The 55,532-nt window shown below is 69.8% G+C and carries 55 protein-coding genes (1 of these 55 only partly in view); 20 read left to right on the forward strand and 35 right to left on the reverse strand.

The genetic code is table 11. From position 1 onward, the window contains the following. Positions 1-48 precede the first annotated feature (48 nt). Positions 49-1,179, reverse strand: a complete 1,131-nt coding sequence (locus OG584_RS01815) for a YeiH family protein (RefSeq protein ID WP_405774268.1) — start codon at positions 1,177-1,179, stop codon at positions 49-51. Between the two features lie 127 nt (positions 1,180-1,306). Between OG584_RS01815 and OG584_RS01820 the strand changes: the two genes are divergently transcribed. Both OG584_RS01820 and OG584_RS01825 read left to right on the forward strand, forming a co-directional pair. After that, the gene (locus OG584_RS01820; protein ID WP_405774270.1) at positions 1,307-2,236 is read left to right on the forward strand and encodes a LysR substrate-binding domain-containing protein; all 930 of its coding nucleotides are present in this window, start codon (positions 1,307-1,309) and stop codon (positions 2,234-2,236) included. A gap of 171 nt (positions 2,237-2,407) precedes the next feature. Continuing rightward, positions 2,408-2,758: a DUF779 domain-containing protein gene (locus tag OG584_RS01825; protein WP_405774272.1), complete on the forward strand. Its 351-nt coding sequence runs from the start codon at positions 2,408-2,410 to the stop codon at positions 2,756-2,758. A gap of 36 nt (positions 2,759-2,794) precedes the next feature. Here the strand turns inward: OG584_RS01825 and OG584_RS01830 are convergent, their stop codons facing one another. From OG584_RS01830 to OG584_RS01845, 4 genes are all read right to left on the reverse strand, one after another. Further along, complete coding sequence (locus OG584_RS01830) at positions 2,795-2,989, reverse strand: hypothetical protein (protein ID WP_405774274.1); 195 nt, start codon at positions 2,987-2,989, stop codon at positions 2,795-2,797. A gap of 126 nt (positions 2,990-3,115) precedes the next feature. Next, complete coding sequence (locus OG584_RS01835; RefSeq protein WP_405774276.1) at positions 3,116-4,207, reverse strand: acyl-CoA dehydrogenase family protein; 1,092 nt, start codon at positions 4,205-4,207, stop codon at positions 3,116-3,118. Beyond that, the gene (locus tag OG584_RS01840; RefSeq protein WP_405783817.1) at positions 4,204-5,385 is read right to left on the reverse strand and encodes an acyl-CoA dehydrogenase family protein; all 1,182 of its coding nucleotides are present in this window, start codon (positions 5,383-5,385) and stop codon (positions 4,204-4,206) included. Before OG584_RS01840 ends, OG584_RS01835 begins: the two co-directional genes overlap by 4 nt. Positions 5,386-5,402: 17 nt before the next feature. After that, positions 5,403-6,371: an NADPH:quinone oxidoreductase family protein gene (locus OG584_RS01845; protein ID WP_405774278.1), complete on the reverse strand. Its 969-nt coding sequence runs from the start codon at positions 6,369-6,371 to the stop codon at positions 5,403-5,405. Between the two features lie 142 nt (positions 6,372-6,513). Between OG584_RS01845 and OG584_RS01850 the strand changes: the two genes are divergently transcribed. After that, a complete protein-coding gene (locus tag OG584_RS01850; RefSeq protein ID WP_405774280.1) occupies positions 6,514-7,401 on the forward strand; it encodes an SDR family oxidoreductase in 888 nt (295 codons plus the stop codon). A gap of 88 nt (positions 7,402-7,489) precedes the next feature. Here OG584_RS01850 and OG584_RS01855 read toward each other — a convergent pair whose 3' ends face one another. The 8 genes from OG584_RS01855 to OG584_RS01890 form a co-directional block, all read right to left on the reverse strand. Further along, a complete protein-coding gene (locus tag OG584_RS01855) occupies positions 7,490-8,323 on the reverse strand; it encodes an enoyl-CoA hydratase/isomerase family protein (RefSeq protein WP_405774282.1) in 834 nt (277 codons plus the stop codon). Positions 8,324-8,400: 77 nt separating this feature from the next. Continuing rightward, on the reverse strand, positions 8,401-9,132 hold the full coding sequence (locus OG584_RS01860; RefSeq protein ID WP_405774284.1) for a PIG-L deacetylase family protein: 732 nt from the start codon (positions 9,130-9,132) through the stop codon (positions 8,401-8,403). 39 nt (positions 9,133-9,171) lie between these two features. Further along, positions 9,172-10,470 carry an alpha/beta fold hydrolase gene (locus OG584_RS01865; protein ID WP_405774286.1) on the reverse strand — a complete coding sequence of 433 codons (1,299 nt, stop codon included), beginning with the start codon at positions 10,468-10,470 and terminating at the stop codon, positions 9,172-9,174. A 58-nt stretch (positions 10,471-10,528) separates the two neighbouring features. Further along, positions 10,529-11,953 (reverse strand): arabinose isomerase, encoded by a 1,425-nt coding sequence (locus tag OG584_RS01870; RefSeq protein WP_405774288.1) that lies wholly within the window; start codon positions 11,951-11,953, stop codon positions 10,529-10,531. 142 nt (positions 11,954-12,095) lie between these two features. After that, positions 12,096-13,190 (reverse strand): rhamnose ABC transporter substrate-binding protein, encoded by a 1,095-nt coding sequence (gene rhaS, locus OG584_RS01875; protein WP_405774290.1) that lies wholly within the window; start codon positions 13,188-13,190, stop codon positions 12,096-12,098. Continuing rightward, positions 13,187-14,200 carry an ABC transporter permease gene (locus tag OG584_RS01880; protein WP_405774292.1) on the reverse strand — a complete coding sequence of 338 codons (1,014 nt, stop codon included), beginning with the start codon at positions 14,198-14,200 and terminating at the stop codon, positions 13,187-13,189. The genes rhaS and OG584_RS01880 overlap by 4 nt, the downstream gene beginning before the upstream one ends. Further along, positions 14,197-15,222 (reverse strand): ABC transporter permease, encoded by a 1,026-nt coding sequence (locus OG584_RS01885; protein WP_405774294.1) that lies wholly within the window; start codon positions 15,220-15,222, stop codon positions 14,197-14,199. Before OG584_RS01885 ends, OG584_RS01880 begins: the two co-directional genes overlap by 4 nt. Continuing rightward, the gene (locus OG584_RS01890; RefSeq protein ID WP_405774296.1) at positions 15,219-16,754 is read right to left on the reverse strand and encodes a sugar ABC transporter ATP-binding protein; all 1,536 of its coding nucleotides are present in this window, start codon (positions 16,752-16,754) and stop codon (positions 15,219-15,221) included. Before OG584_RS01890 ends, OG584_RS01885 begins: the two co-directional genes overlap by 4 nt. A gap of 312 nt (positions 16,755-17,066) precedes the next feature. On the opposite strand from OG584_RS01890, the gene OG584_RS01895 reads away from it, so the two are divergent. After that, complete coding sequence (locus tag OG584_RS01895; protein ID WP_405774298.1) at positions 17,067-18,224, forward strand: ABC transporter ATP-binding protein; 1,158 nt, start codon at positions 17,067-17,069, stop codon at positions 18,222-18,224. 29 nt (positions 18,225-18,253) lie between these two features. Here OG584_RS01895 and OG584_RS01900 read toward each other — a convergent pair whose 3' ends face one another. The 5 genes from OG584_RS01900 to OG584_RS01920 all read right to left on the reverse strand — a co-directional run bounded on the left by OG584_RS01900 (position 18,254) and on the right by OG584_RS01920 (position 21,308). Further along, positions 18,254-19,198, reverse strand: a complete 945-nt coding sequence (locus tag OG584_RS01900) for an ABC transporter substrate-binding protein (RefSeq protein ID WP_405774300.1) — start codon at positions 19,196-19,198, stop codon at positions 18,254-18,256. Further along, entirely contained in the window at positions 19,195-19,869 is a 675-nt protein-coding gene (locus tag OG584_RS01905) for an ABC transporter permease (RefSeq protein WP_405774302.1), read from the reverse strand. The genes OG584_RS01900 and OG584_RS01905 overlap by 4 nt, the downstream gene beginning before the upstream one ends. Beyond that, the gene (locus OG584_RS01910) at positions 19,866-20,537 is read right to left on the reverse strand and encodes an ABC transporter permease (RefSeq protein ID WP_405774304.1); all 672 of its coding nucleotides are present in this window, start codon (positions 20,535-20,537) and stop codon (positions 19,866-19,868) included. The genes OG584_RS01905 and OG584_RS01910 overlap by 4 nt, the downstream gene beginning before the upstream one ends. A gap of 124 nt (positions 20,538-20,661) precedes the next feature. Next, positions 20,662-21,138 (reverse strand): pyridoxal 5'-phosphate synthase, encoded by a 477-nt coding sequence (locus OG584_RS01915; RefSeq protein WP_405774306.1) that lies wholly within the window; start codon positions 21,136-21,138, stop codon positions 20,662-20,664. Between the two features lie 11 nt (positions 21,139-21,149). Continuing rightward, the gene (locus OG584_RS01920; RefSeq protein ID WP_405774308.1) at positions 21,150-21,308 is read right to left on the reverse strand and encodes a hypothetical protein; all 159 of its coding nucleotides are present in this window, start codon (positions 21,306-21,308) and stop codon (positions 21,150-21,152) included. A gap of 257 nt (positions 21,309-21,565) precedes the next feature. Here OG584_RS01920 and OG584_RS01925 point away from each other — a divergent pair, with 257 nt between their 5' ends. Then, on the forward strand, positions 21,566-22,531 hold the full coding sequence (locus OG584_RS01925; protein ID WP_405774310.1) for a pirin family protein: 966 nt from the start codon (positions 21,566-21,568) through the stop codon (positions 22,529-22,531). 225 nt (positions 22,532-22,756) lie between these two features. Here the strand turns inward: OG584_RS01925 and OG584_RS01930 are convergent, their stop codons facing one another. Continuing rightward, positions 22,757-23,479: a TetR/AcrR family transcriptional regulator gene (locus tag OG584_RS01930; protein WP_405774312.1), complete on the reverse strand. Its 723-nt coding sequence runs from the start codon at positions 23,477-23,479 to the stop codon at positions 22,757-22,759. A gap of 133 nt (positions 23,480-23,612) precedes the next feature. On the opposite strand from OG584_RS01930, the gene OG584_RS01935 reads away from it, so the two are divergent. Continuing rightward, positions 23,613-25,091, forward strand: a complete 1,479-nt coding sequence (locus OG584_RS01935) for an MFS transporter (protein WP_405774314.1) — start codon at positions 23,613-23,615, stop codon at positions 25,089-25,091. 81 nt (positions 25,092-25,172) lie between these two features. Here OG584_RS01935 and OG584_RS01940 read toward each other — a convergent pair whose 3' ends face one another. After that, positions 25,173-25,817, reverse strand: coding sequence for a dihydrofolate reductase family protein (locus OG584_RS01940; protein WP_405774316.1), 645 nt, complete (start codon positions 25,815-25,817; stop codon positions 25,173-25,175). A 303-nt stretch (positions 25,818-26,120) separates the two neighbouring features. Here OG584_RS01940 and OG584_RS01945 point away from each other — a divergent pair, with 303 nt between their 5' ends. Both OG584_RS01945 and OG584_RS01950 read left to right on the forward strand, forming a co-directional pair. Next, on the forward strand, positions 26,121-26,621 hold the full coding sequence (locus tag OG584_RS01945) for a hypothetical protein (protein WP_405774318.1): 501 nt from the start codon (positions 26,121-26,123) through the stop codon (positions 26,619-26,621). Positions 26,622-27,005: 384 nt separating this feature from the next. Further along, on the forward strand, positions 27,006-27,404 hold the full coding sequence (locus OG584_RS01950) for a DUF6234 family protein (protein WP_405774320.1): 399 nt from the start codon (positions 27,006-27,008) through the stop codon (positions 27,402-27,404). Positions 27,405-27,711: 307 nt separating this feature from the next. Here OG584_RS01950 and OG584_RS01955 read toward each other — a convergent pair whose 3' ends face one another. Next, positions 27,712-28,398 (reverse strand): HAD-IA family hydrolase, encoded by a 687-nt coding sequence (locus OG584_RS01955; protein ID WP_405774322.1) that lies wholly within the window; start codon positions 28,396-28,398, stop codon positions 27,712-27,714. Between the two features lie 185 nt (positions 28,399-28,583). Here OG584_RS01955 and def point away from each other — a divergent pair, with 185 nt between their 5' ends. Beyond that, positions 28,584-29,231, forward strand: coding sequence for a peptide deformylase (def, locus tag OG584_RS01960; RefSeq protein WP_405774324.1), 648 nt, complete (start codon positions 28,584-28,586; stop codon positions 29,229-29,231). Between the two features lie 404 nt (positions 29,232-29,635). Here the strand turns inward: def and OG584_RS01965 are convergent, their stop codons facing one another. The 3 genes from OG584_RS01965 to OG584_RS01975 all read right to left on the reverse strand — a co-directional run bounded on the left by OG584_RS01965 (position 29,636) and on the right by OG584_RS01975 (position 33,701). Beyond that, on the reverse strand, positions 29,636-30,655 hold the full coding sequence (locus tag OG584_RS01965) for a DUF4331 family protein (RefSeq protein ID WP_405774326.1): 1,020 nt from the start codon (positions 30,653-30,655) through the stop codon (positions 29,636-29,638). A gap of 496 nt (positions 30,656-31,151) precedes the next feature. Continuing rightward, positions 31,152-32,264 carry a DnaJ C-terminal domain-containing protein gene (locus tag OG584_RS01970; RefSeq protein ID WP_405774328.1) on the reverse strand — a complete coding sequence of 371 codons (1,113 nt, stop codon included), beginning with the start codon at positions 32,262-32,264 and terminating at the stop codon, positions 31,152-31,154. Between the two features lie 435 nt (positions 32,265-32,699). Continuing rightward, a complete protein-coding gene (locus OG584_RS01975) occupies positions 32,700-33,701 on the reverse strand; it encodes a LysR family transcriptional regulator (protein WP_405774330.1) in 1,002 nt (333 codons plus the stop codon). Positions 33,702-33,801: 100 nt separating this feature from the next. Here OG584_RS01975 and OG584_RS01980 point away from each other — a divergent pair, with 100 nt between their 5' ends. Next, positions 33,802-34,023, forward strand: coding sequence for a hypothetical protein (locus OG584_RS01980; protein WP_405774332.1), 222 nt, complete (start codon positions 33,802-33,804; stop codon positions 34,021-34,023). Between the two features lie 353 nt (positions 34,024-34,376). On the opposite strand, the gene OG584_RS01985 is transcribed toward OG584_RS01980, so the two are convergent. After that, positions 34,377-35,303, reverse strand: a complete 927-nt coding sequence (locus tag OG584_RS01985; protein ID WP_405774334.1) for a winged helix-turn-helix transcriptional regulator — start codon at positions 35,301-35,303, stop codon at positions 34,377-34,379. 77 nt (positions 35,304-35,380) lie between these two features. Between OG584_RS01985 and OG584_RS01990 the strand changes: the two genes are divergently transcribed. Next, positions 35,381-36,772 (forward strand): MFS transporter, encoded by a 1,392-nt coding sequence (locus OG584_RS01990; RefSeq protein WP_405774336.1) that lies wholly within the window; start codon positions 35,381-35,383, stop codon positions 36,770-36,772. A 128-nt stretch (positions 36,773-36,900) separates the two neighbouring features. Here OG584_RS01990 and OG584_RS01995 read toward each other — a convergent pair whose 3' ends face one another. From OG584_RS01995 to OG584_RS02005, 3 genes are read right to left on the reverse strand one after another with little or no spacing between them, the layout of a single operon-like run. Beyond that, complete coding sequence (locus OG584_RS01995; RefSeq protein ID WP_405774338.1) at positions 36,901-38,574, reverse strand: 4Fe-4S binding protein; 1,674 nt, start codon at positions 38,572-38,574, stop codon at positions 36,901-36,903. Between the two features lie 34 nt (positions 38,575-38,608). Further along, a complete protein-coding gene (locus tag OG584_RS02000) occupies positions 38,609-39,520 on the reverse strand; it encodes a diiron oxygenase (RefSeq protein WP_405774340.1) in 912 nt (303 codons plus the stop codon). A 2-nt stretch (positions 39,521-39,522) separates the two neighbouring features. Further along, positions 39,523-39,777 (reverse strand): hypothetical protein, encoded by a 255-nt coding sequence (locus OG584_RS02005; RefSeq protein WP_405774342.1) that lies wholly within the window; start codon positions 39,775-39,777, stop codon positions 39,523-39,525. A gap of 173 nt (positions 39,778-39,950) precedes the next feature. On the opposite strand from OG584_RS02005, the gene OG584_RS02010 reads away from it, so the two are divergent. Further along, the gene (locus OG584_RS02010) at positions 39,951-40,547 is read left to right on the forward strand and encodes a TetR family transcriptional regulator (RefSeq protein WP_405774344.1); all 597 of its coding nucleotides are present in this window, start codon (positions 39,951-39,953) and stop codon (positions 40,545-40,547) included. A 138-nt stretch (positions 40,548-40,685) separates the two neighbouring features. Here OG584_RS02010 and OG584_RS02015 read toward each other — a convergent pair whose 3' ends face one another. Next, positions 40,686-42,671, reverse strand: a complete 1,986-nt coding sequence (locus OG584_RS02015; RefSeq protein ID WP_405774346.1) for a glycoside hydrolase — start codon at positions 42,669-42,671, stop codon at positions 40,686-40,688. Positions 42,672-42,836: 165 nt separating this feature from the next. On the opposite strand from OG584_RS02015, the gene OG584_RS02020 reads away from it, so the two are divergent. Further along, entirely contained in the window at positions 42,837-43,739 is a 903-nt protein-coding gene (locus OG584_RS02020; RefSeq protein ID WP_405774348.1) for an NADP-dependent oxidoreductase, read from the forward strand. A gap of 77 nt (positions 43,740-43,816) precedes the next feature. Here OG584_RS02020 and OG584_RS02025 read toward each other — a convergent pair whose 3' ends face one another. Then, a complete protein-coding gene (locus OG584_RS02025) occupies positions 43,817-44,182 on the reverse strand; it encodes a darcynin family protein (protein WP_405774350.1) in 366 nt (121 codons plus the stop codon). 72 nt (positions 44,183-44,254) lie between these two features. Continuing rightward, the gene (locus OG584_RS02030; protein ID WP_405774352.1) at positions 44,255-45,148 is read right to left on the reverse strand and encodes an NAD(P)H-binding protein; all 894 of its coding nucleotides are present in this window, start codon (positions 45,146-45,148) and stop codon (positions 44,255-44,257) included. Positions 45,149-45,261: 113 nt separating this feature from the next. Here OG584_RS02030 and OG584_RS02035 point away from each other — a divergent pair, with 113 nt between their 5' ends. Continuing rightward, a complete protein-coding gene (locus OG584_RS02035) occupies positions 45,262-46,209 on the forward strand; it encodes a LysR family transcriptional regulator (RefSeq protein ID WP_405774354.1) in 948 nt (315 codons plus the stop codon). Between the two features lie 113 nt (positions 46,210-46,322). Here the strand turns inward: OG584_RS02035 and OG584_RS02040 are convergent, their stop codons facing one another. After that, entirely contained in the window at positions 46,323-47,465 is a 1,143-nt protein-coding gene (locus OG584_RS02040; RefSeq protein WP_405774355.1) for an FAD-dependent oxidoreductase, read from the reverse strand. Positions 47,466-47,679: 214 nt separating this feature from the next. Between OG584_RS02040 and OG584_RS02045 the strand changes: the two genes are divergently transcribed. The 4 genes from OG584_RS02045 (at position 47,680) to OG584_RS02060 (ending at position 51,122) form a co-directional block, all read left to right on the forward strand. Continuing rightward, positions 47,680-48,282 (forward strand): TetR/AcrR family transcriptional regulator, encoded by a 603-nt coding sequence (locus tag OG584_RS02045; protein WP_405774357.1) that lies wholly within the window; start codon positions 47,680-47,682, stop codon positions 48,280-48,282. A 280-nt stretch (positions 48,283-48,562) separates the two neighbouring features. Beyond that, positions 48,563-48,970 carry a YciI family protein gene (locus tag OG584_RS02050; protein WP_405783819.1) on the forward strand — a complete coding sequence of 136 codons (408 nt, stop codon included), beginning with the start codon at positions 48,563-48,565 and terminating at the stop codon, positions 48,968-48,970. An 8-nt stretch (positions 48,971-48,978) separates the two neighbouring features. Then, positions 48,979-50,214, forward strand: coding sequence for an RNA polymerase sigma factor (locus OG584_RS02055; RefSeq protein WP_405783821.1), 1,236 nt, complete (start codon positions 48,979-48,981; stop codon positions 50,212-50,214). Positions 50,215-50,441: 227 nt separating this feature from the next. Then, positions 50,442-51,122 carry a hypothetical protein gene (locus tag OG584_RS02060; RefSeq protein WP_405774359.1) on the forward strand — a complete coding sequence of 227 codons (681 nt, stop codon included), beginning with the start codon at positions 50,442-50,444 and terminating at the stop codon, positions 51,120-51,122. Positions 51,123-51,310: 188 nt separating this feature from the next. On the opposite strand, the gene OG584_RS02065 is transcribed toward OG584_RS02060, so the two are convergent. Together OG584_RS02065 and OG584_RS02070 are read right to left on the reverse strand one after the other, a co-directional pair. Continuing rightward, positions 51,311-52,324, reverse strand: coding sequence for a YihY/virulence factor BrkB family protein (locus OG584_RS02065; RefSeq protein WP_405774361.1), 1,014 nt, complete (start codon positions 52,322-52,324; stop codon positions 51,311-51,313). 227 nt (positions 52,325-52,551) lie between these two features. Next, the gene (locus OG584_RS02070) at positions 52,552-53,295 is read right to left on the reverse strand and encodes a hypothetical protein (protein WP_405774363.1); all 744 of its coding nucleotides are present in this window, start codon (positions 53,293-53,295) and stop codon (positions 52,552-52,554) included. A 107-nt stretch (positions 53,296-53,402) separates the two neighbouring features. On the opposite strand from OG584_RS02070, the gene OG584_RS02075 reads away from it, so the two are divergent. Continuing rightward, a complete protein-coding gene (locus OG584_RS02075; protein WP_405774365.1) occupies positions 53,403-54,038 on the forward strand; it encodes a TetR/AcrR family transcriptional regulator in 636 nt (211 codons plus the stop codon). A 135-nt stretch (positions 54,039-54,173) separates the two neighbouring features. Next, a complete protein-coding gene (locus OG584_RS02080) occupies positions 54,174-54,842 on the forward strand; it encodes a class I SAM-dependent methyltransferase (RefSeq protein ID WP_405774366.1) in 669 nt (222 codons plus the stop codon). A gap of 52 nt (positions 54,843-54,894) precedes the next feature. On the opposite strand, the gene ligD is transcribed toward OG584_RS02080, so the two are convergent. Further along, positions 54,895-55,532, reverse strand: partial view of a non-homologous end-joining DNA ligase gene (gene ligD, locus OG584_RS02085; RefSeq protein ID WP_405774368.1) — the 3' portion only. 379 nt of this gene lie beyond the right edge of the window; only the last 638 of its 1,017 coding nucleotides appear in the window; its start codon lies off the right edge, out of view; it ends in the stop codon at positions 54,895-54,897.

Consider the following 55,532-nt stretch of genomic DNA (forward strand, 5'->3'; position numbering starts at 1 on the left):
TTGGCCCCAGCAGGGGGACCGCACACGCCGCGGCCCCGGTGCTCCCGTTCATGTGGTGAGGAGGACACCCCCGTAACTCGCCGACGCGACCACCACCCAGGAGGCGAGACCGAGCAGAGCCGTCCTGGCTCCTGACCGGGCGAGCGACGGCAGGTGCACAGCGCTGCCCAGGCCGAACAGCGCCATGGCGAGGAGGAGCTGCTGCGCCGTGTCGGCGGCGCCGAGCACCCCGGAGGGCACCAGGCCGGTGCTGCGCAGCGCCGTCATCACCAGGAAACCGATCACGAACAGCGGGACGAGGGCAGGACGGCGGCCGCCCACCGCCCCACGCCCGCCCGAGGCGTCGTGGGCCCGGCGCCGCCGCTGGGCCACCGCGACCCCCGCGACCAGCGGCGCGAGCATAGCCACCCGGATGAGCTTGACCATCACTGCCTCGCCGAGAGCGGTCGGCCCTGCGGTCTGTGCGGTGGCCACCACCTGGCCGACATCGTGGACCCCGGCGCCCACCCACCGGCCGAACTGGACGGTGTCCAGTCCGAGCGGATGGTGAAGCAGCGGAAGGACAGCGATGGCGAGAGTGCCGCACAGGGTGACCAGGGCGACCGATATCGCCACGTCGGCCGCAAGCTGTTCGTCGTCCTCGTGCTTGCCGAGGGCGCCGCTGACCGCGCCGATCGCCGAGGCACCGCAGATCGAGTAACCGGTGGCGATCAGCAGCGGCTGGTCCCCCGGCAGGCCCAGCTTCCTGCCGAGCCACCAGGTACCGAAGAAGGTCGCGAGGACGACACCGAGCACCATGACCACTGTCGCCCAGCCGAGGCCCAGCACATCGCCGATGCTCAGTTTGAGCCCGAGCAGCACGATGCCTGCGCGCATCAGCCGTTTGCCGGCCGTCGTGAGCCCGGCGCGGCCCCGGCCGCGTACGAACGGATGCACGCCCGGGACGTGCGCCGCCACGACTCCGAGCACGACAGCAGCAGTCAGCATCGGCACGGCGGGCAGCAGGGCGTGCACCCCCTCGGCGAGACCGAGCCCCGCGCCGGCGAGCGCGAGGCCCGGCGCGTTGCGGCGCAGCGGCCCCGGTGCGGGTGCCTGCGGTGCCGGTGCGCAGCTGCCCGCGGGCTTCGTCCGCTGTCGCCCGGAGGACAGCGACGGGGTGCGTTCCGTGCTCAGTGTCATGATCACCAGCGTGTGGGGATTCCGCGCGGCCCGGTAGACACGAATCGGAGCCCAGGTCATAGGGTTCCTCTATGAGTGTTCCCCTATGAGGAGCGCCGTACGAGGAGTGCCGTACGAGAGGTGAGGCGTGAGCGAGCGCGGCGATACACCGGACGGCGGGCAGCGGCCACTGCCCGACCTGCAGTCACTGCAACTGCTGGTCAGCGTGGCGGAGACCGGCAGCCTGGGCAGGGCCGCGGCGCGGCTGCTCATCAGCCAGCCGTCGGCGAGCGCCCGGATGCGCACGCTGGAGCGCCACCTCGGACTCCATCTCCTGGACCGGTCCACCGCGGGGTCCCGGCTCACCCCGGCCGGCGCGGTGGTGACCGACTGGGCGCGGGCCGTACTCGAACAGGCCGCGGCGCTCGTCGAGGGGGCCGCGGCACTGCGGTCGCGGCAGGACAGCCGGCTGCATGTGGCCGCAAGCCTGACCATCGCGGAGGAGCTGATGCCGGGCTGGCTCGTCACCTTGCGGGACACCGCGCCGGACGCCCATGTCGGGCTGACGGTGACCAATAGCTGGGGCGTGGTCGAGGCCCTGCGTCGCGGGGCCTGCGATCTGGGTTTCGTCGAGGGCCCACGGGTCCCCGACGATCTGCACAGGTCGGCGGTGGGACGCGACCGGCTGGCGGTCGTGGTCACCCCCGGACACCCGTGGACCCACCGCCGCAGCGCCCTGACCGGACGCGAGCTGGCCGACACACCGCTGCTGCTGCGCGAGGCGGGCTCCGGTACCCGGGAGACGCTGGAGCGGGCGCTGCGCCCGTACGACGGGATCGCCGTCCCTGTGCTCGAACTCGGCTCCACCGCTCCGCTGCGCAGCGCGGCCGCCCGGGGCCTGGCCCCCGCCGTGCTCTCCGCCCTCGCCGTGCGCGAGGACGTGGCTTCTGGCCGCCTCGTCGAGGTCGAGATCGACCCCTCCGTCCGGCTGCACCGTGTCCTGCACGCGGTCTGGCCCAAGGGCCGCGAACTCCCGGAGCCCGCGCTTCATCTCCTTCGGGTGGCCAAGCACCGGTAGGGCAGGGCGGCGGGCCGGGTGAATCACACACCCGGCGCGGGGACGCGCCGGGGCGCCCCGTGCAACCTCCCCGCAACGTTGCCTGGAGTTGGCTGTGCGGAGCCCTGGCCCGGCACGGCCGTTCAGGGGTCGCAGGCCGGTAACTGTCCGATCGCGAACCGGGAGAGTGCGATGTCCGACGCCACGCGTGTGGAGTTCACCTCCGCAGCCGCCGATCTGGTGCGCAGACTCCGCGAGACACACGGTCCGCTGATGTTCCACCAGTCGGGCGGCTGCTGCGACGGCAGCGCACCCATGTGCTACCTGGACGGCGAGTTCCGCACCGGAGGCTCGGACGTCCTCCTGGAGTCCCTCGTCGTCGACGGTGTCGCCGAGCCCGTTCCGTTCTGGATCTCGGCGAGCCAGCAGGAGTTGTGGGCGCACACCCGGCTGATCGTCGATGTCGTGGAGGGGCGGGGCAGCGGCTTCTCGCTGGAAGCCCCGGAAGGGGTCCGGTTCCTCATCCGGTCCCGGCTGCTCTGACCGGCCGGCACGGCAGTCGCCGGAGCAACCAGGCCGTCAGGGCTTGATGTTGGCGACCATGTCCGCGGTGCCCGTGACGCCTTGCTGAATGGTCGGGGCGAGACTCGTGCTAGCCAGCATGAAGCCGAGAAGAGCGCAGACGATGGCGTGCGACAACTTGAGTCCGCCGCCGCGAAGGAAGATGGCCGCGAGGACCACAAGAAGCAGCACGAGCGAGATCGAGATGGCCATGGTCGTCCTCCTCCGCCACACCGGGTATGCGGCATTCGGCCGTAAGTGTGGCGGAGGAAGGCGGCGTTTTCGCGTAAGACCTGTACGCCGTACGGGTGTTGACTCGCTGTAATGGTCGGGCTCCGGCTACTGCGGCCCCGGCAGACCGACGAGTTCTGCCAGTGTCTCGCGGTGTGTCCCCGCCGAACCGAGCGCTACCGCGTCGGACTTGGCCCGTTTGAGGTAGAGATGTGCGGGATGTTCCCAGGTCATGCCGATGCCGCCGTGCAGTTGGACGCACTCCTCGGCCGCGTGGACAGCCACGCGACTGCAGTACGCCTGCGCGACCGAGACCGCGAGAGCCTTCTCCGGGTCGTCCGTGGCGAGCGCGTCGGCCGCGTTGCGGGCCGCCGCGCGGGCCGAGACGATCTCCAGCCAGAGCTGTGCCATCCGGTGCTTGAGAGCCTGGAATCCGCCGATGGGCCGGTTGAACTGATGGCGCTCCCGGGTGTACCGGACGGTCTCCTCCAGACACCACTCGGCGATCCCCAGCTGCTCCGACGCGAGCAGTCCGGCGCCCGCGAGCAGCCCCTGACGCACCGCGGCCCGTGAATCGGCGGCCCCGGCGAGCAGGTTGCCCTGCGCCCCGTCGAGAGTGACAGCGGCCAGCGGGCGGGTGAGGTCGAGCGGGACCAGCGGATCCACGGTGACACCGGGGTCCCCCGCCCCCACCGCGTACAGCCCGTCCGCCGTGGGGACGAGCAGCACCTGTGCCGCCGCCGCGTCGGCAACGGCGCCGACGGAGCCGCTCAGGGCGGGGAGCCACGGCGTGGAACCGGGACCGGAGGCCAGCGGGACGGCGAGGACCGCGACGCGGTCTCCGGAGGAGAGGGCGGTCAGGAGTTCGGTGGCCGCGGCGTTGTGGGGCCCGAGACCGGTGAGCACTTCGGTCGCCACGACCGCACTGGTCAGGTAGGGCACCGGGGCGACGCTGCGCCCCAGCTCCTCCAGGACGACCGCGGCCTCGCGGTGCGTTCCACCCTGGCCACCGGACTCCTCGGGGACGAGGAGTCCGGCCAGCCCCATCTCTTTGGCCAGGGCCGGCCACAGCCGCAGGTCGCCCGGTGTGCCGGATTCGACCGCGGCCAGCAGCTCGGGCGTGCCACAGCGGTCCGCCAGCAGCGAGCGGACGGCGGAGCGCAGGTCGTCCTCGGTCTCGCTGTACAGAAGATCGGTCATCGGGCCAGGTCCTTCCAGGCGGCGTCCTTGTCGTTGCGCGGCTCGGAAGGCAGGCCGAGTACCCGCTCCGCGACGATGTTGAGCAGTACCTCGCTGGTGCCGCCCTCGATGGAATTGCCCTTGGAGCGCAGATAGCGGTACCCGGCGTCCCGCCCGGTGAAGTCGACCAGTTCGGGGCGGCGCATGGTCCAGTCTCCGTACAACAGCCCTTCCTCTCCGAGGAGTTCGACCTCCAGGCCGCTGATCTCCTGGTTGAGGCGGGCGAAGCTGAGCTTCATCCCCGAGCCCTCGGGGCCCGGCTGGCCCGCGACGAGCTGCTGGCGCAGCCGTTCACCGGTGAGGCGTGCGACCTCAGCCTCCACCCAGAGCGCGAGGAGGCGCTGGTGGAGATCGTGCGTGCGCAGTTCGGGGCGCTCCCGCCACGCCTTCGTGACGGGGCCGATCATGCCGCCCTCGCGCGGGAGACGGGATCCGCCGATGGAGACCCGCTCATTCATGAGGGTGGTCTGTGCGACCTTCCAGCCGTCACCGACGGGGCCGAGCCGGTGGGCGTCGGGGATCCGCACATCAGTGAGGAAGACCTCGTTGAACTCGGCCTCGCCGGTGATCTGGCGCAGTGGCCGCACCTCGACGCCCGGATCGGTCATGTCGCAGACGAAGTAGGTGATCCCCCGGTGTTTGGGCACATCTGGGTCCGTACGGGCGATGAGGATGGCCCAGCGGGCTAGATGGGCACTGGACGTCCAGACCTTCTGCCCGTTGACGATCCAGTCGTCACCGTCCCGTACGGCGCGGGTCGCGAGTGCCGCGAGGTCGGACCCCGCTCCTGGTTCACTGAACAGCTGGCACCACACCTCGTCCCCGACCCAGAGGGGGCGCAGGAAGCGGCGCTTCTGCTCGTCCGTTCCGTAACGAAGGATCGTCGGCGCCGCCATGCCGAGGCCGATACCGATACGGCGCGGGTCGTTGTCGGGCGCTCCCGCGCTCTCCAGTTCGGCGTCCACGGCCGTCTGGAGCGAGCGGGGGACACCGAGACCGCCCAGTCCTTCCGGATAGTGCACCCAGGCGAGGCCCGCGTCGAAACGGGCCCGCAGGAAGCCGGCGCGGTCGGTGGCCGCCGGGGGGTGGGCTTCGAGCAGCTCGCGGGTGCGCAGCCGCAGCGCGGCTGTGTCCGGCAGCGGGGCGTTCCGGGCACTCATGCGGCCACCCCTTCCGGGACGATCACGACGCGACCCGTGGTGACACCGTCGGCGACTCGCTGGACCGCGGCGGCCGCGTCCTTCAGCGCGACCCGCTCGGAGACCAGCGGTTTGATGGTTCCGTCAGCGGCGAGCGCGGTCAGCTCGGCGTGGCATCGGCCGATCGACGCGGGATCCTTCTGGGCGTACAGACCCCAGTGCAGGCCCATGATCGTGTAGTTCTTCACCAGCGCGTGGTTGAGCGCGGCGGTGGGAATCACCCCGCTGGCGAACCCGACGACCACGATCCGCCCCTCGAAGGCCACGCATTTCACGGACTTGGCGTAGGCGTCGCCGCCGACCGGGTCGTAGACGACGTCGGCGCCGCTGCCACCGGTGAACTCCTTGACCTCGGCGATCAGGTCGTCGGCACGCCGGTCGATCACTAGGTCACATCCCAGATCCGCTGCGATGCGGGCTTTCTCAGGACCGCCGACCACACCGATGACCCGTGCTCCTGCGGCCTTGCCCAGCTGCACGGCGGCGCTGCCCACGCCACCCGCCGCGGCGTGCACCAGCAGCGTTTCGCCTGCCTGCAGGTGCGCGCGGCGATGCAGACCGAACCAGCCTGTCTGGTACCCGATGTGCAGCGCGGCCGCCTCGGCGTCGTCCAGCGCGGGAGGCGCCGGGAGTACGGCGGCCTCGTCGACGACGACGTACTCGGCGAAACCACCGCGCGGCAGTGCCGGGTTGGCGATGACCCTGCGCCCGTCGGCCGTCTCACCGCAGATCTCCACGCCCGGCGTGAACGGCAGCGGCGGGCGCACCTGGTACTGGCCTCGGCAGAGCAGCGCATCGGGGAAGTTGATGTTGGCGGCCAGGACCTTCAGTTTGAGCTGCCCCGGGCCGGCCTGCGGTTCCGGCACTTCGTCGAGGCTCATGACCTCGCCGGGCTCGCCGTTCTCGTGTACTTGCCATGCCTGCATCAGGGGCCTCCACACACCATAGGCTGTACTGCGCTCAGCGCATACTAAGCGGTCGCTTGCTTCACTGTGAACCGTATCCGCGGACCGGTTCCGCCCAGCCGGACCCCTGGAGGTTTCACGTCGTACGGGGTATCGATGCCCCATGACGGACGACGGCTACCCGGGACTTCCCGCCCCTCCCCCGCCCGGCACGAGCGCTCTGCCGCCCGGCACCTACGACGGCTGCGTGGTCATGGTGACGGGAGGCGGTTCGGGACTCGGGAAGGCGATGGCCGCCGAGTTCGCGCGGCTCGGAGCCGCGCTGGTGATCGTGGGACGCGACGCCCGACGGCTGGACAGGGCGCGGCGGGAGCTCGGAGCGCTGGACGGGCAGGTGGTGTGCGCGGTGTGCGACATCCGGGAACCCGAGCGAGTGGCTCAGGCATTCGATGAGGCGGAGTCGGCTGTCGGCCTGCCCGGAGTACTGGTGAACAACGCGGCGGCCAACTTCCCCGTCCCCGCCGAGGACATGTCACCCAACGCCTGGCGTGCGGTGCTCGACATCACGCTCACCGGCACCTGGTTCATGACGCGGGAGTTCGGCCGCAGACACCTTGCCGCCCGGACCGCCGGGTCGGTGATCAATGTGGGGGCTTCCTACGCCTGGACGGGCGGTCCGGGCTTCGCCCACTCCGCTGCCGCCAAGGCCGGAGTGAAGAACCTGGTCGAGATCCTGGCCGTCGAGTGGGGGCCGTACGGCATCCAGGTCAATGGACTGGTGCCCGGCCTCTTCCCGCACGAGGACCTGCCCGGGGCGATACGCGGCAATCTGGACCGCGCCGACGACACGGGCGGACGCCAGCCGGCGCTGCGGGTCGGCCGGCCGCACGAGCTGGGCTGGGCCGCGACCTTTCTGGCCTCCCCCTACGCACGCTTCATCTCGGGGCACACCCTGGTCGTGGACGGTGCGAACTGGCAGCGGCGCGGGCTGCTCAGCCCCCCAGTGGTGCCCGTGCGCGAGCAGCTCGGGCGGGGCCCGTTCGCACCGTGAGGCACGCGGCCGGTCCGGGCGTGCCGTCATACCGGCGTCCGCCGAGCGGCCCGGCACTCGGCCGCCGACGGCAGTGTGACGACACGGCCTACCGGCCGCCGAAACCCGGCCGCCGGCGGGCCGCTCCCGCCGCGTACCCCTCGCGGGCGTCGTCGGAGGTCAGCGTGAGGGCGGCCGACATGGCCGTACGGTCCAGGGCGGCCGCCAGGCCCGCGTCGGCGAACGCGTCGATGTCCCGCTTCACGGCACGGACCGCGAGAGGCGCGTTGGCCGCGATCTCCGCGGCGACCTCGTGGGCGGCCGCATCGAGGTGCCCCCGCTCAACGACCAGCTGGACGAGCCCGAGGCGTTCGGCGGTGCGCACGTCGATACGGCGCCCGGTCAGCGCGAGGAGCTTGGCCCAGCCCGCCCCGGCCTCCCTGGCGATCCGCAGATCCCCGCCCGCGTCGACGGCGACCCCCAGCTGCGCCTCGGGAAGAGCGAACACCGCGTCGTCGGCGGCGACCCTGATGTCCGCCAGCAGGGCGAGCTCGAAACCGAAGCCGAGGCAGTAGCCCTGCACGGCGGCGACCACCGGTTGCGGAAGACCCGCGAAGACGGCGAACCGCTCGTGCACCCATCGGATGCCCTCGTAGTAACGGTGCGTCCGCTCGGCCGGGGAAGCTCCGGTGATCGCACCACCTGGCGCCGTGACGTCGATCCCCGCGCAGAAGGCACGTCCGTCCGCACGCAGGAGCACGGCCCGGACCGACGGATCGAAGCGGATCCGGTCGGCCAGCAGGCCCAGCTGACGGCTCGACTCCCAGCTCCAGCCGTTGAGCCGGTCGGGACGGCAGAGCGTGAGGACCGCCACCCCGCCGTCGACCCGCAGCGTGATGCGCTCCTCGCCGTCCGGGATGTCCGTGCTCAGCGTGTCGATCATCCGCGCCCCCTGCTCCAGGCACCGGCCCGTCTCATGTGACGGACCATCAGGTCGGGGCTCAGGCTAGGGGATCCGCTTCAGCGGGGGAAGAGCTCGAAGGTGACCGCCGGCCTGCCGCCGAACCGCTCACCCGCCGCCGTGGCGTTCCGGGTCAGGAACGTACGGCAGTACGTCTCGGGATCCTCGTCGGTCAACACCTCGATGTACGTCCGGTGTTCGAGCAGGGAACGCACCGAACGGTCGAGGCCGCCGGTCACGTCCACGGCGTGCGTGGGCGACGCCGACCCCGCGACGGCCACCCAGCGCACGCCGTTCCACGGCTGGAGCCCCTGCGCCGCCAGCTCGGGGAAGATCCAGCGGTTCCCCGCGTCACCCGCCGCGTCGAGCACCGCACGGCCGACCGCCACATGGTCCGGCGTGTTCCAGGCGACACCGCCCCAGGTGTCCCGGTGGTTGGCGGTGATGACCAGCTCGGGACGGTGCCTGCGGATGGCGGCCGCGATGTCCCGGCGCAGCGCCGGACCGTACTCGACCACTCCGTCGTGGTGGTCCAGGAACTCGACCGAGCCCACTCCGACGACCGCGGCGCTCGCCCGCTGCTCCCGCTCACGCAGCGGACCGCACCTGGCCGGCTCAACGGTGTCGATGCCCGCCTCACCACGCGTGGCGAGGAGATAGGAGATGTCACGCCCCTCGTCCGTCCACCCCGCCACAGCTGCGGCACAGCCGTACTCCAGGTCGTCGGGGTGGGCGACGACGGCCAGCGCGCGCTGCCACCGGTCCGGCATGGGTTCCAGCTGGTCGGTCATGATCGTATGGTCGCGCACCCCGGCACGGACGGCAACGCCTCAGACCTCGTCCCTGACCAGTGCGAGCAACCTGTCGAGGACGCGTGGCCCGCCTGCCCTCAGCCCGTCGTGCTCGAACTCGTCCGTGACCCAGGTGCGCAGTCCCCTGATGGAGCGGGCGGTGCGCAGCGCGTGTGCCGTGTCGACATACATGTCGTCGTGGTACACGGCCGCCGCGACGGGCACCTCGTTCGCCGCGAGCCGGTCCTGGTCGTAGAGCCTGGGCCAGTCCGTGCGGGAGGCGAGCAGATCGGCGGTCTCACGCAGTGGGCGCAGCGCCGGATCCACCTCGAAGTGCCAGGGGTGCACGGACTCGCCGGTGAAGGGCAGCGGGACGTCCCCCGCGAGAGCCAGGCCGGCGTCGAAGGCCGGGAATTCGGCGCGCATCCGCTCGGCGGACCAGTCGGTGGGGCGGGCCCCCTGCCCGTAGATCGCCTCGTGGATGAGCGCGTACAGCGGATGGGCCGCGAAGGAGAGCGCGGCGTGTACGCGCTCCTGAAAGGCGTCGGAGAGCTGCGGCCCCTGCGTGGTCTCGACGAAGGCGTCCTCGATGAGGTAGTGCAGAGCGTGGCTGCCGTCTCCGCCGCCGAGCGCGATGCCCAGGGACTGGAAGGCCTCGACGGTCAGGGTGTAGCCGCTGTTCAGTACCGGCCGGTTGGCGCGCAGGAAGGCGGCGATACGGCGCGCGTTGCCGACGTCCTGCGGGTAGCGGGCGTAATGCGCGGCCGTCTTGCGGGCGATCCGGGGGTAGGCGGCCCGGTAGACGTCGTCGGCATGCCCGTCGAGGGAGGGAAGTCCACCGGTGATCAGTGCCGCTGCGAGGCCCTCGGGCGCGGCGGAGAGATAGCGGACGGCACAGAAGCCGCCGAAGCTCTGGCCGAGGACGGTCCACGGCGCACCGCCGGTGAGAAGCGGGCGGATGAGCTCGCAGTCACGGACGATGGAGTCGGAACGGAAGTGCGCCAGATAGCCGGCCTGCTCGGCGGGGCCGCCACGGAGTGGCAGCGTCTGGCGGCTGACGGGCGTGGAGGATCCGGTGCCTCGCTGGTCGAGGAGCAGCACCCGGAACTCCTTCACGGCGCGGCCGAGCCAGGCCTGCTTCCCGTGGAACCGGTTCGCGCCGAACCCAGGACCGCCCTGCAGGTAGACCATCCACGGAAGACCGGCGCCCGCCCTGCCCGATGCCACGACCTCGCGGGCGTACAGCTCGATCTGCTCCCCGTCCGGCCGCGCGTGGTCCAGGGGGACCTGGAACCGGTGGTCGGTGAGGACGAGGCCGGGCTGGCGGTAACGGGTCATGAGTACTCCTGATCGGACGTGCGGCACTCTCATGATCCACCATGCCCGGCGGACCGCGTCAGGCGGTGACCTCCACCAGTTCCGGGCCGCCGAGCCCGGCCAGCGCCCGCAGGTCGGGCAGCAGCCGCCCGGTGGCGAGCGCCCAGTGGTGCCCGACACCGCTCGCGCTCCAGGCGTCGGTCCACTCCCCCGGGTCCACCCCGAAGTCGACGCGGGACGTGGTGTTGCCGATCCGCAGCCGCGGGCCGCCGACGACCTCGCCCTCGGCGGCGACGATCCGGTAGCGACCGTCGCGGGTCTGTCCGAGACCGACCAGGGTGACCGGGCCGTGCCGGACGTCGAACTCGACGGAGACACCCCAGCCGCGTTTGCCGTGGAAGACCCCGAGGCCACGCAGCAGGGGGCGGGCGTCGCTGATGGTGAGGTGGCCGGGACCGTCGTGCCCCATCTCGACCACGCCGGCCCGGAAGTCGAGCGCCTGGAGTTCGGTGAAGGAGCCGCCGGCGCCGAGCCGGTCCGCGATCAGCATCGCCAGCGAGGTGCGCAGTTCGTACTCGCCGCAGGCCGGGATGCCGCGGGCCGTCAGGAGCGAGGCCCCCAGGATGAATCCGGCGCCCAGCCGTTCGTGGATGTCGCCGTCGAGGCCGCGGTGGTAGTAGGCGAGGGAGTCGAGGTCGAAGTCGGCGACGAGCCGGTCGAGACCGGCGGAGACCTTCGCCGCCCAGGCCAGATCGCCTGCCGCCACGGAGCCGTCGATGTCGAAGACCCGCCGGGTCTCGGCGAGCCTCGCCTCCGTCTCGTCGTCGCCGACCTGATCGACCCGGACCCGCAGGTCGTCGATCTCCAGGACCTCGACGTGCCCGCCGAAGGTGCCCGCCACCATGGTGAGGTCGGTGGACACGTCGTACATCCCCGGATAGAGGTGGCCCAGCAGCCCGTGCCTGCCGTGGCGCAGCACGGACCGTACGCCGGCCGCGCGGACCCAGCGGCCGATCCGCTGCCAGGCCCCCTCATCCTCCAGATGGCCCGAGACGGAGCGGAACTGCACACCCACGCGCTCGAAGGTGCTGGCCATCTCCGGCAGCGGACAGGCGCCGCAGTACGCGAGCCACTCCCCGGTGCCGAAGGAGTCGTGGTCCATCACCTCGGTGGGCTGGAGGTTGACGAGCAGGACGGGGGCGCCGCTGCGCCGGGCGATCGGCACCAGCATGGTGGCGGTCATGTACGTCGCGACGAAACAGACGATGAGGTCGCAGCCGGCCGTGCGCAGCCGCTCCGCCGCGTCGTCGCCCTCCTGGGCATCCGAGATGAAACCGGTGTCGACCACCTCCGCGTCGAGTGAGCGCAGCCGCTCCGCGACCCGGGTGGCGGAGCGGCGCAACTGAGGCAGGAGCTCGGGAAATTGTGTCCAGTACGCGCCGAGCCCGCCCGCTACGAGTCCGACCTTGGGCCTGCGGGCGACAGCAGGGGTTCGTACGGTCATGGTGTCCAGTGCTCCAGTCTGTCGTGCTGTGCCGTCGTGCTGTGCCGAACTGTGCTGCTGCCTGCGCCGCGTCTGCGAGCCGGGTTTACGGGCTCGCAGACGCGGCACGGAGAGCCGGTCCGGTCCGGTGCGGGGATCCGGCTCAGAAGTTGAACCGGTCGATGTTCTTCTTGTCGAAGACGGTGGGCGGGCCGAGGATGACCTCGCCGTCCTTCCCCACCGTGTAGTCGCCGAGGTCACCCGCCTTGAACTTCTCCCCCTGGGCCCCGGTGATCTGCCCGGAGGCCAGCGCCGACGCCGCGTAAGTCGCGAGCTTGCCGAGCTTCTTGGGGTCCCAGAGCGCGAACTGCGCGACGGTGCCGTCCTTGACGTACTTCCGCATCTGGTTGGGCGTACCCAGACCGTTCACCACCACCTTGCCCTTGTACGAGGAGGCGCTGATGTAACGCGCGGCCGCGGCGATGCCGACCGTCGTGGGCGAGATGATGCCCTTCAGCTTCGGGTATGCCTTGAGCAGCCCCTGGGTCTCCTGGAAGGACTTCTGGTCGTCGTCGTCCCCGTAGGCGACCTTCACCAGCTGCATGTTCTTGTACGCGGGCTTCTTGAGCTCGTCCTTCATGTACGAGATCCAGGTGTTCTGGTTCGTCGCGTTCTGTGTGGCCGAGAGGATCGCGATCTGGCCCTTGTAGTGGAGCTGTTCGGCGATGTGCTGGACCTGGGTGCGGCCGATCTGCTCGGAGCTGGCCTGGTTGATGAAGATCTGCCGGCAGTCCTTGGCCGTGTCGGAGTCGTACGCGACGACCTTGATGTTCTGCTTCATCGCCTGCTTGAGCGGGCCGCACACCGCGTTGGGGTCGTTGGCCGCGATGAGGATCGCGTTCTGCCGCTGCTGCGTCAAGGTGTTGATGTACGAGACCTGGGAGGACGCCTTGGAGTCGGACGGGCCGACCTCCTTGCCGGTGGAGCCGAACTCCTTGGCGGCGGCGATTCCCGCGTTGTCGACGATCTGCTCGTACGGGTTGTTGATCTGCTTGGGCAGGAAGGCCAGCTTCAGCCCCTTCTTCAACGGCGCGTCGGGGTTGGCCTTCTGACCGCTCGCGGCCGGCTTGTCGTCGTTCTTCGCCGAGTCCTTGGTCGTTCCCGAGCAGCCCGCGAGGGCGAGGGAACACGCCACGGCGGCGACGGCGAGCGTACGGGTGCGCGGAGTGGCACGGAAGTACCGGGTGCGGAGGTTCATGAGGTGGAAGTCCTCTCCAGTCGTGTCTGGTCGGGGAGTTGGTCGGGGGTGCCGCGACGGTCGGACACCGCGCTGATGACACGCGGGGTGAGGACGGACGCGATGAGCAGCAGGCCGGTGACGATCACCTGGACCTCGTTGGAGACATCGTTGAGGGTGAGCAGATTGCCGAGCAGCCCGATCAGCAGCACTCCGGCCACCGCGCCGCCCAGGGTCCCCTTCCCGCCGTCGAAGTCGACTCCGCCGAGCAGGACCGAGGCGATGACGACGAGTTCGAGACCGATGCCGTTGTCGGCACGTGCGCTGCCGTAGCGCAGGGTGTAGACGATCCCGGCGAACGAGGCGACGAGTCCGGACACCGCGAACAGCGCGATCTTGATGCGCTTGACGCGGATGCCCGCGAAGTACGCCGCGTCCTCCTGGGCGCCGATGGCGAAGAGCGAGCGCCCGAATCCCGTGCAGTGCAGTACGACTGCGGTGATCACGGCGAGCACGATGAACAGGGCGACCGGGTACGGCACGAACGTGCCGGGCACCGTCCTGGTGTAGGCCGCCCACTTCGCGTACGCGTCCGGGAAGTCGGCGACGGCCTTGTCACCCAGAACCACGGATGCCAGGCCCCGGTAGAGGGTGAGCGTTCCGATGGTCACTGCCAGCGAGGGCAGCCCGATCCGGGTGACCAGCCAGCCGTTCAGCACCCCGCCGGCCGCACCCACCAGCAGGCAGACGGGCACGATCAGTTCGAACGTCCAGCCCGCGTCCCACAGGGCCCCGGCCAGTGCGCTGGACAGCCCCAGCATGGATGCCACGGAGAGGTCGACCTGCCCCGCGACCACCAGCAGTGTCATCGGCAGCGCGATCAGAGCGATCTCGGCGGTGTCGTCGAGTGCTGCGGAGAGGTTCGAGGTGTCGGCGAAGCCGTCGGTGCTGCCCGCGCCCGCCAGGAAGACGGCGATGAGGAGCACGGTGACGACCGTGTCCCAGCGCACGTATTTGGTGAGAGTGGTCATCGCCTGCTCCTCTTCCGCAGGGCACTGGTGGTGCGCACCTGCACGATGCGGTCGGTGGTGATGGCCGCCAGCAGCAGCACGCCGGTGATGGCCTGCTGCCAGAAGGAGTCGACCTTCAGCACCACCAGGGCGCTGCCGATGGTGGTGAGCAGGAGCGCGCCGAGCGCCGCTCCCCAGACGGCGCCGGTCCCGCCGGTGATCGCCACACCGCCGACGACCACGGCACTGACCACCGTCAGCTCCCAGCCGTTGGCCGCGTCCGCGACGACGGTGCCGAAGCGGGCGAGCCAGAGCGCGCCGGCGAATCCGGCGACGGCGCCGGAGAAGGCGTACGCACCGAGAATCCGGCGCCGGACCGGTATGCCCGCGAGGCGTGCGGCTTCCGGGCTGGAGCCGATGGCGTACAGCTCGCGTCCGCTGCGGTACGTCCGCAGGTAGTACGCCGTACCGACGAGGACAGCGGCGGAGATCAGCGGCAGATACGGGATGCCCAGCACACTGCCGGTACCGAGTGAGAGCACACCGTCCGGGACGTTGACGGCGTTGATCTGCTCACCGTGCGCCCACGCGTGGTCGACGCCCTGGACGACGTACAGCATGCCGAGGGTCACCACCAGCGCCGGTACACGTCCGAAGCTGACGAGCACTCCGCTGACGAGGCCGCAGACCACGCCGAGCACGAGACCCAGCAGGACGACAGTGAACGCACTGTGGTCCGTTCCGGATACGAAGTGGCCGCAGGCGAAGGCCGTAAGGCCGGTGACCGAACCGACCGAGAGATCGATGTTGCGGGTGATGACGACGACGGACTGGCCGACGGCCAGCAGGACCAGGATGGAGGAGTTGAGCAGCAGGTCCTTGATGCCCTGGTCGTCCAGGAAGCCGTGGTTGGCGAGCCAGGTGCCGAGGATCAGCAGTACCAGCGCACCGCCGATACTGAGCTCGCGGGCCCGGAAGACGGTGTCGAGCAGGGAGCGTGCGGGATCCGTCGCGGGCAGGGGCTTTTCGAGGGTGGTGGTCATGCCGCGGCCTCCTCAGTGCTGCTGCGTCCCGCCGCCGCGGCCATCACCGACTCCTCGGTAGCGTCCGTGCGGGGTATTTCGGCCACCAGCCGGCCCTCGCGCATGACCAGCACGCGGTCCGCCATTCCCAGCACCTCGGGCAGATCGGACGAGACCATCAGAACAGCGAGCCCTTCGGCTGCGAGTCCGGACAACAGCCGGTGGACCTCGGCCTTGGTGCCCACGTCGATACCGCGCGTGGGTTCGTCCACGATGAGTACGTTCGGCTCGGTGGCGAGCCACTTCGCGAGGACGACCTTCTGCTGGTTGCCCCCGGAGAGCACTCCGACGCTGTCACCGAGCTTGCTGTACTTGAGCTGGAGCCGCACGGCCCAGTCCGCGGCCCGCGCTGCCTCCAGTGTCCGGCGGACCATCCCGGCGCGGCCGAGACTGCCGAGCCCGGTGAGCCCGATGTTGCGCTCGATCGACATCTCCATGACGAGACCACGCTGGCGCCGGTCCTCGGGTACCAGCGCGATCCCGGCGTCCATCGCCGCCGTGGGCGAACCGGCGGGCAGTTTCCGCCCGTTGACCGTCACCTCGCCCGCGTCGGCCCGGTCGACCCCGAAGACCGCCTGGACGACTTCGCTGCGCCCGGCTCCGACGAGCCCGGCCAGCGCCACGATCTCGCCGCGGCGCACGTCGAAGCTGATGTCCCGGAAGACGCCCTCGCGGGTCAGCCTGCTGACGGACAGGGCCGTCTCACCGAGCGTGGCCGCCTGCTTGGGGTAGAGCTCACCGAGGTCACGGCCCACCATCCGGCGTACGAGGTCGTCCTCGGTAAGTCCTTCGAGCAGTTCGGTGGCGACCAGCCGGCCGTCGCGCAGGGTGGTGACCCGGCGGCAGAGCCGGAACATCTCCTCCAGCCGGTGCGAGATGAACAGCACCGCGGCGCCTTCGCCGCGCAGCGTCTCCACGACCGCGAAGAGCCGGGCCGCCTCGCTGCCGGTGAGTGCGGCGGTCGGCTCGTCCATGATCAGGACCCGGGCGTCGAAGGAGAGCGCCTTGGCGATCTCGACGATCTGCTGGTCCGCGATGGACAGCCCGCGTGCCGGCCGTGCGGGGTCGAGTGCCACACCGAGCCGGCGCATCAGCGCGGCAGTCGCCGCGTGCACGGCCTTGCGGTCGATACGACGCAGCGACCTGCGCGGCTGACGGCCCATGAAGATGTTCTCCGCGATGGAAAGATCGGGGAAGAGGGTCGGCTCCTGGTAGATGACGGCGACACCCGCGTCTCGGGCGTCGGCCGGGCCGTGGAATTCGACGGGCTCGCCGTCCAGCAGGATCCGGCCTGTGTCGGTCCTGTGCACGCCGGCGAGGATTTTGATGAGGGTGGACTTGCCCGCCCCGTTCTCGCCCGCCAGCGCGTGGGCCTCACCGGCGAACAGGTGCAGGGAGACGTCCTGCAGGGCCCGAACCGCGCCGAAGGACTTGGCGACGTCCTCCAGCGCGAGCACGGGAGCAGGGCCCGCGCCCGGGTCGGACTGGGTCATGGAAGCTCCTCGGTGACTGAGGGCAAGCGCCTCGAAGACATGAAAGGTTTCAACTCGGTTGCACGGAAGCTAGGGGCGTCGTTCGGCCCACGTCAATGGGCATGCAGCAGAAAATTTCCGGATGCACTGCCCCCCTGGGATGCCCACGGAATCGCCGCTGGACAAACGGTCTCCGTCTCAGGATAATGAAACGATTCACCCCATGATTCACCCACGCCGCCCAGCCGTCGGGCACCCGCTCGCCCAATCCCCCGGTCACCGCGCAGGCGTCGCTGGTGAGCGTGGTCTGCCGTGTGCGGTTAGCGTTGATCCATGATCGAGTTCGAGCAGGTCGGCAAGGTCTACCCGGACGGCACGGCGGCCGTGGACGATCTGTCGTTCGAGGTCGAGGAGGGGGAACTGGTGACCCTCGTCGGGCCGTCGGGCTGCGGCAAGACGACCACGATGATGATGGTGAACCGGCTCATCGAACCCACCTCCGGACGGATCCTGGTGGACGGTCAGGATATTTCCGGGATCGACCCGGTGAAGCTGCGGCGCGGAATCGGCTACGTCATCCAGCAGGTCGGCCTCTTCCCGCACCGTACGGTCCTCGACAACACGGCCACCGTCCCCGCCCTGGTCGGCTGGAAGAAAGCCAGGGCCAGGGAGCGCGCCGCCGAACTCCTCGATCTCGTGGGACTCGACCCCGGCACATACGGATCCCGGTACCCGGCCCAGCTGTCGGGAGGTCAGCGGCAGCGGGTCGGGGTGGCCAGGGCGCTCGCCGCCGACCCGCCGGTGCTCCTGATGGACGAACCGTTCGGCGCGGTCGACCCCGTAGTGCGCGAGCGGTTGCAGAACGAGTTCCTCAAACTCCAGGCGACGGTACGCAAGACCGTGCTGCTGGTGACCCACGACATCGAGGAAGCCGTGCGGATGGGAGACCGGATCGCGGTGTACGGGCAGGGGTGTATCGAGCAGTTCGACACCCCGGCGGCGGTGCTCGGCACTCCGGCGACTCCCTACGTGGCCGAGTTCGTAGGCGCGGATCGCGGACTGAAACGGCTCTCCGTCACCCGGATCGAGACGGACGATCTGGAACAGCCGCCTGTCGCACGCCTGGACGAAACCGCCGGGACGGTCGCCGGACGGTTGCACACCGAAGGAGCGCGGTGGGCCGTGGTCCTTCGGCAGGACGGTGGACTGCACGGCTGGGTGGCGGCGGATTCCCTCCAGGGGGCGAGCGGCACGGTGGGCCCGCAGGCTCGCCGGATGGAGGCCTGGGTACCGGTGGGCGCGCCGCTGAAGCAGGCGTTCAGCGAGATGCTGCAGCACGACGCCGGGTGGGTGGCGGTACTGGACGGGGACCGGTTTCTCGGTGTGCTGACTCCGGCAAAACTGCACGAGGCACTGCGGCGGTCGGTGGACGCCGACGCACACGGGCTGGCGCGCGACGAGGTGGAGTTCAAGTCCATTTCGGACGTGTGATGGCTCTTCGGGCTGCTGCGGGCGGGAGTTCAGATCAGGTGCTTCGACCGCAGGTAGTTCCGGGCGACGTCCTCGGGCAGCCTCCGCCAGCTGTCGACCTGTTCATTGAGCGATGCCAGGTCCTTCGTGGTGAGCACGGCATTGAGTTTGCCGAGCGCACGGGTGACACCGCGGCTCCCTGCGCGTGAGCGGTTCACGACGGGCACGATGTAGTCGGCGTTCTGCAGGTGCTTGTCATCACGGAGGATGACGAGGCCGAATGCGCCGAGAGTGGCGTCGGTCGTCGTCGTCAGCACCATCTGGTCCTGCCCGTTCTGCACCGCCTGTTTAGCCGGGGTGGTGCCGACGCCCTTGGGGTCGATACCGGTGATGCGGATGCCGTACGTCTTCTTCAGACCGGGCTCGCAGTAGGGGCGCGACACGCATTCGTCACCGGCGGCGAGCCGCACGGGAAGCCTGGACGCCCCCAGATCACTGAGCGTCTTCAGCCGGTGCCGTGCCGCGTATGCCCTGCTGACCGCGTACGCGTTCTGGTCGACCGCGCGGCCGGGGTTCAGAACCGTGAGACCACGCGGGGCCGCGAGCGCACGCAGGGCCTTCATCGTGGCTCCGAGGTCGGGCGATCCGGCGGGCGGCGCATGGGCTCCCTTGACCTTCGTGTTCAGCCAGTCCGCGAAGGTGGCGGCGTACTCCGGTACGACGTCGATCTGGCCGCTCTCCAGCGCCGGCTCGTAGAGTTCCCTGTTGGTCACGGACAGGATGTCGGTGCGGTACCCGGCCCGGTGGAGCAGGAGTGAGTACATCTGGGCGAGCAGGTCGCTTTCGGTGAAACCCGCTGTGCCGATGGTCAGGTGCTTGCTGTCGCCGGGCGGGGCGGTGACGGTCCCGCGGTTTTCCAGCGCGGGGCCGCTCGTGCATGCGGTGGCTGTCAGCAGGATCGTGCCGAGAAGCAGCCGGGGCCGGTGAACTCTCACTCCGTACCACCTCTCGCCCAGGCCGGGGCCAGGCGCTGGCCGATCTCGAACAGCGCCTCCACCAGCAGTGCGAACACGGCTACCAGCAGGGCGCCCGCCACGACCTGCGGCGTGGAGGCAAGGTTGAAACCGGCGGTGATGATCCGCCCGAGACCGCCGCCTCCGGCGAGTGCCGCGAGGGTGGCTGTGGCGACGAGCTGTACGGCAGCGATCCGCATCCCCGTGAGAATCAAGGGGGACGCAAGGGGCAGTTCCACGTGAAACAGCAGTTGTCGCCCTGTCATGCCCATCCCCCGGGCCGCCCTGACCACATCCCGGTCGACCTCGCGCATGCCGACATAGGCGTTGGTGAGCAGCGGCGGTACGGCGAAGAGCACCAGCGCGATGATGGTCGGCCACTCGCCGTAGGTGCCGAGCGGAGTGAGGAGCAGCAGGACCAGCACTGCGAACGTGGGGACGGCACGTCCGACGTTGGAGATATTGACCGCGAGCGCTCCTCCCTTTCCGATGTGCCCGAGCACAACGGCGACCGGCAGGGCGATCAGGCAGCTCAGCGCCAGACAGACCACGGTGAGGAATACGTGCTGGGTGAGGCGGTGGGTAATGCCGTTGCCGCCCGACCAGTTGGCTGAGCTGGTGAGCCAGGACCAGGCGGAGGAGAGCGTGTTCATACGCGGGTCCATGGGGTGAGCAGCCGCTGCACACCGAGGAGTACGAGATCGGCGGCGACGGCGATGATCACGCACAGCACGGAAGCGGTCAGCACCTGGGCTTTGAAGTAGCTGTTCATGCCGCTGTAGATGAGGTTGCCGAGGCCGCCGTAGCCGACGATGGCGCCCACGGTGACGAGCGAGACCGCCGAAACGGTGGCGATGCGCAGGCCCGCCATCGCGGCGGGTAGCGAGAGCGGGAGCTCAACGGCGAGCAGCAGCCGGATCGGCCCGTACCCCATGCCGCGGGCCGCCTGCCGTGTCTCTTCCGGGACGGCACGCAGCCCGGCGAGGATGTTCCGCACGAGCAGCGTGAGCGAGTAGAGCACGAGTCCGGCGATGACGAGTGAGGCGGACAGCCCGTACACCGGCAGGAGCAGCGAGAACATCGCGAGGGACGGGATCGTGTAGAGCACGGTGGTGACCCCGAGAGTGGGGCCTGCGGCCCACCGCCAGCGGCGGGCCGCTACCGCGAGCGGGAAGGCGAGCAACAGCCCCACGAGGACGGAGACCGCCGTCAGCTGGAGGTGCTGCAAGGTCGCGTCCCAGAGGATGGACCTGCGGGTCGACAGATACTCACCGCAGATCCACTCGTTGCGCGCGAGGCAGTCGTGCGGAGGCGCGGTCATTCGTCCATTTGAGCCCGGCGCCGGGCCCGATGCCCGTCCTGATGGCCTGTTCGGGTGTGCGACGACATGGGCTGTACGGGTGTGGGCTCAGACGCGCACAGGGGCCGGGGCCGGTGCGGGGCGGTCAGGACCACAGCAACTCCCCCTCCCACTCAGCACCGTCACAGCGGTGGCTGACCCGGGTGTGACGGCAGCTCCGGTCCCCCTGCCAGAATTCGACGCTTTCCGGCTTCAGCGCGCAGAGCATCCATTCCGGCGGGACCAGTCCCGGTTCGCCGGCGACCCTCTCCAGCGCCGCACGGGTTGCTTCGCCGTGGTCCGCCAGGTTCCGCAAGGGCCTGCTCTGCATACCGAGCAGCGCTTCGGCCCGAGCCGCCGGTGAACGCGCGAGGAAGTCCGCCGCGCTCAGCTCGGCGGACTCACGGCCCCGGACCCGCACCTGCCTGGCCTGGGCGGGCCAGTAGAAGGTGAGTGCGGCGCGCCCGGCGGCAGCCAGGTCACGGCCCTTCGGACTGCCGCCGTGCACGGCGAACTTCCAGCCGTCCCCGTCCAGTCCCTTGAGGATCAGGATGCGCGCCGCGGGATTTCCCTGCGTGTCCACGGTGGACAACGTCATCGCGTGCCGCTCAGCACACCCGCCTCCACAGCGGCCGGCAGCCACTCGGCGAAGAGCACGGTGGGGTCCGGTGGGGCAGTGCCCGGATCAAAGGCCGGCAGCTCACCGGCGAAGACCTCCAGGCCCCGGAGCAACTCACGCAGACTCCCCCACACGGCAGGTGCCTGCCATCGGCGTCCGACGCCGTGTCCGCGAGGTGCTGCCCGTGTCTCTCCGTCGGTCCGGTGCGCTTTGTTCCGTTAATGAACATAGTCGAAGCCGGACGGATCCCCGCCACTGATGCGCACCACGTCGCCATCCGGGCACTGTGAAGGGCCACTCATGACCTGAGCGATGCGCACTCGCGGCCCGCTTCGGGCTCGGAAGAGTCAACGGGTGTGCGGCGTCGCTCCTCGGAGCTAGGTTGTGCATCATGAGCAATCTTGATCCCCGGGCGATGCTCTCCGTCTGTGGCGGCCGCGGCTTCGTAGTGGCCGAACCGGTACGTGAACTCCTCAGCCCCCGCAGGGTGAAACTCGGTGAATCGACCGAGGTGCGCAGGCTCCTGCCCAACCTCGGCCGCCGCATGATCGGCGCCTGGGCCTTCGTGGACCACTACGGCCCGGACGACATCGCCGGCGAACCCGGTATGCAGGTCCCGCCGCACCCGCACATGGGGCTCCAGACGGTCAGCTGGCTGCACGCGGGCGAGGTGCTGCACCGGGACAGCACGGGAAGCCTGCAGACGGTACGCCCGGGAGAGCTCGGGCTGATGACCTCGGGCCGGGCGATCAGCCACTCGGAGGAAAGCCCCGCCTCGCATGCCCGCTTCCTGCACGGCGCCCAGCTCTGGGTCGCGCTGCCCGAAGCCCACCGCACGGTCGAACCGCACTTCCAGCACCACACGGACCTGCCGGCAGTGACGGCCCCGGGCCTGACGGCAACCGTCGTCCTGGGGGAACTCGACGGAGCCCTCTCCCCCGGCACGACGTACTCCCCGCTGGTCGGCGCCGATCTGTCACTCTCCGCCGGAACGGAATGCGCCCTGCCGCTCGTTCCGGACTTCGAATACGCGGTACTGGCGATGTCGGGGGAGGCCACCGTGGACGGCGTACCGGTTCAGCCCGGCTCGATGCTCTACCTCGGCTGCGGTCGTACCGAACTGCCGTTGCGCGCGGCGTCGGACGCGGGCCTGATGCTGCTGGGCGGCGAGCCGTTCGCGGAGGAGATCGTGATGTGGTGGAACTTCATCGGGCGGTCCAACGACGAGATCAAGCAGGCGCGTTCGGACTGGATGGAAGGCACGCGCTTCGGTGAGGTGAAGGGCTACGACGGGCCTCCGCTGGCCGCCCCAGAACTGCCCCCCGTGCCCATGAAACCGCGGGGGCGGGTGCGCTGAGCCGGCGCCCTGCCACCTCTCCCACCGGCGGCAGCCCGAACGCCGACTTCACCGGGGAGGTTCCTGCGGAATGCCCACCTGCTTCGGCGGGTACAAGCGAGCGCCGGCCGCGTATGACGCGTCGGCCGGACAGGCTGCGCCCGCGCCGCTCGCACTCGTCCGACCACGGCTTCTGCGTTCGCCCGACGACTCCGTCCGGGCACTGACCGGCGCGGGACGGCCCGCTCAGCCCCCCGGCTGATCAAGTAGCGGCCCCGAGCCCGGCATTGGGGCCACGATGCCGTACAGGATCAACGAGGTGAGGGTGTCGATCGCCTCGTCGTCGGTGGGCCTCGTGGCCTCAGCCGTGCCACCGGGAGCCCGCCCGTCGGCGGCGAGCCATACATAGGCGAACTGCAGCAGCATGCTGCTGAGCGCCGAGGCTACAAGTGCCGGGTTCCCGGGGAGAGTTGCTCCACGTCGCTGCATGTACTCCAGATGCTGGCGCAGCATGCTTGTGTTGAGCAGGTTCCCGAATCGGTGCGCGAAGCCGTCGTCGACCATTGACGCCTGGAACATCGCGACCATCACAGGCAGGTGTGCCGAGTACGTGTGCCAGAACACGGCGATGTGATCGCGCAGATGTGACCGCTCGGAGAGGTCGTGTTCCGCTCCGGGCTCGGCCATGCACGGCATCTCGACCGCGCGCGCGGACGCGTCGGCCTGGAAGTCCGCGATCATCGCCTCGAGCAGGGCCTCCTTGCTCGAGAAGTGGTCGTAGAACACTCCTGCCGAACGGTCGGCCTCCGACAGGATGTCGGTGATCTTCGTATTGAGGTAGCCACGCTCGGCGAACAGTCGCTGGGCCGCCTCTTTGATGGCGGTCGCACTCAGCGCCGCTTTCGCCCTGCGGACCCCTGGCTTCGCCCCGCCCTGGGCCGGATCGCGCCCGCTCGACCTGCCGTGCACTCGACGTCCTTCCGCAGTTGACGACCGACCATAACAGCCACTATAACCGAATCATGTTTCGCCGAAACTGAATTCGGTTCTACCTATTCGCTCGCCTTCCGACTTCCGATCTCCGAGAGAGCGCACAGGAGACATGACAAACGCACTGACGAACACCTCAGCCGCCAAGGCCTCCGATCAGGCGACCCGAAGTCGCTGGTGGGCCCTCATCGTGATCGCTCTGGCCCAACTGATGATCGTGCTCGACACCACGATCGTCACCGTGGCGCTCCCCTCGACCCAGCAGAGCCTCGGCATGTCCGACGCGAGCAGGCAGTGGGTGGTGTCCGCCTACACGCTGGCGTTCGGCGGGTTACTGCTCTTCGGGGGGCGCATCGCCGACCTCGTAGGCCGCAAGCGCACCCTGCTCACCGGCATCCTCGGCTTCGCCCTCGCATCCATCGTCGGCGGGGCCGCGGCCAACGGAGGCATGCTCATCGGTTCCCGGGCCGCACAGGGTGTCTTCGCGGCGATCCTGGCTCCCTCGACCATGTCTCTCCTGGTGACGACCTTCACGGATCAGCGTGAACGCGCCAAGGCATTCGGCATCTTCAGCGCCGTCCTCATCTCCGGCGGAGCCGTCGGCCTCGTCGTAGGAGGGCTGTTCACCGAGTATCTGAACTGGCGCTGGTGTCTCTACGTCAACGTCCCGATCGCCCTGGTTGCCGCGGGCGGCACGGTGGCCCTGCTGCCCCCTCAGCCGGGACAGAACAGTGGACGCCTCGACGTCGGCGGAGTGATCACGGGGGGCGGCGGACTCGCGGCGCTCGTCTTCGGGTTCGGCAAGGCGGCGCAGGACGGCTGGGGCTCGGCCTCGGTGGTCGGCCCGTTGGCCTCCGCCGCGGTGCTCCTGTCGGCGTTCGTCATCCTGCAGCGCCGCGTCAGGAACCCGCTGCTGCCCCTCCGCCTCCTGAAGAACGGCAACCGGGTCGGCGCCCTGCTCGCCGTCGCGCTCAACTTCGTCGGCACCTTCGGCATGTTCCTGTTCATCACCTACCAACTGCAGTCGGTCATGCACTACTCGCCGGCGAAGGCAGGTGTCGCCTTTCTGCCGCTGATGGCGATGAGCGCAGTGACCGCCACTCAGATCGTTGCGCGTCTTCTCCCCAAGGTGCAGGCCCGGCTGCTGGTCGGCCCCGGCCTGCTCGTCTCCGCCTGCGGCATGTTCCTGCTGTCGTTCCTGACCGTCGACAGCTCGTACTCCACGTACATCCTCCCCGCGGAGATCCTGGTCGGCCTCGGCTCGGGAGCTGTCATGTCGCCCTGCATGAACGCCGCGACCCGAGGCATCGATCCCGGCGATGCGGGCGTCGTGTCGGCCTCGATCAGCACCTCGCAGCAGATCGGCGCCGCGATCGGCACGGCCCTGCTCAACACGATCGCGACCGGCGTCACGGCCACCTACATCGAGCACCACAACGCGACCTCGCAGGTCGAGGCCAATGTGCAGGGCTACCGCGAGGCGTGCACCTGGGCGGCGGGCATCCTGGTCACCGCCGCGATCCTCGCTCTGACCCTGATCAGGACCAAGCCGAGCCCTGCCATCGCCGATCACCCGGCCACGAGGCAGTGAATCGCGGCGCACTGACGAGCACCCGGCAGCGCGCGGACGAGTGCTCGTAAGCGGGTAGTCAGTACCACCATGCAGGTCCGGTCACTTCCGCCAGAACAGATGGTGTGCCACCCCGCTCGGGCTGGGGACGACCTCCAGGTGGAACCGGTCGAGCAGCTCGTCCGGGGATTCCCAGAGGCGTACTCCGAAGCCGAGTTTCACCGGCGAGACCGCCACGTGCATGGTGTCGACGAGGTCGGCGTCGAGGAATCGCCGGATAGTCGCGCCCCCTACGCCGAGTCGCACGTCCTTGCCCTGCGCCGCCTCCATGGTCTCGTCGAGGATCGAGGCAGGCTCGCCGGCGACGAAATGGAACGTGGTGTCGGAGAGTGTGAACGATGGGCGCTGGTGATGGGTCATGACGAAGACCGAGGTGTGAAGAGGAGGCTCGTCGCCCCACCATCCACGCCACTCGTGGTCGGGCCAAGGCCCGCGCTGAGGACCGAACTTGTTGCGGCCCATGATCTCGGCACCGATGTTGCGGGCGTAGTCCCGTGTGAGGTAGTCGTCCAGGCCCCGGCTGCCCCCGGGCTCGGATCGCATGGGCCAGCTCGCCGTGGCGCCGGCCCATGCGAACAGCCTCTGGGGATCGACATGACCGAACGGCCTCTCCAGTGTATGGTCCTCACCCGCGCAGATTCCGTCACTTGAGATGTTGAAGTTCTCGACCCTCAGCAGCTGAACCACGTGTTCCTCCTGTGACGGCGACATCGGTATGACTCTCCGGCCATTACCAACCTGATGCCACACCCCACCCTCGTGGCCGGTGCCGGAATGGCTGCGACACTGCCCGGCTGAAGCCTCTGACCGTGGAGCGGCACGATGCACAGGAACATGCTGCCCCGCGGCGGCTGGCTGCTGTGCGGCACTGCCTCCCCATGTCGCCCTGCGTACGGCTGACGCGCCCCTTCGAGACCGAAGGGATCAGGGCCCAAGGACAATGCCGTCGACGGCTCCATGACCGAGGCGAGGCGAACAGTGGACACAAGCGTGGCGATCAGCCTGATCAAGATGGCTGCTCCCGATCACGACCGGGCAGTATGGCAGCGCCCTTCGGAAGGCCAATTGGTCCAATTGGGCCTGGATGCCCTGCTGGCAGGGGTCGAGTCTCCTTCGCTCGTACTGCTGGCCGGGCTCGTCCCCGGTGAATACGGAGAAGCTCGCGAGTTGTTCGATGCCGCTCTCGAAGAACTGGGGCTGCTGCCACTACTGCCAGAAGCTCTTGCCGAAGCTCGTTGGACGGCGGCGCTCTGGTGGGCCCGCCGCATCGTCACGGCCGACCTGGACCCGGTCCGCGGAGCCAGGCTCATCTGGCTGGAGGCCGCAGCTGAGCTCGGCTACCCCGACGTGCTGGGGCGGATCGTCGGTCTGGCAACGGCAGTCGAAGTCCAGAACGATCAGTTCGTCGTCCCCCAGAGCATGCGTGACGACATCGCTTCAGCAGCACAAGTGCTGCTGAACGGGGTCCCCCACAGAACCGGCGGTGCGTGAAAGCCGTAACACGCGTACCACCCCTACGCACTGTCTCCCTGCTGTTCTGGGCGTACTGCCCCGGAGACCGGCCGGTGAGTGAGTCAGCAGGTCCGCGGGGCGACGTGCAGGGCTCCGCGCGCTCGACAGGGGCCGGACACCGGCGTCAACCATGAATTCGAGGACGGCAGGCAACGGTGTCCGGCGTACGAGCCGACCGATTCGCCGGTTCCGCACCGACCGCCTGCCGGGGTCCTGAGTACTTCTACTCAGGACCCCGGTCCGCTTCTGCGAGACGCTGGGCCCATGACCACGCCGCCTCCGCCCCACACCCCGCCGTGGCCCACTCACCAACCCCACCATTCGGGGGCGACCGATCCTCTGCAGCCACCGCGGCTCAGGTGGTTGCGCACCGCCGCGGACATCGCGCTCGCCATCGGACTCCTCCTGATCGACGTCCTTGTCCCTCTCGTCGCGTTCGTATTCGGGCTCGGCGCCGCGGGATACGTGATGTTCGACCCCGCGGCCGACAACTCGTCCGTCTCCATGGCCCGTCCCTTCGCCTACGTGGCCGTGGTCGGCGTCATCGTCCTGGCCTCCGCGTTCCTTCTGTTCAGGGCCCGCGCGATCATCAGCAGCGGCGTCCAGGTCCTCGCGGGAACAGTCCTGGTACTCGTGTCCGCTTTCGGATTGCATCACGCAGACCGGAAAGTGAGCCCACAGCCCGCGCCGGTCTCTCACTCCGCGGACCCGGGCGCGATGTGCCGGTCCGGCGGCGACAACAGGGAATGCGGCGGTTCCTGACGGCGGACCTGCGGGGCGTGCGCGGAGAGACGGGAGTCCCGGTCCGCACAGCGGTCGCGCAGGTATCACGCCGGAGGGCGGTCCGGGCCAACCTTCCGGTGACCTCAGCCGATCGACCCGGCGGGACAACCGATCAGAGCCACGGTCAGTACGGGCAACAGCCCGGCATGCCGCCGGTACCGGATGAGCGGCAGACACTCCGCCGTATCTGCGCTCGGATCAGCGACGTCACACGCCGGGAACTCCAGTGCGCTGGACCGTCCCCCGGACATCCAGCACGCCGTGAACACACCAGCCACAGCAACCCTCAGCCCGCCGTCCAAGGCCCTTCGGGCGGGCAAGACCAAGTTCCGGACACGAAAGCGAGAATGTCCGGAGCTGCCTCACTCAGGCTCCTGAAATGACGGTGCACTCCCTCCACCGCGACAGGAGCGTTGACTCCCCACACCGGCATCCCGGCACTCAGACCGGACCGCACGCCGGAGGGAGCGTCCTCGATGACGAGGCAGAACTCCGGTGCGATACCGAGCTGTTCGGCAGCCAGCAGGTACGGAATGGGTGAGGGCTTGCCTTCCTTCACGGCGGCGGCATCAACGATGACATCCGGAACGGGCATTCCGGTACGGGCGAAGCGCCCACGCACCCGGTGCTCATAGTTCGACGTCACCAGTGCCCAGGCATCCGGCGGCAGAGCGCTCAGCAACTCGGACGCCCCTGCGAAGGACGTGTACACGCCGGACCGGACGTCCTCGTCCTCCAGCTCGTGCAGGGCGGCCAGGCACTCCCCCGGGTCCCGGCCCGGAGCGACATGGGCGAACGTCTCGACCGGCCGCGTCCGCAACGCCACCCGGTAGACCTCAACGGGGTCCAGCCCGTACCGCTCCGCCCACGCCTTCCAGACTCGGCGCTGATTGTCGACGGCATCGATCAACGTGCCGTCGACGTCGAAGAGGACACACCTCTTGATTCCGGACCGGGCAGGTTCACCGCTCATTCCCCGATCATGCCATCAGGCCGGCTCCGGCCCCCCACCGTCCGGTGCCGGTCCGCGATTTCCCGTACCGTGCCCGCGTGCCCGTACATCTGGTGTTCGCGCAGTCGCCACACGTTGACGTGCCCGCAAGGTGAACGCAGGGTTCCGCGTTGCCGAGTCGCGATCGTTGTTGGCATGCTGGCGCGATGTCGCCCACGCCACTGAGTGATCACGTCGAGGCCCTCCTCACCGGGGAGCAGCCTCTGCCCGTCGTCGCCGCGGGCGACCCCGTACTGCGCCGTCCCGCCGAGCCTCTGGACGGCCAGCTCTCCGACGACCTGCTTGCCCGGCTGATCGAGGCCATGCGGACCGCGATGCACGCGGCGCCCGGTGTGGGGCTGGCCGCACCACAGATCGGCCTTCCGCTACGACTGGCGGTCATCGAGGACGCGGCAGACGTGGCGGACGAGGTCCGCACCGCACGCGGCCGTGTTCCGCAGCCGTTCCGGGTCCTGGTCAATCCGTCGTACGAGGCCGTAGGCGGACAGCAGGCCGCCTTCTACGAGGGATGCCTGAGCGTGCCGGGCTACCAGGCCGTGGTTGCCCGGTACGAACGGGTGCGGCTCCGCGCCCTGGACGAGCTGGGGCGTTCGGTGGACGAGGAGTTCAGCGGCTGGCCCGCTCGGATCGTCCAGCACGAGACGGACCATCTGAACGGCACGCTGTACCTGGATCTCGCAGAGCTGCGCTCCCTCGCCTCCACCCGGACGGCTTCGGCCGTGGAGCGCTGGGCGCAGCCCACACCCCGACTCGCAGCCGAAGAGCTGGGGTTCACACTTCCCACAGCCGACTGACCGTTCTCCGGCCGGCGGGCCCGGCACGGTCCCCGAGCCGTACGTCACTGCCCCGGCAGGCCGAAGCGGCCCGGCTCGCCGGGGTATCCGGGCAATGGTTTCGCTGGTCCTCCCGGCGCGCTGCGACGCCGGGGGACCGACGGTCTCCGGTGAGGTCCTTACAGCGTGTCCCCGGCGCCGCGCGGGTTATTTGAACGTGTGAGCGTGCAGCTCGGACGAGGGTGGGAGGGTTCAGCGAGAACGTGGGGGCAGTCGTACGTCATCTCGCGGAGCCGGCCGCGACATTCGTGGGGCGCTGCCCGCCACTTGTTGATCACGAATCTGCGGAGGGTGGCCATATCGTCCGGGCGGTGGCCGGCCGGTGCTGGCCTCGGAGCCGCGGGTGTACCCAGCCAAGCAGTCCCTCAGGAGGCCGTTGCCGGGTGTGGGTCGCCGAGGTACGGAAACCGGGCCAGGGTGTCGGTGTGCGGTGTCAGACCGGTAGGTGGCGCATCGTTCTTGGTGAGGAACGCGACGCGGATGTCGATGACGTCTTCCGTGAATGTCCGGCCGTTGGGGTACGCGGCAGGCTTGGACGGGTCGAAGTGGAGCACGTCCGGGAGGAGGCCGTGCTCGTCGAGCGCGGTGATCGCCTCCTCACGGGAGTAGTCGCCGGTGTGACCCAGCAGGTGGACGAACTGGTCCGTCCACTTGGCCCGGTCGTTGACCGGCTCGCCGGCGTTGTACGCCTCCTTCGTCTCGTCGGTGTTGAAGAAGCTGCTCATTGACGGATGCCCGGCCCGGTCCGCGTGGACGAGTTCGCCGTCGCGCAGGACGCTGCACCGGCCCCAGATGTGCAGCTCGGGCGCCGCGGTCAGCTCTGCGGTCGGCAGCTCGATGGCCATGGAGAAGACGTTGGCCCTGCTGTTTGAGTCGACCCCGGTCCACGGGGACTTTCCGCCCAGATGCGGCACGGTGAAATTCCGCTTGCCTCTGGTGTCGAACAGATTCTTGATTCCGTCGAAGTCGAAGAAAAAGGCGTCACTGCGGCTGCCCGCGGCCACCTTGTAGTCGCCGCTGGTGACCACGTTGGCCCGGGGGCCGAAGGAGACAGCGGCGTCCGACACGATCGTGGTCCCGACCGCCTGAGGTCTGCGGGACTCCGCGCCGGTCGCCATGAAGACGCTGTAGGTCTGCGAGCCGTCGGAAGCGGGCGGGCTGAAAACCCAGCTGAAGGCACGATCAGTCAGGTAATCCCCGTCGTTGTCGATGTTCAAGCGGTAAACGGCGTCGGGGTGCATGGCATCTGCGTTGGGGTTGGCGTTGAGGATGAGAACGGTCCTGCTCGGGTCGCCGGGTGCCCCGAAGGCGTACAGGTCGCACAGGTCGAGGCGCTGGTCGTCGAGCGGCGGCCCAAGACTGAGGCCGGTGAAGTGGTTGGACATGGCTGGCCTTTCCGTTGCTCGCCCGCCGGGAAACCGCAAAGCGCCTGAACGGCCGTCACGGGGCGTGCGAGACACGCGAATCTGAGGGGTATTCCACGCTAGCCGCCACAGCGGTCCGGCCATCGAGGGCAAAGGCACAGCCGTCAAACAACGCTCGAATGGGTCACCGACAGGCGGCAGGTGATCCTCTCGCCGCCGTCCGGCAGCAGGCCTGCGCAGATCCCTCATGAGTTGATTTCAGCGCAACGCGGTGAGCGGAACGGGAGAACGACCGCTCGAAACCGGATCTAGTGAAGCGGTCCGCCGTTGCCACCGGCTCATCTGCATGCGATCGACGATCCGGCGCTGCCGGAGGTCCTGGCAGGGCCCGCGAGGAGATCCAGCACGGGAGCCCCTCAGGTCCAGTGACCCCGGAACGGTCCACAGCCGGGAACGTTCGGGCGGGGCTGCCCGAAGCACGGTTCCCGGCCCGTCGCGCACGGTCCCGAGACCGGCATCACCCGTCGCGGGGGGAACGTCCGCCGGTGCGTCCGCGCAGATCGAGGGCGACCTGTCCTGCGCTGGCGCGCCCCACCCCCGCTGCGATCCGTTCCCACTGGGACTCGGTGAAGGCGCGGGCATCGACCAGGTGGCTACGGGCCTGGACACCGGACGTGCCGGGCGGCACCACGTAGAGAGCGACGACGGGATCGCTCCGGTCGCTGTCGAACACCAGCAGCGCGATGTCCCGCCAGGTGTGTGCGGCACGTGTCTGCCACCGGACGCCACGGGGTGAACGCCGCTCGACCTCCACCGTGATCCCCGCACCGTCGGCGGTGAACCGCACGCCGTCCCGCTGGACTGTGACCAGCCGGGGGGACGCCCCGGTGCCGGGCGAAGGCGCGGAGGACGGCCGGGGCGACCGGCGCGGCGGCGACGCGGACGGTGCGTGCCCCGGGATTCCGGTGGAGGCGGCCCCGGTCCCCCCGGCCTTCGGCGCCGCCTTGCCCCTCCGGGGAGCCGGTACGCGTACTCGCAGCAGCAGATCCCCGTCCGGGCCGGCCGCGCCTCCTGCGTGGCCCCCGCCCGCGACCCGCAGCAGGGTGGCATTCCGTACCCCGGCCGGGATCCGCACGTGCAGCGTCCTGCGGTGGCGCCCGTCGAGACCTGTCGTCCCGCAACTCCCGCAGAGCAAAGTGTTCTTGGCCCCAGCTGTGTGGCCTCGGCCTCCGCAGGCGCCGCAGCGCCGTCGCGCGGTGAACGTGACGTCGCGTGTCGTGCCCTGGACGGCCTCGTCGGCGGACACGGTCACCCGGGCACGTACCGTCAACTCACCACGCCTGGACCGGGCGACACCCCGGCCCCGGACCACCGCCAAACCAGCCAGGCCGATGCCCACGGCGATCAGGGCGCCGCCTGCGAAGCGGTTGCCGCCTTCGCGGCGGTGATACTCGGTAGTCGACGTACGCGCGCCTCCGCCGCCCACAGACGTGTGTACGCACCTGTCCCCCGGCTCCATGGTCTGCCCACCGCACTCGGGGCCCCTGGGCACCAGTACGGCGACACCCGCCACGATGGTCAGGAACCCCAGGACCAGGACGGCGGCTCCCCAGCGCGCGAAACCCCTCACAGCGAATCTCCCCTCCCCCGTACGGGTCCGCGATGCCGCACGCGGCGTCCGGTCGTCAACGGCCCGTGCGGCATCGTGTCATCACAACACCGCTTCGCCAACCAGTCACGGTACGTCGTGGAACGCACACCCCCCTGGCTTCATCCGGTCAGGCGGGTCCGCGCCCGCCTCGAACCACGCGCCGACGTCCACCTCTCAGGTCTCCGACCCGCCCGGCACACCAGGTCGCCGCCAACAGCCGGTCACCGCCATCCACGGCTTGACCAGCGCACTTCAGCGGAACCATTCCGATGTGCCCCGGCAGGAGCCGCCGTGAGGATACGACGGAGCCGGCGCCACCACAGGTCCGGGTACGGCAGCTTGTAGAGCTGCGGAGGACCGGCCGTCGTCCGCGGAGTTCGCCCGCGGGCCTCACCGCATCGCCCCCGGGCCCAGCTACTCGAAGGATCCCCCGATGTCGTCACGCCGGCCGATGACACGCAGGTCTGCCTCGGGGAGCCAGGATCCGGTCGGGCGTTTCAGCCAGCCCTCGGAAGTACGGAGGGTCCGCGCCGCGTTGGCCAGGGCTGCCACTCCCGGGTGGTGCAGACCACGGCGCCAGACCATGGATACCGGAGTGAGGGGCACTGGGTCGGCCAGAGGGCGCAGGACCATGCCGGGGACGGTCATGAAACTGAGGCTGGTCAGGACGAGCCACCTGTGTCTGCTCATGATCCGGCTGAACTCCGCCTCACCCTCGATCTTGGGGTAGGGCGGGGCCGGCTCGATACCGCGACCCGCGCACAAGGAGCGCGCGTAGTCCGTCCACTCGGTGGTGTCCTCGTTGCCGGCCTCGGCGTACAGAGTCTCGCCTGCCAGCGCGGACAGCGGTACCTGGGGCAAGGCGGCGAGCCGGTGATCGGTCGGCACCATCACCGCCAGCCGGTCGAAGCGGACCAACCGGTGCTCCAGTGAGGCGCGTACCTGGGGCGGAAGCCCGGCGACACGACCGAATGAAATATCCAGGTGTCCGCCGGCCATCTCGGTCGCAGCCCGCGCCAGTCCGCTATGGGTGTGGACGACGAAGTCCAGATCGGGAGCCGCCTCCCGGGCCAGTTCGACCACCCGCGATCCGGTGGAAGTGCTCTTGGCGACGTCAACGACCAGCGGCCGGCTGTTCTCGGACTGCGGTGGTCTGCCCAGCTCCTGGCTCAACTCGGCGTGGGCGGAAAGGGCTCGGCGGACAGCCGGCAGCAGCCGGTGTCCTTCGGGGGTGAGGGCGACGTGCCGGCTGGTCCGCTGGAACAGGGCACGGCCCCAGGCCTGCTCCAGCCGCCGGATGTCGCGACTGAGCGCTTGTTGTGCGACGAACAGCCGGGCGGCAGCGCGGGTGAAGTGCAGCTCGTCGGCCACAGCCAGGAAAGCCCGCAGCAGCCGGGGATCAGTGTCGTCGCGCACGCCTCATCTTCGCCCACAGACAGCGATCTACAACAGAGTTGAGTGGATATCCGCTGAACAGGTGTTGGACGCTCCAGCGGCTCACGGTGAGGCTGGGCGCATGCCTCATTACCGTGACAACCGGCAAACACAGCCCCCTCACCACATGCTGATGACCGTCGTCGGCGAGACCTACGTCGTCTACGCACCGACAGCCTTCTCGGACAGGTGGACAGAACAGCGGGGATCCACGCAGCGGGTCGACGGAACGAAGTTGCACTTACTGCTCGGCCCCGCAATAGCCGCCGTGTGGATCACCGTGACGGTCGTCCTCTTCGTGTAGCAAGGGACCTGCGGATTTCCGGAGGAGCATCCCGAGACATGCCCTCGCACCCGCCAACCGGGGTCGGAGAGTTGCAACCGGGGTCGGGGAGTTGAACGACAGGCCGAGTCATCCGCAACTCGCCTTCCGTAGCGCCCGGTACCGGCCGATCCGCGTCATGTTCGTTCCGTACGGACGGCTTCGCCACGGGCCGGGTGCGGTACAGGGTGCACGAGGCAGGGGTGCGGCACGCCGGGTCGATCGCAGTGGCTCACGGGCGGCTCGCGGTCAAGGCGTCCTCGCAGCAGGGGTGTCCGGAGTGCGGACGACTGCCACCCGGCACGGACGGCCGACCGGGCCTGGCTGATCACGCCTCAATCCGCTGCGATCCGTGACCGGTTTCCCGCTGCGGCCTCGTCGACCAGGGCGAGGGCGTCGCCCACCGACCCGGCCGGATCCGGGACGGGGTAGAGCACTCCCCGCACTGTCCGCTCCCCGTCCAGCAGCAGCGTCAGGCGCTTGAGGCGGTCCGTCCCGGCGGCCCGGAACGTGGGCAGCCTCAGCGATGTCGTGAGGTGCAGATCGGCGTCCGAAAGCAGCGGGAACGGAATCCGCGCATGTTCACCGAACGCCGCGAGCTGGTCCGGCCGTTGCGTGCTGACCCCGTACACACGGGCGCCGCGCTCCTCGAATTCGGACAGCCGGTCGCGGTAGGTGCAGGACTCCAGGGTGCAGCCCGCGACGCCGGGGATCTCACCCCAGCCGGGCGGATACCCCTGAACGTCCGGGGCGTAGGCGCCGGGGAAGCAGTACAGAACGGTCCAGGGAGTGCCTGCGACCGGATCGACACCCGGGGCACCCCGCCGGTCTCCGGAGAACGCCGCGGGCAGCACCGTCTCCGGCACCCGGGTGCCGACGAGGGCGTGCACGCGCCGGGTCTCGGCCGAATCGGTGGAGCTGGTCGCGGAGAGTGCACCGTCTCCCATGACATACCGGCTGCCCCAGTCCTGCAGCGCTACCAGAACCGGCAGGAGGCCCGAGCCGGTGGGGGTGAGGTGGTAGGAGTAGCGCGGCGGGTGCGGGTGGTAGAGCCGCTTCTCCAGGATGCCGTCCCCGACGAGAGCGGCAAGGCGCTCGGCAAGCACCTTGCGGCTGATGCCCAGCGCGTCACGCAGCTCGTCGAACCGGTGCGTCCCACCGGCGACGTCGCGCACGACGAGCAGGGTCCACCAGTCGCCGACGACCGCGAGCGCCTGAGCGATGGAGCAGTCCGGGTCCACAGCCCTCGACGAGTTACGCATGGTCCCACCTTGCCATCCGGATGCACTCGACCCCTATAGTAAGTCTCCTTTGGAGACTCACTCCTCTGGGGGATGCCATGTCCGGCACGCAGGTACGCCGCGGTCGCGGTGCGGGGCGGGAGCCGGAGAACAGCGGCAGCAGCGGGATATCCGGGCGCTCGGAGGAGGCGGAGCGCCCCGAGGGTGCCGACGGCTCCGGGGCCGCCGGGGACGACCGGCCGGGCGATGGGCGCGCCGCGGTGTTCTGGCGGTACTGGACCGCTTCGGCCATCAGCGGCACCGGCGACGCGGTCACGTCCATCGCGTTGCCGCTGATCGCCGTGGGAGTGCTCGGCGCGGACGGTTTCGAGGTCAGTCTGGTCACCGCCGCCGGGTTCGCCGCGTGGATCCTGATCGGCCTGCCGGCGGGGGTACTGGTCCAGCGCTGGCCGCTGCGCGGCACCCAGGTGGCCATGGACCTGGTACGAGCCGCCGCGATCGCTTCGGTACCGGTGGCCGCGGCATTCGGTGCGCTGCGTCTGCCGCAGTTGATCGTGGTCGCGCTGCTGGTGGGCCTGGCGAGCGTCGTCTTCGACGTGGGCAACGCGACGTTCCTCCCGTCGGTGGTCGCCAAGGAGGAGCTGACCTCGCGCAACAGCCTGACTTCGGGCACCCAGGCGGTGATCCAGCTGGGCGGGCCGTCGCTGGGTGGCGTACTGGTGCAGCTGTGCGGCGCGGCGGCCACCCTGGTTGTCGACGCGGTCAGCTACCTGGCGTCGGCGGCGCTGCTGCGCACGCTGCCCCGGCCCGGAGCGCACACGGGTCCCGCTGCTTCGCAGTCCGGCACATCAGCCGACGCCGCGCCCCGGATGACCGCCCTCATCCGGGAGGGATGGCAGTACGTCACACGTCACCCGGTCGTGGGTCCCTGCGTTGCCATGGCCACTTCGGTCAACTTCGTCTGCGGCGGCCTGACCGCGCTCGTGCCTGTGTTCCTGGTGCGGACCCTGGACGCCCCGGCGGCGCTGGTGGGTGTGTTGATCGCCACCGAGGGGGTGGGGGGTCTGGTCGGTGCGGCTCTGACGCCCCGGCTGGCGGCGGCGGCAGGAAGCGCGCGTGCGCTGCTGCTCGCGTGCGGCTTCGGGGCGTGCGCGGCACTGCTGATGCCGCTGGCGGGCCGGGGCCCGGGGCTGCTTCTCTTCGCTCTGGGCAACGCCGGCTTCGCCGGAGGTGTGGTGGTGCTGAGCATCCTGACCCGTACACATCGCCAGACGACAACCCCGCCCGATCTGCTCCCCCGGGTGATGGCCACCGTGCGGTTCGTGTCGTGGGGTGCGATCCCCATCGGGGCGCTGACCGCGGGGGCGGTCTCCTCGGTATGGGGCAATCGCGGTGCGCTGTGGCTGGTGAGTGGACTGGCCTTCGTCGCGCCGGTGGTACTGCTGGCCGGTCCGCTGCGGAGGCTCCGCACGCTGGAGGACACACGGTGAGGCAGCCGGCCCGGCCCCGGGGCACACCCTGTGGGTGCCTTGCGGGGCGGGAGGCCCTGGGTGTGCCCGACGGCGGGCGCGCGGCGTCTGCGGTCCGCGCCGCGTCCCGGCCCCTCACTCGTTCCTCGTCAGGCCCCGCGGAATCGCCTGCCTGCATCACGTAGCTCGGAGAACGTAGCGAACTTGACGCGCGGGCGGCCCGAGGCCAGTCCGTTCGCCCGCTCCGCCCGGTCGACCGCCAACACCTCCCGGAGCCCGACTGCTTGGGGCCTTCTGCGGCGCACCAGGCGCGCGAAGTCCTTGCCCGTTCCTGCCGGGGCGGGCAGCAGCCCGTCGGCCGCGTCGTCCATCAGCACTCCGACGGTCTCCTCGGCGCAGGTGCGGTTGGCGCCGATCCCGCCGGACGGTCCGCGTTTGGCCCATCCCACCACGTAGGTCCCCGGCAACGGGTCGCCCGGTCCGATACCGGTGACCCGTCCGGCGCGGTTGGGCACCGTGGCCGTCACGGGATCGAAGGGCAGACCGGCTACCGGGGCACCCCGGTAGCCGATGGATCTGATGACGAGCCCGGCGGAGATCACGTCCTCATCCGCGGTCCGTTCCGCGTGTGGCATTCCGTCTCGGCCGGTGACCGTGTTGCGGGCGACCCGGACCGACTCGACCCGTCCGTCGCCGGCCAGCTCCGTTACCGAGGAGAAGAATCGAAGAACGATCCGCTTCTCCCCGGCCGGTGGCGCAGTCAAGTCCGTTTCCTCGATGGCGATGCCGTCCAGAAGGGCCGTCTTTGAGGAGGGATCCGCCGCAGCGATGGCATCGCGGACACCAGGGCGGTCGTCGACGACGACCGTGACTCCTCGGAGGTGCCGCAGAGCCAGGAACTCCGCTCGTGTGTAGGCCGCGTGCTCGGGCCCTCTGCGCCCGAGCAGTACCACTTCGCGTACCTCGGCGGCGCGCAGCGCCTCCAGCGCGTGGTCCGCGATGTCGGTCCTGGCCAGTTCGTCCGGGTCCGAGACGAGGATGCGCGCCACGTCCAGAGCCACGTTGCCGTTGCCCACGACCACGGCCCGTTCCGCCGAGAGGTCGACAGCGGAGGCCGGGACCGTGGGATCCGCGTTGTACCAGCCGACGAACGCCGACGCGGCAACGCTGCCGGGGATGTCTTCGCCCGGAACCCCCAACGACCGGTCGGACATGGCCCCCACCGCGTAGACGACCGCGTGGTGGTGGGCGGCTATCTCCGCATGGGTCAGATCCTTGCCGACCTCGACGTTCAGGTGCATGCGCAACCGGGGATGACGGTAGAGGCCCGCGAACGTGTCGGCGATCCCCTTCGTCGACTGGTGGTCGGGCGCGACGCCGTGCCGTACCAGCCCGCCGGGGACCGGCAGCCGGTCGATCAGCGTGACTTCGGCTCCGACGGCTCGCAGTAGGGACTGCGCCGTGTAGCCGGCGGCCGGTCCGGTGCCCACGACCGCGATCCGCAGCCTCCCTGCACCGTGTGCGAGGGAGCGGGGGAAGCGCGGTGCCGCCCACGCGTTGTCGGCCGGGCGCTCCTCGTAGTACTGCTTGTTGAGCGCGGCGTATCCGCTGTCGGGGCCGGTCAGCCGGTCCACCGGGAAGATCGCGTCCACCGGGCATGCGTCCGCGCAGGCGCCGCAGTCGATGCAGGTCTGCGGGTCGACGTACAGCATCTCGGTGGTGCCGAAGTCCGGCTCGTCCGGCGTCGGGTGAATGCAGTTGACCGGGCAGACCGACACGCAGGACGCGTCGTTGCAGCAGGTCTGGGTGATTGCGTAGGCCATGGCCCGGATCGCACTCCTTACGGCGGGTAAGCGGTCAGAGCATGTGGATGCGCTTGTAGATGGACATGGCGGGGCGCGTCAGCAGGCCGGCCTCGGACAGGAAGCCCATGAGATGGGCCGAGCTGGAGCGCATCATCGACTTACGGTGTTCGTTGTCGCGGACCTCGGCCACCGCGCGCCGGGTGTCCAGGCCCACCGCCGCGTAGACGTCCTTGTTCACCATGCTCGTGATGATGACCGCGGCGACCGTCGCGACGACCACGCTGCTCGCCTGCCGGCGGGCCGGCCCCGACCCCCGCAGCCGCTCACGCATCTGCTGGCGGGCGAACTTCATGTGCCGGGACTCCTCCACGACGTGTATCCGCGAGGTGGTCCGCACGATGGGGAGCACGTCCTCGCCCCGCATCCAGTCCCGCTGCATCACGTCGAGGATCTCCTCGGCGACCAGTATCCCGCCGTAGGCGACCTCGGCGGTTGCCAGCGTCTTGAAGCCGCGGGCCAGTTCGACGGCGCCGCGGGAGGGGAGGTAGGCGGGCACTCCCATCTTCTCGCAGGCTCGCGCGAACATGATCGAGTGGCGGCACTCGTCGGCGATCTCGGTCAGGGCGAACCGGAACTGCGGGTTCACAGGGTTCTTGACGTACTGATCCCTGAGCACCATCTGCTGGAGGATCATCTCGAACCAGATGCCGGTGCTCATGATGGAGCCGACCTCGTGCCTGGTGAGCGCGACTTTCTGCCCGGACGTCATCTCGTCCCACAGCGGTGTGCCGTAGAGCGTGCTCCACTCCGGGTTGAGCCCGTACAGGTCCCCGGGCAAGGGTGAATCCCAGTCGACCTCGACCGCCGGGTCGTACGACAGCGTGTCGGCCGACTCCAGCAGTCGCTTCGATACGTCCTCGTCGGCCTTGGAGCGCTGCTGAGACCGAGTTTCCGTGTCAGTCATGATCAGTACCTCCGGTGCATCCGCACGGTCAGGGGGTGGGGGGAGATGCCAGGGGCGTCGGCAGGTCCGCCGGTCTCGTCGGCGGTGAGGGCCACCGCGAGTCCACGCCGGTCCTTACCGGTGATCCGGCGTGCGCGCGGCGGCTGCGGACACCGCCGTGGTGTGCGCAGCCGCGACCCGCCGGGGCCGATCCGCCCCGCCATGCGCAGCCTTCCCCGCCGCAGCGGATCCGGCGTGCGCGCGGCGGCTGCGGACACCGCCGTGGTGTGCGCAGCCGCGACCCGCCGGGGCCGATCCGCCCCGCCATGCGCAGCCTTCCCCGCCGCAGCGACCTTCGGACACTCTCATCACCTACCGTCCAGTAGTTAGACACTTCATTGCGGAACCGTCAATACTTTGGACAGCCATGGATAGCTAAAGTAGGGGCACGATGACACGCTTTCGAGAAAGTGTTCGGTCGCTGCTCCGTGAGCAGGTCCTGAACGCCGCCTGCCAACTCGTTGCCTCGGAGGGCTGGGGCAAGCTGCGCCTTGCCGCCGTCGCGCGAGCCGCCGGCGTGAGCCGGCAGACCCTCTACAACGAGTTCGGGTCGAAGGAAGCCGTCGGCGAGGCTCTGATCCAGCGCGAGTTGGAGGGCTTCCTCATCGGCATCCAGCAGGAGCTCGACGCCCACCGCGGCGATCTGGAGGCCGCGGCGACAGCGGGGGTCGGCTTCACGCTCCGGCAGGCTGTCGACAACTCGCTGATCAAAGCTGTGCTCCTGGCCGCCCGCGGCGGTGAGGACGACCTGCTGGCCTATCTGACCACCCGCGCCGAGCCCGTCTTCGACACCGCCATGGCCATGCTCGACGCCTACGCGACCGACGCCTGGCCCGATGTCGACGCCGAGTCCCGAAGCCTCGCCGTCGAAACGATCGTGCGGCTCACCGTCAGCCATATCGTCCAGCCCGCGACATCGCCGGATGAGTCCGCCCGGCGCATCGCGCAGATCACGACGAGGATCGCCTACCCGTCGGCGGGGCGCTGAGCCACTCGCGCGCAGAGAGCCGCAGAACGGGGGCGCGAAGCCGCACAGACCTGGCGGCCGCCCCCCCCGGCCCCGGCTCCCCCGCACGCCCGCCGCCTCCCGCGACCGCGTCCGGAGAAGCCGGCCGGAACCGGTCGGTCAGCGGATCACCCGGGCCGGGCACAGACGCCGCGGTCCGTGGTCGCCGCGGAGTGTGGCGTCCACACAACCGCCCGGCACGCCGTCCCGTGCCGTCTTCCCGAAGTTCGCGGTGACCGTCAGGACACCGTGGCCGAAGACCGTGCGCTGGACGCTGCGGTCCCCGGTCAGCCACCGGAACGAGGTGAGCTGCTCGGCGCCTGCCGCCCGGTGCAGCGGGGCGAAGTACTTCTGGAGAGCGGCCATTTCACTGCCGTACTTGTCGATCGACGGTCCGTCCAGCACATAGTTGAGCGGGCTGTTGTAGAGCATCGCGAGCAGCGCCCGGTCAGTCTTCTGCGCCGGGAGTTTGTCGAACGACAGCTCCCAGCGCTCCGCGTTGATCACCGAACCGTGCAACGCCGTCTCGTACAGCGGCACCCGGTACCTGGGGTCGTACATCGCCTTCGCGATACCGGCGGGCAACCGGACCGGCTTGAAGAAGAAGCCGGGGGCCGTCTTCGGGTAGTACGCGCCCCAGGTCGCCTTGTCGTGCTGGAGGGTCCACATGCGGTCGTCGACCGGCGTCGCCGCCCCGTGGTCGAACGCCACCGCCTGATTGGCCCAGGGCTGCGCGGACTCCGACCCGAGAACCAGACTCCCGCTCAGCCGCTTCATACGGGCCAGCCGGTTGGCGCGGTCCTGGGCCTTCGTCATCGGATGGTCCGCGCTGTGGTCGCGGAAGAGCGTCCCGGTCGCGTCGACATCGAGGAAGTAGTTGTCGGCGCCGTTGGCGACCGTCTGCCGGGTGCGGTCGGCGAGGTAGTGGTGCTGCGGCTCGGCCTGTTCGAGGGCCTGAGAACTGAGATAGCAACCGCGGTCCCCGAAGCCGCCCTGCGGTGTACCGTCCGCCTGACGGACACAGAAGCCGGGATAGACGCGGTCCGGCCAGACACCTGCCGGGCTGTCGGCGCTCGCGGGGTCCTGCCCGTTGGCGAAGCTGTCGTAGGGCCCCACAAGGTAGCCGGCCTGCTCGGCGGCATGGACAGCCGCGGTGCTCATGGGGGACCCGTCCGCGTCGTACCCGAGCCACATACGGTCGATCCCGAGCTTGCGCAGCTTCGCCACACCCGCCGCGGTGCGCGCCTGACCCCAGCCGTAGGCGTGGAAGGCGCCCAGCAGTTTCGCGTTGGCCGGATTGGCCCTGATCTTCTCCCGCAGACTGCCGAGTTCACCGCGCTCGGACAGCGACTTGCGGTAGTCGAGGGCGGGAGCGGTCGCACCCCCATCGGTGAGCGCGAAGCTGATGTCGTACGCACGCGTCCCATCGCCCTTGTCGAAGTCGTGGGTGGCTGTAGTGCGCAGCCTGCCGTGCTCGGACGTGAAGCCGAGCGAGGTGTTGATGTCCGTGGGGGTCAGATAGCTGACCCCCCGTTTGCCCGAGCTGTAACCCCACAGCGGTAGCGTCAGGCCCTCTCCCATGTCCACTTCGGTGTTCGCGAGGTGTGCCGCCCCCGAGTTCCACCAGGAGTCGGCGACGGGTATGTCCATCCCGGAACCGCGTGGCAGCTGGAGGCTCGCCGATGCCGGGTCGGCACCGGTGACCGGCCAGGCGAGCGAACCGTCCTGCTGCGACCGGATCCCGACGTGCAGGCGGCCCTGCCGGGCAACGGCGGTGACGGTCAGCCTCCTGGCCGGGTAGGTCCAGCGTGCCCCGCCCGTCACCCGCCGGAGGGGGCCGGGCTCGCCGAGGTCGCTCGCGGAGGGCGCGGACAGTTCCATGGCGTGCCCGTCCGAGGTGCGTGCCGTCACGCCGAGCGAAGCGGTGTCCACGGTGACGGTCCCGCCCCGTACGGGCAGGTGGATGTTCCTGTGGGCATCGGACTCCGGTGCGGCGTTGGCCGTGGACACTACGACCAGCGCGCCCAGACTGCCCAGGGCGACACATGCGGCGATGACGGGGCGGCCCTTGCGGGCATGCCGGGGGGATGAGTTGATGATCGTCATGAGAGGTTGATACGCGTCAGTTATAAGAGCCTTTTAACAGGTCATCCCGTTGAGCGTGTCCACCGACCCGCCACACGAGGTGTTACCTACGGTGTTGGCTGCGAACAACGTGCGCTGTCGAACGCACGGCGAGCGCGACCCCCTGAGCCGCAAGTGGAGCGAATGATGAAGGCAGCCCGTTTCGATCGGTTCGGGGGCCCTGAGGTCCTCGAGATCGTGGATCTCCCCGACCCGCGTCCGGGTCCGGGCCAGGTCCGGATTTCGGTGCGCGCGGCCGGCGTCAACCCGAGTGACTGGAAGAAGCGCAGGGGCCTGATGGATGAGGAGCTTCCGCAGACCCTGGGGTATGAGGCGGCGGGTATCGTCGACGAGATCGGTGAGGGCGTTACGGACGCGGCCGTCGGTGACCGTGTTTTCGGCTTCTCCACCGAGGGGGCGGCCCAGGCCGAGCTGGCGGTGCTGTCCTACTACGCGCCGGTCCCGTCGTCTCTTGACTTCTCCGGCGCCGCGGCGCTGCCGGCTGCGATCGAGACGGCCACACGCGCGCTTGACCAGCTCGGCGTCGGCAGCGGGAGCACGGTGCTCATCAACGGAGCCTCCGGGAGTGTGGGCAGCGCCGCGGTCCAGCTCGCCGCGGCGCGCGGCGCGCGGGTGATCGGCACCGCGAGTCCGGCGAACCACGAGTATCTCCACTCGCTGGGGGCCGTTCCCGTCGCCTATGGCCAGGGCCTCGCCGAACGGGTCCGCTCGGTCGCTCCCGACGGTGTCGACATGGCACTCGACATCGCCGGAAGCGGGGTGCTGCCCGAGCTCATCGGGCTCGCGGGCGGCCCTGAGCACGTCGTCACGGTCGCGGACTTCGCCGGGGCGCAGGAGCACGGGGTGGTGTTCAGCCGTGGGGACGCCGGCCGCGCGGTTCACGCCCTCGCCGATATCGGCGAGCTGATCGAGGCCGGGCGTTTCTCGCTCCCTGTCGCGCAGACCTTCCCGCTCTCCGAGGTCGCGGAGGCACACCGCGCCGGCGAGAACGGCGACGTGCGCGGAAAGCTCGTACTGCTGGTCGGCTGATGCCGGGGCGACGGCCGCGCCGGTGTGCATCGGCTGTTACGGGCACGAGGACAGCGGCGCGGCGTCCGCACGGTATATCAGGTGGTGATGGTGGTGACGGCGTCGAGACCGTAGGTGCGGGCGTAGCCGTTCTCGGTGCCGACGAGGAGGTCGACGATCTCGAAGTAGCGGTCCCAGAAAGGGGTTTCGCGGAGCGCGTCGATGAGGAGCTGGTAGGCGGCGTGGTCGTCGGCCTCCCAGACCCAGACGTCCGTGACACGGGTGGAGTAGAACTCCGTGTCGTAGAAGCGTGAGCGGACGCCGGTGGTCCTGGCCTTGATCGCGGGGAGGACCAGAGTGCTGAATGCGGTGACCCGTTCCTGGGGGGTCATCGCGAGCCACTCGGGTGTGGTCTTGATGAGCATGAAAGCGGTGACGGGCGGTGCGGTTCCCTCAGCGGGCATGTCGGATTCCTCAGGATCGGCAGATGGTTCGGTGCGGGGCGTCGTGTGTTCGGACGGACGAGATGGGGGTCCTCAGGAGAGGACGGCGGGCTTGAGGGTCTCGGCGCACCACTGCTCGAAGGTGGTGGGGGTGGCGGTGTCCGCGGTGCGGACGACGCCCGCGTCGAGGCCTTCGTCCTTTGCCCGCTTCATGTCGACGATGCCCTGGGCGAACGCCTCGTTGAGGCGATAGCCGACGAGGCTGGTGTACAGCTCGTCGAGCGGTTGGCGTTCGTAGCGGACGGGGCGGCCGAGCTGCTCGGTCATGATGCGCGCCAGGTCATTGGGCGACAGATCCTGCGGCCCCAGGACGGGGACGCTGTCGCTGCCGGTCCATGAGCGGTCGAGCAGCAGACCGGCGGCGGCGGCCGCGATATCGGCGACAGCGACGAGGGGAGCCCTGCGGTCGGCGTCGACGGCGTCCGTGAAGAGGCCCTTCTCGCGGATCGAGTCGGCCTCCTCCAGGAGGTTGTCGAAGAAGGACGGGTTGGCGAGGGCCCGGTAGGCGACCCCCGTGCCGGTGATGAGGTCGTCCATGGCGAGGGAAGCGGTGACGAGTCCCGCGCGGCCGGCGAGCGGGGTGCCCCGGCCGAGTGCGGAGACGCCGACGACGTGGCCGACACCGTGAGCGACGAGGGCCTTCGCGGCGGGCCGGGTGAAACCGCGGTAGGCGTCCTCCGGGGTGAGGGACGCGTCCGGGGGGACGAGCCAGAACACGGCGTCCGCACCCTCGAAGGCCCGGTCGACGACCTCGGCGTCACCGTGCGAGCCGGTGATCACCTCGGCTCGTTCGCGCACCGCGTCGGGGAGCCTGGCGGGGTCGCGTACGACCACTCGCAATTCCTCGTCGTGCGCGGCGGCGGAATCCAGGAGCAGGGGCAGCAGGTGGCGGCCGATGTTCCCGGTGGGAGCAGTGATGACGATCATGAAAACCTCAGGGTTCGTGCGGGATGGGTACGTCCCACATCCTGCGTAGGATCGCGGTGTTGCCACAATGGGAACCTCGGCACGGGATCATTGCCTGAAATGGAATTACTTAGATGAGCAGCAGTTCAGAGCCTGTTATCGACGCCAATCTCGCCGTCGCGCTGAACGCGCTGCTGGCAGAGCAGAGCGTCACTCGCGCCGCCGCCCGCCTGCACACGTCTCCCGCCGCGATGAGCCGCACCCTCGCCCGCCTCCGGCGCGTCCTCCAGGACCCCCTCCTCGTCCGGGCCGGTCAGACCATGGTCCCCACTCCTCGCGCCGAGGCCCTGCGTGACGAGGCCGCCGCGGTGGTGCGCGGCCTCGGGGCTCTGCTGACTCCCGGCGCCGGCGTCGACCCCGCCGCCCTGCGCAGCACCTTCACCCTCCAGGCCGCCGACCTCATCGGCGCGGCGCTGGCCCCCGGGCTGCTGCGGCTGGCCAGGGAAGAGGCCCCCGGGGTTTCACTGCGGTTCCTGGCAGAGGAGTGGGAGGGCGGACCGGCGCTCCGGGACGGCCGCGTCGATCTGGAAATCGGATCGATCGACCACGTCGACCCCGAGACACAGGTCGAGAAGCTGGCCACCGTCCGGATGGCGGCGGCCGTCCGGCCCGAACACCCTCTCGTGGACGGAGTGTTGACCCCTGCACGACTCGCTGCCGCTGAACACGTCGTGGTGAGCCGCCGAGGCCGGTTCACCGGCCCCCTGGACACCGCTCTGGCCGGGCAGAACCTCCGTCGGCGGGTCACTGTTGTCCTGCCGAGCCACATGGCCGCGATGACTCTCGCGGCACACAGCGATGTCGTCTGCCTGGTCCCCACCACGCCCGCCGGTGAGACCCTCTCCCCTCTCACCGACGCCGCCACGATGCTGGGACTGCGTCTCCTGCACATCCCCCTGCCTCTGCCGCCCGTGACCATCGGTATGGCATGGCACCCCCGCCACGCAGCCGACGGAGGCCACCACTGGCTTCGTGACGCCGTCCGCCGGACTCTTCACGCACCGGCGGATTCGATCGCCTGACACCGCACCCGAACGGTGGTGATGCCGCGCCGCACGGGCCCCCGGCCCCAAGTGCCCTGTGCGCGGCTCCGCGTTGGGACGTCGACCGGGCGCGCCCTGTGCGACGGCGGCCTTCAGACCGGGCGGGCTTCGTCGCTGAAGTCGGGCACCTCGGTGGCCAACAGGTGCTCGGCACCGCCCTCGAGGGCTCGGGCCGTCTCGGCCGAGCGGGGGAGCATGGTCCTTTCGTAGCTGCGGACAGCGTCGTCGACGGTGGCCTCGTTCGCGAGGGCCAGTGCGAGGTCACAGGCGTCGAGCATGGCGAGGTTGACGCCGACACCCAGCGGTGGCATGAGGTGGGCGGCGTCGCCGAGCAGGGTCACCGTCGGGCTCTGTTCCCAGATGTGCGGGACGGGGAGCGCGTGGATCGGGCGGTCGGCGTACGGGCCGTCGTTGTCAGTGATCATCCGACGCATGCTGGGTGACCAGTCCGCGTACCGCTCCAGGAGCAGCGAACGGATTCCACCGGTATCGCCCGGCGTCAGACCACCCTCGCTGATCCAGTCGGCCGGGACGCGCTGAATGATGTAGACGCGAATGTGATTGCCGCTGTTGCGCTGAGCGAAGATGCCGCGCGCGCCGTCGGCGGCGTGGGCGCCGCCCTGGCCGACCAGCGCGGCGATGTCGGGGTGACGGTTCTCGACGTCGGTGAAGCGCGCCTCGAGGAAGCTCACCCCTGAGTACTCGGGGACGGCAGAGGACACGGCCGGGCGCACCCGGGACGAGGCCCCGTCGGCGCCGATGACCAGATCGGCCTCCATGGCGGTGCCGTCGGCGAAGTGCAGCTGCCGCGGACCCTGAGCAGGTCCGCTGACGCGTTCGAGGGCTTGTCCCCAGCGCACGGTGCCGGGCTGCAGCGAGTCGAGCAGCAGATCGCGCAGCTGACCGCGGTCGATTTCCGGCTTGAACATCTCATCGGGCGTCGGGACGGTGTGGGACACGATCGTCCCCGCCGGGTCCAGCTGGCGCATTTCCTGCCCTTCGGGCCGGGCAAGCTCGAAGAACTCGTCGAGGAGGCCGGCCGCGCGCAGGGCGATCTGGCCGTTGTCGGCGTGCAGGTCCAGGGTGCCGCCCTGGTTACGCGCGTCGGGGCCGGCGTCGCGGTCGTGGACGGTGACCGCCATGCCGTGCTGCTGGAGGATGCGGGCACACGTCAGCCCGCCGGGGCCTGCTCCGACGATGCTGATGCGGGCGCGTGCCGGGTTCGGTGAGGTCATGGGTGTTCCTTTCACCAGTGAAGAGGGGGTGCGAGGTGCGCCTCGCGGAAGGCCGGCGGAGATCTCGGGCGCAGGCGAAAGCGCCGTCTCAGGACATGCCGTCCAGGGCCGGGAGCATCCGCACGGACTCCCCCGATTACCTAAAAGCAGAATACATAAAAAAGTGCAACGACACAACTTAATGACGAATGCCGCTATCGAGTAAACTCACGCCATGACCGAGCCCCCCGTCAGCCGTCGCGAACGCAAGAAGGCCGCCACCCGGCAAGCGATCGCCGACGCCGCGCTCCAGCTCTTCCTGGAGCGCGGCTACGACCACGTGAGCATGCGGGACATCGCCGAAACCGCCGACGTGTCGATCACCACGGTGTTCAAGCACTTCACCGGCAAAGAGGCCCTCGTCTTCGACCGTGAGGACAGTACGGACGCACATCTGATCGCCGCGGTACGCCGGCGGGACACCGGGACGAGCGTCCCCGAAGCCCTGCACCGGCACGTGCTCGACACCTGGCTGCCGGTCGCGGCGCACCCGCAACGGCAGGAGTTCTACCACCTGGTCGACTCCACGCCGGCGCTGCGCGCGTACGCCGAACGCATGTGGGCCCGGCACACCGACACCCTCAGCGCCGCCATCGCCGACGAGTTCGGCGTGGACCACGGCAACCTCGCCTGTGCCGCTCTTGCTCGATTCGTCCTTGAGGTGCCTGTGCTCGCTCAAGGACGGAAGGACCCCCGGGCCGCCGTTGACGAGGTCTTCGCCATCCTCACCAGTGGCTGGCAGGCCCCGGGAACACCGGCCACGCCCCAGGACGAGTGAGCAGCGGCGGCGTCCGGCAACGCCGGCCTGCCGCAACGCCGACCCCGAGTCCCCGGCAGCGCGGCGTCGCGGCAGCGTCGAGCCCCGCTGCTCGGAGGCCGAGCACCAGGACGCGCCAGGACCGCGCGTCGTGACGCACGTCGGGCCTTCGCTTGATTCAGTTGTCCGGTCAGCGACAGCGAAAAAAATCATGGCCGCCGGATGTCGAGAATCCGCGTCCGGCTCCGTCCCAGCTGTGAACGCGACCAGAATGGGTCGTACCAGTACCGAGGAGAACATGATGGCCAAGTACCTGCTGCTCAAGCACTACCGTGGCGCCCCGGCCCCGGCCAACAACGTCCCCATGGACCAGTGGGCGCCGGAGGAGATCTCGGCCCACATCAAGTACATGCAGGACTTCGCGGCCAAGCTGGAGGAGACCGGCGAGTTCGTCGACGCACAGGCGCTCGCCCCGGAGGGTTGCTTCGTCCGCTTCGACGGCGAGGGCCGCCCGCCGGTCACCGACGGTCCGTTCGCCGAGACGAAGGACCTCATCGCCGGCTGGATGGCGATCGACGTCGACAGCTACGAACGCGCCGTCGAACTGGCCGGGGAACTGTCGGCCGCCCCCGGGGCGGGTGGCGAGCCGATCCACGAGTGGCTCGAGGTGCGCCCGTTCCTGACCGCGCCGCCCACCATCTCGGAGTGACTCCTGAGATGAACGAGGCCCTGATCCGGAGCCTCGCGCCGAGCGTGCTCGGCATCCTCGTCCGCCGCGGAGCTGACTTCGCGGCGGCCGAGGACGCCGTACAGGACGCGCTGGTCGAGGCGTTCCGCGTCCGGTCGGCCGAGCCCCCGAGCCCTTCGGACAGCGGACCCGCCGTACGGGACCCGAAGGGCTGGCTGGTCACCGTGGCCTGGCGCCGGTACCTCGACGCGACCCGGTCGGACGCCGCGCGCCGTCGGCGGGAAGACCTCGTCCACGAGGAGCCGGAGCCAGGACCCGCGCCCGCGGTGGACGACACGCTCCAGCTCTATTTCCTCTGCGCCCACCCGTCGCTGACGCCGTCGTCCGCGGTGGCGCTCACGCTGCGCGCCGTCGGCGGGCTGACCACCCGCCAGATCGCCCAGGCCTACCTGGTGCCCGAGGCGACGATGGCTCAGCGGATCAGCCGGGCCAAGCACACCGTCTCCGGCGTCGGGGTATCTCCTGCTGGAGCGAAGCCGGGAACTCGGGGAAGGTTCGACCGGCCCGGCGATGTCGCCACGGTGCTGCGCGTCCTCTACCTGATCTTCAACGAGGGGTACTCCGGTGACGTGGACCTCGCCGCCGAGGCCATCCGGCTCACGCGGCAGCTCGCGGCTGCGGTCGACCACCCCGAGGTGGCGGGTCTGCTCGCTCTCATGCTGCTCCACCATGCCCGGCGCGCGGCCCGGACCGCCCCCGACGGCAGCCTGGTGCCACTCGCCGAGCAGGATCGCGCCCTCTGGGACACCGGATTGATCGCCGGGGGTGTCGAAATCCTTCAGGCGGCGCTCGCCGGTGACCGGCTGGGCGAGTACCAGGCCCAGGCCGCCATCGCGGCACTCCACGCCGACGCGGCCAGCACCGCGGAGACCGACTGGGTACAGATCGTCGAGTGGTACGACGAACTCGCGCGCCTGACCGACAGCCCGGTCGTCCGGCTCAACCGGGTGGTGGCCGTCGGCGAGGCCGACGGGCCGCGCGCGGGGCTGGCGGCGCTCGCGGCGCTGGACGACTCCTCCCCCAGCACCTCGGGCAAGGGCCATCCCGTGCCCCGCCGCGCCGCGGTGGCCGCGTACCTCCACGAGCGGGACGGCGACCTGGCAACGGCGGCGCGGCTGTACGCGGAGGCCGCCAGGGAAGCGCCCAACCTCGCCGAGCGCGACCACTTGACGCGTCAGGCCGCCCGGCTCAACGCTCGCCGGTGACGCCGGCCCGGCGCGGCTTCCACCGCCTCGAGCAATGGTGTCGCCCGGCGGCCTGAGGGCTCAGTGGCGGTGTCCAGCTCCTTTGTTACCGGGTGGGGACAGGAACCGGTGAACAACCCCTGACCGGGGGCCATCTCACAAGGTGTAGGAAACAGCAGATCCGGCCGGACGCCCTGTGGGAGCAGGGCGCAGGTGCCGCATTCCGATACACCATGGGGGCTTCGATCATGACCACGTACCATGCCGGCCGTACCATCCGTTCCGCCGGCCTGATCGCCGTCGCCACAGCTGCGGCACTCTCGCTGACCGCCTGCCGGAGCGGTGGCGATGACTCCGCCGCCCGGCCGGAGAAGAAGGTCTCCAGCTCCGCCTCCCCCTCCACCGGTACCAGCGGAGCGCCCAGCACCGCCAAGACCGGTGCAGACAGGACCCGGACGACCAGCGCGGGGACCGATCAGCCCGCACCGCGGCGCGCAACCGGGCCGGCCGCCTCAGCCCCGGCCCGCACCCAGACCCTGGCAGACGGCAGCAAGGCCGAGGTGTACAAGCTCGGCGCCCAGAATTACCGCGTCAAGATCGTCAGCCGCGGTTCGGTCCTGGCCACTCTGGACACGGACGGGCACGACGCCGGGCTCGACGCCAACGACATGTTCGTGGTGCTCACGCTTGGCGGCGAGGTCCATTCCTGGATGGGCGGCGGACACGCCGGACCGGGCACCTTCAAGCTCGCCGGCGGTTGGAAGGCCAAGGTCACGAAGACCGGTGAACTGCGGTACCGCGCGCAGATCCTCGGCAACGAGGGCGCGGTGGAGGCCACGATAGAGACGAACCAGCACGACGTCGGGCTCGACGCCAACGGCGTGTACATCGTGCTGAGCGACGGCGGCATAATCAGCTCCCACCAGTGAGTGCCCGACCGGCCCCCGGCGTCCTCGCCGCGGGCCGGTCCGTCCCCCGGCCCGGATCCGGAGACCACTCGCGGCAGATCGCCGCCCCGGTCGGTCATGGCCGGGATGCCGAGGCCCGGTCCGAAGGTGATGAGGACCGCCGCGGGGACGTGGGCAGAATGGTGCTGTGTCACCCACGGAGTCTGTTGCTACGCGGTCCGGGAGCGCTTTCCGGGCTTGGGCTTGTCGCGCTCGTCCACCTGGAGTTCCCGCTCCGCGCCCGGCACCCCCTCGGCGAGCTGGCGGCTGCGCTCTCGCTCCGCGTTGAACTCAGCACCCAGCAGCACGGCGAGGTTCGTGATCCACAGCCACACGAGGAAGACGATGATGCCGCCGAGCGTTCCGTATGTCTGGTTGTACGAAGCGAAGTTGGCCACGTAGAAGGCAAATCCGACGGACGCGACCAGCCAGAGGACCAGGGCGAGCGCCGAGCCCGGAAGCACGGCCTTGAGCCCGCTCAGGCGGGCGTTCGGTGAGGCGTAGTAGAGGACGCTGAAGATCAGCAGCACAACGACGACGAGCACCGGCCACTTGGCGTAGTTCCACGCTGTCACCGCCGCATCGCCGGCCCCGATCGCAGAGCCCACCTTCCTGGCGAACGGGCCGGTCACGACAAGGGCGATGAGCACAAGGGCCTGAAGCAGCACCAGGATCAGCGTCACGAGCAACTGCAGCGGCCGCAGTTTGAAGAAGGAGCGCCCCTCCTCCACCTCGTAGATGCGGTTGGAGGCACGGATGAACGCCCCGACGTACCCGGAGGCCGTCCACAGCGCCGAGGCCAGGCCCACGATCAGCAGGACGGTTCCCGTGCTCCGGTTCGATGCGATGTCGTTGATGGGCCCCTTGAACGTATTGACCGCGGACGCGGGGCCGATCGAGCTGATGAGATTCGTCGCCTTGTGGACGATGGTCTTGGGGTCCATGACAAGACCGACCAGGGAGACCAGCGCGATCAGAGCCGGGAAGACGGAGAGGACCGCGTAGTAGGTCAGTGCCGCCGCGGAGTCGGAGAGGTTGTCCTCCTTGAACTCCGCCAGAGTACGTTTGACGGTCTGCCCCAGACCGCCTCTTCTCGGATGCGGGGGCCCTTCCGGCCGCCGACCGGAGGTCTTCTCGTCGTGGCGGGTAAGACCGCCCTCACCATGAGGCTGTGCATCGGACATGGCTCTCCGCTCACTGCTGGACGCTGCGCATTGCTGCTATCGGATTTCACAGGGCACAGACCCGTGTTCTCCCAGCAAAGAGGCGCAAACATGCCGCCGCAACCGTTCGGATCGATTCACCCGAACGGTTGCGGGTCCAGGTCGGACAGCCATGGGCGTCAGGCCGGGGGAAGGCACGGCGGCAGCGGGCAGGTCTCCCTGACGGGCGAGAGTCTCCTGCCGCAGCGCTAGTCAGCCTGCCGGGTCCGCCTCACAACGATGCCGGCCAACGAGGCCATGGTGGTGCGCGGGGGCCGTTCGAGGTCGCGGTCGGGCCGGAGGACCGGACGGGCCAGGAGGCGGACCAGGAGGCCGAGCGTGAATCCGTAAACCGTCACGAGCCCGTGCCCGTTGGACTGGGCGAACCACAGCACGAGCCCCAGGACCGGCACGGCGAGCGCAAGCAGCCGCAGCTTCCGGGATTCGGCGCGATCACTGACGCGCAGCAGGAGGGCGGCGGCCAGGGTCGCGGCGAGGAAATACGTGGCGCCCGAACTGCCCGCGAAGTTCCGGGGGTCGGTACTGGCCCGGTCGGATGCCCCGAAGAGGAAGTCGATGTGCTCCGGCAGCAGGATGCCCGCCGCGAACAGGCCCAGCATCAGCGGAGCGCCCCAGAACCATTCCGCGAGGGCGGCGACGACGGCGAGAGTCGCGATGTTCCACGCCGCCCCGAGGAGACCACCGTTCTGCATGAAGACGGACGTGACGACGCGCCACCAGCCCGACTTGGCAGGGTCGCTGTCGAACGCCGCCATCGCCCCCGACCAGCAGAGCTGGGTCACCACAGCGACGAGCGCTACCGCGGTCAGCCCGGCGGCTCCCCACGGGATACGGCGCCGCCCCACCGTGCCCTCGCCCACCACGGCCAGCGCGGCCTTGAACATCAGCACCATCAGTCCCGCCGTGGTCACGTTGAACAGAATTGCGCCCATCGTCACCACCCCCCTTCGACCCCGTTCGAAAACCTGCTCACGGCGACATTAGCGCTGACCATGACAAGAATCAAACACTGTTAGAAAATGGTCGGTAGGCTGAGACCATGAAGCTCACCGCAGACCGGATCGTCGACGCCGGCATGGCCGAGTTCGCCGAGTCCGGGTACCACGGTTTGTCCATGCGCCGGGTGGCCGACCGGCTCGACGCGCAGGCCGGAAGCCTCTACTACCACGTGCCCAACAAGAGCGCCCTGCTCCAGCTGATGGCCGACCGGATGGCCCGGCAGGCTTACGACGCCGGCACCGCCGCCCTGGCGGCACTGCCCGAGCAGGCGGGCTGGCAGGCCGGAGTGGAGGCGCAGGCCACCTCGCTCCGCCAGAGCATCAGCCGTCACCCGGGCGGAGCCGTCATGTTCGCCGACAGCCCGAAAGTGCTCAGCACCGGCGCCCTCTCGCTGATGGAACGGCTGCTGCGGTCCCTGACCGAAGCCGGTGTGCCCGAGCGTGACCGCGGCATCGCCGCCGACACACTCCTCAGCCACGTCACCGGCTTCGTACTGCAGGAACAGGGCGACCCGCCCGCTTTGCCGGTCACCGCTCAGGATGCCGCCGCCGTCCGTGAGCGGTTCCCCATGACCGTCGCCGCCGCGTCCGCCGTGGACAAGGACGAGCAGTTCGTCCTGAGCGTGCGGCTGATCTGCGCGGGAATCGAGAGGCTGATCAGCCCTCCCTTTCCGTAACCGGCCGACAGGCCACCCGCCTCGGGTGCCCGCTCAGCAACCGCGGTCGGATCACCGGGCCGAGCCTGTTCGCGTCAGCGCCCAGGACCAGGCGGACGGGCCGAGGTTCGCTCTTGGTTCCGGTAACCTCCGCCCATGAGTGATCAGTTGGACCCCTCGCAATTGACGCGTCCCGTGGACGGCGCCGGGCGGGCGCGTGGGACCGCGGGATATGCCGAGTCGGCGGATGCCCTCGCCGCCCAGTACGAGGAAGTCACCTTCGGCCAAGTCCACCGCAACGTGATGCGACTGGTCCCTGCCGAGCCCGGACGCATCCTCGATGTGGGCGCGGGGAGCGGGCGCGATGCTGCCGCCCTGGCGGCGCGTGGGCACAGTGTCGTGGCAGTCGAACCGACCGCTGAACTGCGCGTCCACGGACAGCGACTCCATCCGGACAGCGGGATTGTCTGGGTCGACGATGCTCTTCCGGCCCTCACGCTGAGCCGGCATCCAGGCCCGTTCGACGCGGTCTTCGCGACCGCGGTGTGGATGCACCTGGATGCTGCGGAACGCGGACGCGCGATGGCCAGGATCGCTGCTCTCCTGATGCCCGGCGGCCGGTTCTTCGTCAGTCTGCGCCACGGCCCTGTGCCGGGCGGGCGCCACATGTTCGACGTGTCCGCCGCTGAGACGACCGAGCTGGGGGATGCGTACGGCCTGCACACGGTCCACCGCAGCGAGCGCACCGACCTCCACAACCGTGGCAGCGTTCTCTGGAGCTGCCTCGTCCTTCAGGCGCGGGACACCGGCAGCGCACTCACCTGAACTCTCCTTTCCGCCCAGCCGGATTGGCCGGGTCCGGACCGCAAATGAGGCTTCACAGCGTCCGGTGCGGCCGCTCCCGTACGACGTCCGTCGCCTCCTTGTCCTGCCGGAGCCCCAGGAACCGCGGATGGCGCAGCATGCCGTCGCGGGTCCACTCGGTGAATCCGATCTCCGCCACGAGGACCGGCTCGACCCAGTGGACGCCCTGGTTCGGTACGGGTGTGCTGAACGGCGACGCTGCGGTCTCCAGCGCGTCGAGCCCGTCACGGATCCGGGCCAGCGTCGTGTGGTCGAATCCGGTGCCGACCTTGCCCGCGTAGGTGAAACCGCCGTTGTCGTAGTAGCCGAGGAGCAGCGCGCCGAAGCCGGTTCGCGCCGTCGCGGGTTCCGTGAAGCCGCCGATGACCAGCTCCTGGCCGTTCGCACACTTGAGTTTGAGCCAGTCCGGGGAGCGGCGGCGCTGGTAGCGGCTTTCGGCGCGCTTGGCGATGAGGCCCTCCCAGCCGCGGGTGCAGGCCTCGTCGAGCTGCTGCTGTCCGCCCTGGTTGCGGTGGGGGGTGAAGCGCACGGGCGGGTGGAAGTCGAGAGCGCGCCGCAGCAGGGACTTACGCGTGCGCAGGGGAAGCCTGGTCAGGTCGATCCCGTCCAGCCGGAGCAGATCGAAGACGTAGTAGGTGACGGCGACCCCGC

Origin of the sequence: Streptomyces sp. NBC_00859 (assembly GCF_045161865.1) — a bacterium.
Lineage (GTDB): Bacteria > Actinomycetota > Actinomycetes > Streptomycetales > Streptomycetaceae > Streptomyces.

Coding starts and splice junctions, on each gene's coding strand:
- OG584_RS02010 (WP_405774344.1), top strand. CDS start 39,951: ATGACACGCTTTCGAGAAAGTGTTCGGTCGCTGCTCCGTGAGCAGGTC.
- OG584_RS01890 (WP_405774296.1), bottom strand. CDS start 16,754: ATGACCCAGTCCGACCCGGGCGCGGGCCCTGCTCCCGTGCTCGCGCTG.
- OG584_RS01850 (WP_405774280.1), top strand. CDS start 6,514: ATGACGGACGACGGCTACCCGGGACTTCCCGCCCCTCCCCCGCCCGGC.
- OG584_RS01865 (WP_405774286.1), bottom strand. CDS start 10,470: ATGACCCGTTACCGCCAGCCCGGCCTCGTCCTCACCGACCACCGGTTC.
- OG584_RS01910 (WP_405774304.1), bottom strand. CDS start 20,537: ATGACCGCGCCTCCGCACGACTGCCTCGCGCGCAACGAGTGGATCTGC.
- OG584_RS01845 (WP_405774278.1), bottom strand. CDS start 6,371: ATGCAGGCATGGCAAGTACACGAGAACGGCGAGCCCGGCGAGGTCATG.
- OG584_RS01955 (WP_405774322.1), bottom strand. CDS start 28,398: ATGAGCGGTGAACCTGCCCGGTCCGGAATCAAGAGGTGTGTCCTCTTC.
- OG584_RS02070 (WP_405774363.1), bottom strand. CDS start 53,295: ATGGGCGCAATTCTGTTCAACGTGACCACGGCGGGACTGATGGTGCTG.
- OG584_RS02000 (WP_405774340.1), bottom strand. CDS start 39,520: ATGACTGACACGGAAACTCGGTCTCAGCAGCGCTCCAAGGCCGACGAG.
- OG584_RS02060 (WP_405774359.1), top strand. CDS start 50,442: ATGACCACGTACCATGCCGGCCGTACCATCCGTTCCGCCGGCCTGATC.
- OG584_RS01855 (WP_405774282.1), bottom strand. CDS start 8,323: ATGATCGACACGCTGAGCACGGACATCCCGGACGGCGAGGAGCGCATC.
- OG584_RS01825 (WP_405774272.1), top strand. CDS start 2,408: ATGTCCGACGCCACGCGTGTGGAGTTCACCTCCGCAGCCGCCGATCTG.
- OG584_RS02050 (WP_405783819.1), top strand. CDS start 48,563: ATGGCCAAGTACCTGCTGCTCAAGCACTACCGTGGCGCCCCGGCCCCG.
- OG584_RS02040 (WP_405774355.1), bottom strand. CDS start 47,465: ATGACCTCACCGAACCCGGCACGCGCCCGCATCAGCATCGTCGGAGCA.
- OG584_RS01980 (WP_405774332.1), top strand. CDS start 33,802: ATGCCTCATTACCGTGACAACCGGCAAACACAGCCCCCTCACCACATG.
- OG584_RS01835 (WP_405774276.1), bottom strand. CDS start 4,207: ATGACCGATCTTCTGTACAGCGAGACCGAGGACGACCTGCGCTCCGCC.
- OG584_RS01830 (WP_405774274.1), bottom strand. CDS start 2,989: ATGGCCATCTCGATCTCGCTCGTGCTGCTTCTTGTGGTCCTCGCGGCC.
- OG584_RS01895 (WP_405774298.1), top strand. CDS start 17,067: ATGATCGAGTTCGAGCAGGTCGGCAAGGTCTACCCGGACGGCACGGCG.
- OG584_RS01990 (WP_405774336.1), top strand. CDS start 35,381: ATGTCCGGCACGCAGGTACGCCGCGGTCGCGGTGCGGGGCGGGAGCCG.
- rhaS (WP_405774290.1), bottom strand. CDS start 13,190: ATGAACCTCCGCACCCGGTACTTCCGTGCCACTCCGCGCACCCGTACG.
- OG584_RS02065 (WP_405774361.1), bottom strand. CDS start 52,324: ATGTCCGATGCACAGCCTCATGGTGAGGGCGGTCTTACCCGCCACGAC.
- OG584_RS02020 (WP_405774348.1), top strand. CDS start 42,837: ATGAAGGCAGCCCGTTTCGATCGGTTCGGGGGCCCTGAGGTCCTCGAG.
- OG584_RS01860 (WP_405774284.1), bottom strand. CDS start 9,132: ATGACCGACCAGCTGGAACCCATGCCGGACCGGTGGCAGCGCGCGCTG.
- OG584_RS01935 (WP_405774314.1), top strand. CDS start 23,613: ATGACAAACGCACTGACGAACACCTCAGCCGCCAAGGCCTCCGATCAG.
- OG584_RS01905 (WP_405774302.1), bottom strand. CDS start 19,869: ATGAACACGCTCTCCTCCGCCTGGTCCTGGCTCACCAGCTCAGCCAAC.
- OG584_RS01985 (WP_405774334.1), bottom strand. CDS start 35,303: ATGCGTAACTCGTCGAGGGCTGTGGACCCGGACTGCTCCATCGCTCAG.
- OG584_RS02080 (WP_405774366.1), top strand. CDS start 54,174: ATGAGTGATCAGTTGGACCCCTCGCAATTGACGCGTCCCGTGGACGGC.
- OG584_RS02015 (WP_405774346.1), bottom strand. CDS start 42,671: ATGACGATCATCAACTCATCCCCCCGGCATGCCCGCAAGGGCCGCCCC.
- OG584_RS02075 (WP_405774365.1), top strand. CDS start 53,403: ATGAAGCTCACCGCAGACCGGATCGTCGACGCCGGCATGGCCGAGTTC.
- def (WP_405774324.1), top strand. CDS start 28,584: ATGTCGCCCACGCCACTGAGTGATCACGTCGAGGCCCTCCTCACCGGG.
- OG584_RS01925 (WP_405774310.1), top strand. CDS start 21,566: ATGAGCAATCTTGATCCCCGGGCGATGCTCTCCGTCTGTGGCGGCCGC.
- OG584_RS02035 (WP_405774354.1), top strand. CDS start 45,262: ATGAGCAGCAGTTCAGAGCCTGTTATCGACGCCAATCTCGCCGTCGCG.
- OG584_RS02030 (WP_405774352.1), bottom strand. CDS start 45,148: ATGATCGTCATCACTGCTCCCACCGGGAACATCGGCCGCCACCTGCTG.
- OG584_RS01995 (WP_405774338.1), bottom strand. CDS start 38,574: ATGGCCTACGCAATCACCCAGACCTGCTGCAACGACGCGTCCTGCGTG.
- OG584_RS02025 (WP_405774350.1), bottom strand. CDS start 44,182: ATGCCCGCTGAGGGAACCGCACCGCCCGTCACCGCTTTCATGCTCATC.
- OG584_RS01880 (WP_405774292.1), bottom strand. CDS start 14,200: ATGACCACTCTCACCAAATACGTGCGCTGGGACACGGTCGTCACCGTG.
- OG584_RS01815 (WP_405774268.1), bottom strand. CDS start 1,179: ATGACACTGAGCACGGAACGCACCCCGTCGCTGTCCTCCGGGCGACAG.
- OG584_RS01965 (WP_405774326.1), bottom strand. CDS start 30,655: ATGTCCAACCACTTCACCGGCCTCAGTCTTGGGCCGCCGCTCGACGAC.
- OG584_RS01870 (WP_405774288.1), bottom strand. CDS start 11,953: ATGACCGTACGAACCCCTGCTGTCGCCCGCAGGCCCAAGGTCGGACTC.
- OG584_RS02045 (WP_405774357.1), top strand. CDS start 47,680: ATGACCGAGCCCCCCGTCAGCCGTCGCGAACGCAAGAAGGCCGCCACC.
- OG584_RS02055 (WP_405783821.1), top strand. CDS start 48,979: ATGAACGAGGCCCTGATCCGGAGCCTCGCGCCGAGCGTGCTCGGCATC.
- OG584_RS01885 (WP_405774294.1), bottom strand. CDS start 15,222: ATGACCACCACCCTCGAAAAGCCCCTGCCCGCGACGGATCCCGCACGC.